Annotated in this window: 41 protein-coding genes (1 of these 41 only partly in view); 20 read left to right on the top strand and 21 right to left on the bottom strand. The window is 41.6% G+C overall.

Annotated elements, in window-relative coordinates; translation table 11 throughout:
* Window positions 1–29 precede the first annotated feature (29 nt).
* Window positions 30–1,646, top strand: coding sequence for a sulfatase family protein (locus BUA60_RS01070; RefSeq protein WP_072859904.1), 1,617 nt, complete (start codon window positions 30–32; stop codon window positions 1,644–1,646).
* A gap of 81 nt (window positions 1,647–1,727) precedes the next feature.
* Here BUA60_RS01070 and BUA60_RS01065 read toward each other — a convergent pair whose 3' ends face one another.
* From BUA60_RS01065 to BUA60_RS01050, 4 genes are all read right to left on the bottom strand, one after another.
* Window positions 1,728–2,354 (bottom strand): phosphoribosyltransferase, encoded by a 627-nt coding sequence (locus BUA60_RS01065; protein ID WP_072859903.1) that lies wholly within the window; start codon window positions 2,352–2,354, stop codon window positions 1,728–1,730.
* Window positions 2,355–2,357: 3 nt separating this feature from the next.
* Window positions 2,358–3,017 (bottom strand): dienelactone hydrolase family protein, encoded by a 660-nt coding sequence (locus BUA60_RS01060; protein WP_245802484.1) that lies wholly within the window; start codon window positions 3,015–3,017, stop codon window positions 2,358–2,360.
* Window positions 3,018–3,438: 421 nt separating this feature from the next.
* On the bottom strand, window positions 3,439–3,804 hold the full coding sequence (locus BUA60_RS01055) for a hypothetical protein (protein WP_072859901.1): 366 nt from the start codon (window positions 3,802–3,804) through the stop codon (window positions 3,439–3,441).
* 400 nt (window positions 3,805–4,204) lie between these two features.
* Complete coding sequence (locus BUA60_RS01050) at window positions 4,205–5,473, bottom strand: PQQ-dependent sugar dehydrogenase (RefSeq protein ID WP_072860795.1); 1,269 nt, start codon at window positions 5,471–5,473, stop codon at window positions 4,205–4,207.
* 206 nt (window positions 5,474–5,679) lie between these two features.
* On the opposite strand from BUA60_RS01050, the gene BUA60_RS01045 reads away from it, so the two are divergent.
* Window positions 5,680–8,706 carry an aminotransferase class III-fold pyridoxal phosphate-dependent enzyme gene (locus BUA60_RS01045; protein ID WP_072859900.1) on the top strand — a complete coding sequence of 1,009 codons (3,027 nt, stop codon included), beginning with the start codon at window positions 5,680–5,682 and terminating at the stop codon, window positions 8,704–8,706.
* A gap of 168 nt (window positions 8,707–8,874) precedes the next feature.
* On the opposite strand, the gene BUA60_RS01040 is transcribed toward BUA60_RS01045, so the two are convergent.
* From BUA60_RS01040 to BUA60_RS00995, 10 genes are all read right to left on the bottom strand, one after another.
* On the bottom strand, window positions 8,875–10,152 hold the full coding sequence (locus tag BUA60_RS01040; protein ID WP_072859899.1) for a DUF3570 domain-containing protein: 1,278 nt from the start codon (window positions 10,150–10,152) through the stop codon (window positions 8,875–8,877).
* Between the two features lie 6 nt (window positions 10,153–10,158).
* A complete protein-coding gene (locus tag BUA60_RS01035; protein ID WP_072859898.1) occupies window positions 10,159–10,368 on the bottom strand; it encodes a DUF4266 domain-containing protein in 210 nt (69 codons plus the stop codon).
* A gap of 4 nt (window positions 10,369–10,372) precedes the next feature.
* The gene (locus tag BUA60_RS01030; protein ID WP_072859897.1) at window positions 10,373–11,362 is read right to left on the bottom strand and encodes an FAD:protein FMN transferase; all 990 of its coding nucleotides are present in this window, start codon (window positions 11,360–11,362) and stop codon (window positions 10,373–10,375) included.
* Window positions 11,359–11,793: a thioredoxin family protein gene (locus tag BUA60_RS01025; protein WP_072860794.1), complete on the bottom strand. Its 435-nt coding sequence runs from the start codon at window positions 11,791–11,793 to the stop codon at window positions 11,359–11,361. Before BUA60_RS01025 ends, BUA60_RS01030 begins: the two co-directional genes overlap by 4 nt.
* A gap of 35 nt (window positions 11,794–11,828) precedes the next feature.
* The gene (locus BUA60_RS01020; protein WP_072859896.1) at window positions 11,829–12,278 is read right to left on the bottom strand and encodes a Rieske 2Fe-2S domain-containing protein; all 450 of its coding nucleotides are present in this window, start codon (window positions 12,276–12,278) and stop codon (window positions 11,829–11,831) included.
* 132 nt (window positions 12,279–12,410) lie between these two features.
* Window positions 12,411–13,325 carry an alpha/beta hydrolase gene (locus BUA60_RS01015; RefSeq protein ID WP_072859895.1) on the bottom strand — a complete coding sequence of 305 codons (915 nt, stop codon included), beginning with the start codon at window positions 13,323–13,325 and terminating at the stop codon, window positions 12,411–12,413.
* 409 nt (window positions 13,326–13,734) lie between these two features.
* The gene (locus BUA60_RS01010; RefSeq protein ID WP_072859894.1) at window positions 13,735–16,032 is read right to left on the bottom strand and encodes a glycosyl hydrolase family 95 catalytic domain-containing protein; all 2,298 of its coding nucleotides are present in this window, start codon (window positions 16,030–16,032) and stop codon (window positions 13,735–13,737) included.
* A gap of 17 nt (window positions 16,033–16,049) precedes the next feature.
* The gene (locus BUA60_RS01005) at window positions 16,050–18,860 is read right to left on the bottom strand and encodes an NPCBM/NEW2 domain-containing protein (protein ID WP_084532442.1); all 2,811 of its coding nucleotides are present in this window, start codon (window positions 18,858–18,860) and stop codon (window positions 16,050–16,052) included.
* 325 nt (window positions 18,861–19,185) lie between these two features.
* Window positions 19,186–20,022 (bottom strand): sugar phosphate isomerase/epimerase family protein, encoded by an 837-nt coding sequence (locus BUA60_RS01000; RefSeq protein ID WP_072859893.1) that lies wholly within the window; start codon window positions 20,020–20,022, stop codon window positions 19,186–19,188.
* A 13-nt stretch (window positions 20,023–20,035) separates the two neighbouring features.
* Window positions 20,036–20,764 carry a phytanoyl-CoA dioxygenase family protein gene (locus BUA60_RS00995; RefSeq protein ID WP_072859892.1) on the bottom strand — a complete coding sequence of 243 codons (729 nt, stop codon included), beginning with the start codon at window positions 20,762–20,764 and terminating at the stop codon, window positions 20,036–20,038.
* An 88-nt stretch (window positions 20,765–20,852) separates the two neighbouring features.
* On the opposite strand from BUA60_RS00995, the gene BUA60_RS00990 reads away from it, so the two are divergent.
* On the top strand, window positions 20,853–21,713 hold the full coding sequence (locus BUA60_RS00990) for an AraC family transcriptional regulator (protein WP_072859891.1): 861 nt from the start codon (window positions 20,853–20,855) through the stop codon (window positions 21,711–21,713).
* A 553-nt stretch (window positions 21,714–22,266) separates the two neighbouring features.
* On the opposite strand, the gene BUA60_RS00985 is transcribed toward BUA60_RS00990, so the two are convergent.
* From BUA60_RS00985 to BUA60_RS00970, 4 genes are all read right to left on the bottom strand, one after another.
* Window positions 22,267–23,775 carry a RagB/SusD family nutrient uptake outer membrane protein gene (locus BUA60_RS00985; RefSeq protein ID WP_072860792.1) on the bottom strand — a complete coding sequence of 503 codons (1,509 nt, stop codon included), beginning with the start codon at window positions 23,773–23,775 and terminating at the stop codon, window positions 22,267–22,269.
* A 19-nt stretch (window positions 23,776–23,794) separates the two neighbouring features.
* Complete coding sequence (locus BUA60_RS00980) at window positions 23,795–27,202, bottom strand: TonB-dependent receptor (RefSeq protein WP_072859890.1); 3,408 nt, start codon at window positions 27,200–27,202, stop codon at window positions 23,795–23,797.
* Between the two features lie 123 nt (window positions 27,203–27,325).
* Window positions 27,326–28,570 (bottom strand): FecR family protein, encoded by a 1,245-nt coding sequence (locus tag BUA60_RS00975; RefSeq protein WP_072859889.1) that lies wholly within the window; start codon window positions 28,568–28,570, stop codon window positions 27,326–27,328.
* 100 nt (window positions 28,571–28,670) lie between these two features.
* Window positions 28,671–29,261 (bottom strand): RNA polymerase sigma factor, encoded by a 591-nt coding sequence (locus BUA60_RS00970; RefSeq protein ID WP_072859888.1) that lies wholly within the window; start codon window positions 29,259–29,261, stop codon window positions 28,671–28,673.
* Between the two features lie 224 nt (window positions 29,262–29,485).
* On the opposite strand from BUA60_RS00970, the gene BUA60_RS00965 reads away from it, so the two are divergent.
* The 17 genes from BUA60_RS00965 (at window position 29,486) to BUA60_RS00885 (ending at window position 53,998) form a co-directional block, all read left to right on the top strand.
* Window positions 29,486–30,352 carry an AraC family transcriptional regulator gene (locus tag BUA60_RS00965; protein ID WP_072859887.1) on the top strand — a complete coding sequence of 289 codons (867 nt, stop codon included), beginning with the start codon at window positions 29,486–29,488 and terminating at the stop codon, window positions 30,350–30,352.
* Between the two features lie 102 nt (window positions 30,353–30,454).
* Window positions 30,455–31,777: an L-fuconate dehydratase gene (locus BUA60_RS00960; RefSeq protein WP_072859886.1), complete on the top strand. Its 1,323-nt coding sequence runs from the start codon at window positions 30,455–30,457 to the stop codon at window positions 31,775–31,777.
* 46 nt (window positions 31,778–31,823) lie between these two features.
* Window positions 31,824–32,600: an SDR family NAD(P)-dependent oxidoreductase gene (locus BUA60_RS00955; RefSeq protein ID WP_072859885.1), complete on the top strand. Its 777-nt coding sequence runs from the start codon at window positions 31,824–31,826 to the stop codon at window positions 32,598–32,600.
* A gap of 214 nt (window positions 32,601–32,814) precedes the next feature.
* Window positions 32,815–34,977 carry an alpha-L-fucosidase gene (locus BUA60_RS00950; protein WP_449371707.1) on the top strand — a complete coding sequence of 721 codons (2,163 nt, stop codon included), beginning with the start codon at window positions 32,815–32,817 and terminating at the stop codon, window positions 34,975–34,977.
* 22 nt (window positions 34,978–34,999) lie between these two features.
* Complete coding sequence (locus BUA60_RS00945) at window positions 35,000–37,351, top strand: PDZ domain-containing protein (protein ID WP_072860791.1); 2,352 nt, start codon at window positions 35,000–35,002, stop codon at window positions 37,349–37,351.
* Between the two features lie 12 nt (window positions 37,352–37,363).
* Window positions 37,364–38,947 (top strand): sulfatase family protein, encoded by a 1,584-nt coding sequence (locus tag BUA60_RS00940; protein WP_072859883.1) that lies wholly within the window; start codon window positions 37,364–37,366, stop codon window positions 38,945–38,947.
* Between the two features lie 140 nt (window positions 38,948–39,087).
* A complete protein-coding gene (locus tag BUA60_RS00935) occupies window positions 39,088–39,948 on the top strand; it encodes a fumarylacetoacetate hydrolase family protein (RefSeq protein WP_072859882.1) in 861 nt (286 codons plus the stop codon).
* Window positions 39,949–39,981: 33 nt separating this feature from the next.
* Window positions 39,982–42,135 carry a glycoside hydrolase family 31 protein gene (locus BUA60_RS00930; protein ID WP_072859881.1) on the top strand — a complete coding sequence of 718 codons (2,154 nt, stop codon included), beginning with the start codon at window positions 39,982–39,984 and terminating at the stop codon, window positions 42,133–42,135.
* 21 nt (window positions 42,136–42,156) lie between these two features.
* Complete coding sequence (locus BUA60_RS00925; RefSeq protein ID WP_072859880.1) at window positions 42,157–43,551, top strand: sialate O-acetylesterase; 1,395 nt, start codon at window positions 42,157–42,159, stop codon at window positions 43,549–43,551.
* Window positions 43,552–43,574: 23 nt separating this feature from the next.
* On the top strand, window positions 43,575–44,915 hold the full coding sequence (locus BUA60_RS00920) for an alpha-L-fucosidase (protein WP_072859879.1): 1,341 nt from the start codon (window positions 43,575–43,577) through the stop codon (window positions 44,913–44,915).
* Window positions 44,916–44,939: 24 nt separating this feature from the next.
* Entirely contained in the window at window positions 44,940–46,499 is a 1,560-nt protein-coding gene (locus BUA60_RS00915) for a sulfatase (RefSeq protein ID WP_072859878.1), read from the top strand.
* Between the two features lie 7 nt (window positions 46,500–46,506).
* Window positions 46,507–48,894, top strand: a complete 2,388-nt coding sequence (locus BUA60_RS23230; RefSeq protein WP_084532441.1) for an alpha-L-fucosidase — start codon at window positions 46,507–46,509, stop codon at window positions 48,892–48,894.
* Between the two features lie 6 nt (window positions 48,895–48,900).
* Window positions 48,901–49,683: an L-fucose dehydrogenase gene (locus BUA60_RS00905; RefSeq protein WP_072859877.1), complete on the top strand. Its 783-nt coding sequence runs from the start codon at window positions 48,901–48,903 to the stop codon at window positions 49,681–49,683.
* A 66-nt stretch (window positions 49,684–49,749) separates the two neighbouring features.
* Complete coding sequence (gene fucP / locus BUA60_RS00900) at window positions 49,750–51,060, top strand: L-fucose:H+ symporter permease (RefSeq protein ID WP_072859876.1); 1,311 nt, start codon at window positions 49,750–49,752, stop codon at window positions 51,058–51,060.
* A 56-nt stretch (window positions 51,061–51,116) separates the two neighbouring features.
* Window positions 51,117–51,446, top strand: a complete 330-nt coding sequence (locus BUA60_RS00895) for an L-rhamnose mutarotase (RefSeq protein WP_072859875.1) — start codon at window positions 51,117–51,119, stop codon at window positions 51,444–51,446.
* 38 nt (window positions 51,447–51,484) lie between these two features.
* A complete protein-coding gene (locus BUA60_RS00890; RefSeq protein ID WP_218587877.1) occupies window positions 51,485–52,744 on the top strand; it encodes a DUF6786 family protein in 1,260 nt (419 codons plus the stop codon).
* A gap of 96 nt (window positions 52,745–52,840) precedes the next feature.
* Window positions 52,841–53,998 (top strand): alpha-hydroxy acid oxidase, encoded by a 1,158-nt coding sequence (locus BUA60_RS00885; protein WP_072859874.1) that lies wholly within the window; start codon window positions 52,841–52,843, stop codon window positions 53,996–53,998.
* A gap of 56 nt (window positions 53,999–54,054) precedes the next feature.
* Here BUA60_RS00885 and BUA60_RS00880 read toward each other — a convergent pair whose 3' ends face one another.
* The 3 genes from BUA60_RS00880 to BUA60_RS00870 form a co-directional block, all read right to left on the bottom strand.
* Window positions 54,055–55,068 carry a LacI family DNA-binding transcriptional regulator gene (locus BUA60_RS00880; protein WP_072859873.1) on the bottom strand — a complete coding sequence of 338 codons (1,014 nt, stop codon included), beginning with the start codon at window positions 55,066–55,068 and terminating at the stop codon, window positions 54,055–54,057.
* A gap of 206 nt (window positions 55,069–55,274) precedes the next feature.
* A complete protein-coding gene (locus tag BUA60_RS00875; RefSeq protein WP_143153103.1) occupies window positions 55,275–56,759 on the bottom strand; it encodes a sodium:solute symporter family protein in 1,485 nt (494 codons plus the stop codon).
* Between the two features lie 225 nt (window positions 56,760–56,984).
* Window positions 56,985–57,671: the 3' portion of an exo-alpha-sialidase gene (locus BUA60_RS00870; RefSeq protein WP_072859871.1), read on the bottom strand. It continues 534 nt past the right edge of the window; 687 of the gene's 1,221 nt are visible here — the last part of the coding sequence; its start codon lies off the right edge, out of view; the stop codon is at window positions 56,985–56,987.

Below are 57,671 nucleotides of genomic sequence, written 5' to 3'. Positions count from 1 at the left end.
TCGATCAACGATCAATAATCTATATAAGAATGCGAAAAATTGTCTTAATTGTTTCATTTTTGGTGGTATTGATAAGCTCCTGCAAAGGTGAAAAATCAGTGGACAAAGTGGAGGTGCAAGGCTCCGACAAACCCAATATCGTTTGGATTTATTTGGAGGACACGGCACCCCTTTTTGGCTGTTATGGAGCTCCATTGGTTGCCACACCAAATACTGACAGTCTGGCTACTAAGGGAATGCTCTTTAAAAATGTATTTATGCCCGCCCCTGTATGTTCGGCAAGTAGGTCCAGTATCATTACGGGAATGATGTCTACCAGTTTTGGGGCACAGAACCACCACAGTTCCAGGACTACTGAATCGGCCATATATTTGCCGGAACAGGCCAAAACGATTCCTGAATTATTCAAGGATGCCGGATATTTCACCTTCAACAATGGCAAGGACGATTATAATTTTGTGTATGATAGGAAAGACCTGTATGATCAAGAGTATCTATATCATCCCCTGTACGGGAAAAGTGGTGTACGGTTAGATTTGGTTAGCTTGAAAGGGAAGGAGCCCTTTTTTGGGCAGATTCAGATGTACGGGGGAAAGGAAATCTTCAATTCCAAGTTCAAGGATAATGTGGCTTCCCCGGTGGACCGTTCCCAGATACAACTGCCACCTTATTTGCCCCATCACCCGGCAATTGTGGAAGAATATGCCAACCATTTGGATGCCATTCAGATTACCGATCAAAAAGTAGGTGGGATTTTGGATAAACTCAGGGAAAACGGTCTATTGAAGAACACTATAGTTTTCTTTTTTTCCGATCATGGAATGCGTTTGACCAGGAATAAGCAATTCCTTTATGATGGTGGCCTGCAGGTGCCCTTGATCATTGCTGATTTTAGGGAAGGGAAATCAAAAATACAAGCTGGATCCGTGAATTCCGATCTGATGGCTGGATTGGATTTGGGAACTACTGCTTTGGCCCTGGCCGAAATCCCCATTCCGGAAAATATGGAAGGCAGGGATATCTTTAACAATGCCATAGCGCCCAGGGAGTATGTGATCTCGACCCGTGACCGTTGCGATTTTACCATAGACCGGATACGGTCTGTGCGGTCCAATGAGTTTAAGTATATCCGAAACTTTATGACGGACAGGCCTTATACACAACCTACTTATATGGATTTTGATAAGGTAGAGTTTGTAGGGGTAATGAAACAATTGCATGCAGAAGGAAAGTTGAATGAGGCACAAGATCGCTTTATGGCTGCTGAGCGGCCCTCGGAAGAATTGTATGATATAAATGCCGATCCTTTTGAATTGAACAATTTGGCGCATAATCCCCAATATTCTAAAGTATTGGAGAAATACCGTTCTGTATTGGATCAATGGGTTCTGGAAACGGATGACAAAGGACAATACGGAGAGGATGAGGCCGGTTTGAAATTCATGTTGGGCATATGGGGAAAGGACTGTGTAAATCCGGAGTACGATGTTCTCAGAAAAAAATATCCAAATTTTGAAGGATCCTTGGTTTATTTAAAGAGTGAAGCCTCCAAAAAAGTGGAACCAAATTTTGTTGGTACACCGCTTTTTGACATAGAAGGGAATCAACTTGTTCAATTTTCTAAAAGGCCAATTCAAGAAAAATAAAGGTAAGAATTATAAATTGTTGTCGGAGGAAGAACCAAAATAATAGGCTTTTCCAGTTTAGATTAAGTCACCAAGCTTATACTAGGAATTAAATTCTTCCAATATTTTTATGGCTTCTTCGTCGGACACCTGATCAAAATCCATATAAAATTGTCCTACTGCCTGAAAATTAAAGGGTGTCTCCAGGCATACCACTTCATCAATATAGGAGGCGGCATTTAATTTCTGTACTGTTGACTTAGGGGCTACAGGTATGGCGATCACAATTTTTTCCGGCTTTCGGTCATGTACCAGTTGTGCGGTGACCCTTATGGTATTCCCTGTGGCGATGCCGTCGTCAATAATGATTACGATTTTATCCTTTAAGGCTATGGGAGACCTATTCCTATAATATTGGGCCTCTCTTTTTTTTAGTTTTTCGCGAAGTCGTTTCTTTTCTTTCTCGATATAACCGATGGAAATTTCAATGTTATCGTCTAGGACAATATTGTTGAGACTAACGGCCCCAATGGCAAATTCCTTGTTGAACGGATGGCCTATTTTTTTGGAAAGTGCAACATCCAATTTTGCATTTAATGATTTGGCTACAATAGCTCCCAAAGGCAACCCGCCCCTTGGGATGGCCAAAATCACTACATTCTCCTTGTCCTTATATGCCTTTAGCTTTTTAGCTAGTTGAAGTCCGGCATCGATTCTATTCGTAAACATTTTTTATAGTTTTTTAGTTATCAGCCATTTCTTGAACCAAGATGCGGAGAGTTCGGCCACCTTCTCCAGCTTTCCCGCTTCCTCAAAAAGATGGCTTGCCCCTGGTATGATTTCAATTTTTTTTTCACTTTCCATTTTAGCATAGGCCGTGATATTCAATTCCAAGACTGCGGAATCCTTTCCGCCAACAATAAATAAGGTTGAAGCCGTAACCTCGGAAATTTCATCGAGGGCAAGGTCCGGTCTTCCACCTCTTGAAACTATGGCCTTTATATCATCCTTAAAAAAGGCAGCCGCTCTTATTGCCGATGCGGCCCCGGTACTGGCCCCGAAATAGCCCAGGGAAATTTGCTCGGTTTCCCTTTGTTGTTGTACCCATTTAGTTGCCGCTATAAGGCGACTCGTTAAAAGGTTTATGTTGAACCGTGTTGCATAGTTCTCGTCTTCGCTTTCTGTCAATAAGTCGAGCAATAAGGTAGCCAATCCCTTTTTATTAAGTATGTTGGCAACGAAATTATTTCTGGGGCTAAACCTACTGCTACCACTACCGTGGGAAAATATGACCAACCCCTTGGCATTTTCAGGGATGTACAAATTAGCCTTTAAAGTTAGGTGCTTTAGGGGGATGGAAATGGCGCTATTTTTTTCTTTTTCTAACATCATAATGCTATCATATATTGAGTAGTCTTGGGGTCTTTTTCAGGAACTGTTCCTAGTCGCCCCAACTTTTGTCCTCAACGATCTTAAGTTAGGGATGGTGGCCATTTAGGATTGGAAAGTATAGTTGGGGACTATACCGACATTTATTAATGTAGAGCAATTATCAAGCTAAAACAATGATATAGGTCATATGCCAACGCCATGGGGATTGGCTTTTAAGATGTATCGTGGGCCTGTATGTCCGGCCCACTAAAGTTTAGTAATAAATTTGGGCACAGGAAAGATGGTATTGGATCGCCATGTAGTATATTCCAGAATTGGCAATTAAAAAGCCCTTAGAACTAAGGGCTTTTAATTTAAGTGTATGCTTTTTTTACCATGCTGCACGACAAAGTTTTGGCAGCCTAAGCGTTATACGTGCCGACTAAAGTCTGACCAGCTCTTCAGTGTCAATGGCTTCTTTAAGTCTGGCTTTTATATAGCTATGGCTATTAAAAAAGCGCTTTCCGTTTTGTCTCTTCAGGTGTACCACCTTACTGCCATCTGGCATCACTTTCATTTTAGAAACGATTACTTTGCTTTGGAAAAGTGTTTTGTAGTTCGGGATTCCTCCTTTCTTAATGATAAAATTCATCCTTGGCACTTCTATATGTTCATAGAGATTTGCTGAAGGACTTCCAATCATTAATACTGAACCAACTTCCAAATCATCAAGTTCGTTTGTTGTTGTTGATGCTTGCAGTAATGTAATTCCCAAAAAGAAATAAAGTGCTGTTAATACTGTTTTCATAGTTTTACAGGTGTTTTTTAATTGTTTATTTATTTTTACCGCCCTAAAAATAGCAATTATGAAATATTTATTTTCTTAAGATTTTCATAAATCGGACCTTGTAAATGTATAAATCGGAGCCGGTCATCTTACACAGATTGTTTGGTGGAATCCAATCATATCTTTGTAATTGAAGGATTGCGAAATTGTAAGCTGTTTGATTCCGGTGCTAAAATGCTCTATTCCAATAGTTAGGGTTTATTGGATGATTGGGAATTGGGTAAAAAAAAGATCCCTTTAGAAAAAGGCTTAAGGGATCTTGATTATATGATGACTACATTAAAAGAATATTGCCGTTTTGGGCCAGCACTGTCCTATCACTTTAAGTAATAGCAGTAGCATTTTGGTATTGCCTAGAAGATCAATAGGTTATTTTGTATACGGTACCGTTTAGATCTTCGCTTACATACAATTCACCGTTAGGACCTTGTGCCAATCCACAGGGTCTGTGCTGAATAGGGCCACTTGGATTTGCTAGGTCTATGCCCGAAAAATTATCTGCAAAGATTTCCCAATTTCCATTTGGCTTACCATCCTTAAAAGGTACGAAGGCCACGAAATATCCTTTTTTTAACTCTGGGGACTGTCCATGGAATGCAATAAAAGCGCCATTTCTATATTTTTCGGGGAACATGGTTCCTGTGTAAAAAAGAAGGTCGTTGGGAGCCAAATGGGCGGGGAACGCCATAATAGGGTCTATAGCGTTTTCACTTCCAGTTTTTTCACCATCACCACCATATTCCGGGGCTAGGATATTCTTCTTCTTAAACTGATCGTAATAGATGTAGGGCCAACCGGCATCATCACCTTTATGAAGTTCAAACAGTGTTTCCGCAGGAAGTTCCGCACTGTGTTTGGCGGTATAGTGTTCAGGATAATAATCGTGAAAAGCGCCTCTGCCATGAACCGCAGCAAATAAGGAGTTGGTCTTGTAATTCCAAGCTGTGGCCACAGCATTTTTTACTCCGGTGGCATAACGTATTCCATCCGAAAAGGACTGGTTTAATTTATCGGCCTTAAATTGCCAAATACCGCCTGCGGAATCCAGGATGGTACAGGGCATAATACCGTTACCACTACCTTCTTCCCTACAGCTATCGTTCCAAGAGCCTATGGTGACATAAATGTTGGCATTATCGTCCATTACAAATGATTTAGCATTGTCCTGGCCTTTATCTGCCAATCCGTCCACTATATTCTCAGGATTATCTATATCGATAATTTCTTCATTTTCATTTAATTTATATCTATAGACTCCAGAATTGGAGGAGGTGTATAAGTAACCGCCTTTTATCAGGATGCCTGTCCCTGGGAGATTGCCAAATTGTTTTTCCGTATCAATTTTTCCGTCATTGTCGGTGTCCTTAAGTAGGATAATACCTTTATCGTCCTTTAGCTTGGATCTATTTACATAAATATCCCCATTCTTTGAGACGGTCATATGTCTTAGATTTCCTAAATCTTTCGCTACAACTTCTATAGAAAAATCCTCCGGGATCACTATATCGGTTTCATTGATTGGAGCTGCTACTTTTTCTTTGGAATTTTGCTTGCATTGTGTGGTTAGTACTGCCAACAAAACAAGCATGGATAATGACTTAAATACTGGAAAGGTAATTCTGTTCTTCATAATTTTAATTAGTGTGGTTGGATCAAGGGTTAAAGATAGTATTTCAATCTTATTTTTTAGGAAAAAACCCAAATTGACCATAGATACTACTTTGCTGTTGTGTTTGGAATATTTATTTGTCCTAATGGTCCTGTGAAAATAATATTCTTAATTTGGTAGATGGTTTATGAGTTCTAGGGAGAGTTCAATATTGTAGTTGAAATTAAATGGAATATAGCAAAATTAGAATTACAGCAGAGGAGGCCGTTCAAATTGCCCTTGAAAACTTTGACATTCAAGGTACGGCCAAACCACTGCCAGGGGAGATCGATTTTAATTTTAAGATCGATGCATCGGAAGGGAAGGCCTATATACTAAAAGTATCCCGTCCGGACGAGAACGCGGATTATTTGGATTTTCAGCAGAAACTGTTGCAATTTATTGCCAATAAGGGTTCGGGTTTAACTGTTCCTAGAGTCATTCCGGATAAAAATGGAAGTTTGATTTCGGAAACTAAGGACAAATTAGGTCGTATCAGGAAAGTGCGGTTGTTGTCTTGGATAGCCGGCAGGGTCTGGAGTGGGGTGAATCCCCAATTGGACAATCTTCGCTACAGCTTGGGAGCACATTGTGGACGGCTAACAGCTGCCTTGCAGGGTTTTGATCATCCCGAGGCCCATCGGGAATTCGTCTGGGACATAAGTCAAGGAAATTGGACCACAGAATATCTTGACCTTTTTAAGAATGGGGACAAAGAAGTCATCTCCCATTTTCAGGATCAATTTAAAGAGGCACAGCCCAGTTATTCCCAGTTGCGCAAGGAAGTGGTACATAATGACACCAACGATAATAATGTAATCGTTTCCCAAGATCTGATCGATCCCAAAGTGGTCACCGCCATAGATTTCGGGGATTCGGTATATACCCAGATTGTTAACGACTTGGCCGTGGCCTGTGCCTATGCCATTATGCACCATAATGATCCCCTAAAGGCAGCCTTGCCTGTTGTTAAGGGCTATCATAGTTCGTTCCCCTTACAGGAAAAGGAGTTGGAACATTTGTATACCGCCATTGCCATGCGTTTGGTGATATCGGTAACCAAATCTGCGATTAATAAAAAGAAGGAACCGGACAATACCTATCTTTTGATCAGTGAAAAACCGGCATGGGAGTTATTGCGGAAATGGAAGGATATAAATGCCGATTTTGCACACTATAGTTTTAGGGAGACCTGTGGGTATACCGCCCATCCCTGTGAGGAAAAATTCAGTGTTTGGTCACAAAGCAAAGCCTTTTCTCTAGATAGGCTTTTCCCTGCTATGGGCAACAATGAAGTCCATGCCCTGGATCTGAGCGTTTCCAGTAAATGGTTGGGGCATGAAAAGGACTTTAACGACCTGGATTATTTTCAATATAAACTCAATAAGTTGCAGGGGGAATATCCTTCCAAAATATTGGCTGGAGGATATTTGGAGCCTAGGCCCATTTACACGACATCCTCCTATGATAAAATAGGAAATAATGGGAGGGAGAGCAGAAGTATTCATTTGGGAGTGGATTTTTGGTTGCCGGCCAGTACTGCCGTGCATGCACTTTTTGATGGGGAAGTGGTTACCGCTGTAAATGATGAGGGGGACAAGGAATACGGCGGACTGGTAATTTTAAGGCACCGGGAGGAAGGTTTGGAGTTTTATACCCTTTACGGACATTTGTCCGTTGCAAGTGCTACGCGGCATAAGGTTGGAACTTTTTTAAAGGCTGGGGACGTCATTGGCATTTTGGGGAATTGGCCTGAGAACGGTAATTGGGCTCCACATCTGCATTTTCAGATTATGCTTTGTATGCTGCAATATAAGATCGATTATCCAGGAGTAGCGTATCATGACCAGATTTCCGTATGGAAGAGCCTATGTCCAGATCCCAACCTTTTGTTTAAAACCAAGGGGTTGGAGAGAAAGGAAGCCACTTCCAATGCGGACATCCAGGTATTTAGAAAACAACATTTGGGCAAAAGTTTAATCCTGCAGTACAAGGTGCCCATAAAAATGGTACGGGGTGCAGGACAGTACCTAATGGACCAATACGGAAGAAAATACTTGGATACCGTAAACAATGTTGCCCATGTGGGGCACGAACATGCAGATGTAGTCAAGGCAGGACAGGAGCAAATGGCCTTGATAAATACCAATAGTCGCTATTTGCACGAAAACATCAATGAATTGGCCAAAGAACTGTTGGAGACTTTACCACCAGAATTAAGTGTGCTCCATTTTGTGAATTCCGGTAGTGAGGCCAATGAGTTGGCCATCCGTATGCTTAAGGCGGCCACCGGTGAACGGGACATTATAGCCTCCGAGGTGGGCTACCATGGCAATACCAATATGTGCATCGATATCAGTTCTTACAAATTTGATGGCAAAGGAGGCAAGGGCGCCCCTGAACACACCCATATTTTTCCACTTCCCGATGCCTTTAGGGGAAAATATCGCGGAGAAAATACAGGCGGGCTATATGCAGAGGAGGTTAAGGGGCAAATAGATAGGATTCATGCAAAGGGAAGGGGAGTAGGCGGTTTTATCATAGAGCCAATCATTAGCTGTGGGGGGCAGATAGAATTACCGGAAGGATTCTTGGCCAAGGCCTATCAATACGTGAAGGAAGCGGGCGGACTCTGTATCTCGGATGAGGTGCAAGTGGGTTGCGGTCGTATGGGCAGTACCTTTTGGGGCTTCCAATTGCACGGGGTAATTCCCGATATCGTTACCATAGGGAAACCGCTTGGCAATGGGCATCCATTGGCTGCGGTGGCCTGTACCCAAGAAGTAGCTGAAAAATTCGCCAATGGCATGGAGTATTTCAACACTTTTGGGGGCAATCCGGTTTCCTGTGCCATTGGTGCCGAGGTTCTAAGGGTGGTAAAACGGGAGAAGCTACAGGCACATGCCTTGGCGGTGGGGACCTATTTGAAACAGCAGCTAAATAAGCTTTCAAAGGATTTCCCAATTATTGGGGATGTAAGAGGGCAGGGCCTTTTTTTAGGCTTGGAACTGGTCGATTCCAAGATGGAGCCATTGGCCGCCCAAACGGATTATTTGGCCAACCGAATGAAAGACCACGGCATTCTTATGAGTACCGATGGCCCTGACCACAACGTTCTTAAAATTAAACCCCCTATGGTCTTTTCCCAGGAAAATGCGGAAGAACTTATATTTTATTTAGGGAAAATATTGGCCGAAGATTTTATGAAACTGTAATCAAATCCTAGGTATTTACAGATCAATCGCTTCGTTTAAGTCCCCACCCTACCCCCGCCTAAAGTCGGGCAGGCTCTCCCCAAAGTAGAGGGAACTACTGAGGCGCTTTTATGGTAATTATGTTATATAAGGAACGTCAGAATATCCTGTGTGGGTTGTCACCAAATCCTAATCCATAATAAACTTGGCTCCCAATTCGAATATACTGGCGCTTAAACCGGTTGTTCTTTCATATTGGTTGAACCTAAAGCTAATGCTCTTTAAACCGAATTTCCATACCTTGGATTGGGTGAAAATATCCCTGTAGGTAATGCCAAAACCGTACTGGTTGCTGTTAAAGGCCGATAGGTCATAATCAGAGGTATAGTATTCATAGGTGGATAATGCCGTTTCCTTGGGATAAAAGTAATCGGAAGCTGTTTGGGAATAATAGCGGTACATAGGATATACCGTAAACTTATCGGATATTTTTATAGGGATTTCCAAACTTCCGGTGTAAGCGGTAACTCCCCAATCGTCATAATAGTATCTGAAATAGGTACGAAGGCTTAGCAGTTCGTTAAGGTAGTAGGCAATACGGCCCCCAATAGGTACTTTAAATCGATTGAAGGGTAATTTTTCAACATTGTCCGCCAATTGAAATTCCTCAATAAAGAAATCGTTCCTGTCCTGTAAGTAGACCCTTTGGTGTGGAGTGGACAATAAACCTTCCTGAAATATCATGTCCAAGGAAAGAGAGGCCTGTAAGCGCTTGGTGATGATCTGGGAAAAATTAAGGGATATTGAATAAGTGTTGCGGTTAAGCTGACTGAATTCATTGAACAAGGGAGAATAGGTGCCTGTACCGGTAATTCTACTATCAAAAAAGCCTTCGCGCAGTTCAATGGGATATTGTGGATTGTAGGTATCCAAATACACCTGTCCACTGATTCCCAGCTCGGTATTTTTTTCGTTCATGAGATGGGTATAACCACCCCCAAAACCAAAGGAAAAGTAATCATATTCTGCAGAAACGGCGATATTGCCGCTTACAATAACATTCCGGTCTTTGGAACTATGGGTAAAGGTTGGGTGAAAATAAGTTAGGACATCACTTCTTGAGGCACCCGATGATTCTACCCAAGGACTGGCCGAATTGTTCCCGTCAAAAGGGTTAATGTTACTCGAGGAGGCCGAGGTGTAGGCAGATATTCCTGCATCTAAACTAAGCACGTTGTCTTCTCCTATGGGAATGCTCACAACAATTGTGGGGGTCATATCCGTTAATTTTTCCGTACCCTCCCCACCAGTTACGGCAGCGTTGTCTCCATCCTGACTGTAATAGCTATAAAGCAGCTCCACTTCCGTGGTCTCCAAGACTTTTTTTATATACTCCTGATTGTTTCCTTGGGAGATTCCTGTATAAGAAATCAAGCCAAAAAACACTAAAATTCCTATTTTTTTCATGCTATTTTAATTGCATCCGCATCCACCACCCGTTTTGCCCCCATTGGCACCTGCAGCTGCTTCCCGATATATGTGAAAATTAGTTTCAAAGCGCTCAAGACTTTTGGTGGCTAAGATCATTTCTTCGTCGTTAAGGTATACTTTGTCATATTCCCTTACCGCAACACAAGAGGAAAGTGATAAAATGCCCAGAATAAGTATAATGAAATATCGCATAGAATTATTGGGTTTTGTTAAGTTCAATATTTTCGGAAGTGTGAATATTGTTATGATCATCTATAATAATGCATTCCACCCCTTTAATTTGGTTAATCATATGAAGTCCTGTTTCCGTTCCGGTAATAAAAACAGAGGTAGCCAGGGCATCACACAATTCGGCACTAGGGGCAAATATGGTAACACTTAGGATACCCGTAGAGGGATAACCGGTTCTTGGGTCAATAATATGACTGTATTTAACCCCATTAAAGGTGACGTATTTTTCATAATTGCCAGAGGTGGCGACCGCCGCATTAACTACAGGGAACCAGGAGAAGATGTTGTCCTTGTTAAGAGGGTTGGTAATGCCCACCATCCAATCCGTGCCATCGGGTTGTTTTCCCCAAGTAGTTAGGTCGCCCGAGGCATTGATTATCCCCGATTTAACACCTTCTGCTTTTAGCATGCTTCTCACCTTATCTGCCGCATATCCTTTTCCGATGGCACCAAAACCTATTTTCATACCCTCCAAAGTTAAGAACACCGTTTGTGCCGTCTTGTCCAGGACAATGTTTTGATAGCCGATCTTGGCAACGGAATTTTCTATGGCTTCCTTGGTGGGCATTTCTGTCATGCTGCCATCATATTTCCAAACCTTATCAATGGAGGCATAGGTGATATCGAAGGCGCCGTCCGTAATCTTTGAGACGGTGATGCAGCGCTCAATAAGGTCTATTAATTCTTGATCAACTTTTACAGGTTTAATCCCTGCGTTTAGATTGATCTGCGAGGTTTGTGAGCTTGGAATCCATGAGGAAATCAATTTTTCAATTCTGGTAATTTCTTCTATGGCCTCATCTATGTAACGGTTAGCGGTAACTTCATCCTGGGAAACTATAGTAATATCGAACCTACTTCCCATTAATTTTGTGGTTCGTCTATGTGCTATGTCCTGAGCAAAAACGAAACATGGGATAATAAATGCAACTGCAATTAATAGTGGGTTTTTCAACCTTCGAACGATTTTAAAAGTGCAATATATTCTTTCACGGATATATTTTTGAATCCGGTTTGGCCCAAGATATTTCCATTGGGGTCTAAAACCAAGACCAAAGGAAAGTATCCATTCTTATTATACTTTTCTGCAAGTTGGGCGTTTTTATTTTTTTGGTCCTCCGGGAGTTGGTTCGCTTTTTTTCTAGGAAAATCTGCCCTTAGCATGGTCCAATGATCTTTGGCATAGTTCTGAAATTCTGCCGACTGCCAAATATTTTTGTCCAGTTTAATACAGGGGGCACACCAATCGGAGCCAGAAAAGACCAATACTACATTTTGATGATTTTCTTTGGCAAGGGCAGCTGCGGTAGACCAATCGTTTTCCCACTTTTGGGCACTTATGAGACTTGATACAAAAAGAGATATTATTAAAATCGACTTTTGCATTTGGCGGGGTTTTGAGAACATAAAGGTATTTATTTTTAGGCGGAAACTGTCAAAATACTTCCATTTATACTAGTCGTATAAATCTTGAGTCCCTTACTGCCATTTTTATTTAATCCTTTTCCATTTTGGTCGAAACGGGCATCATGTTCCCCACAAAAGAATTCGTTGTTCTTAAAAACTACCTTCTTTTTAAATTCATGACTACATATCACAGTGGCGGCCACGTACTTGCCTTCCAGGTTTTTGGCTATTACTACGTTGTTTTTAATGATATAACCCCCGTTATTTTGAAGTTTCCCCGCTTCCGAAGCAGATAGGTCAACCGTAAAGGGTACACTGTTAGTGGAAGAGCTGTTAGAACCGGAAGAAGCGTCTTCGTCAGCATTAGGGTCCAACTCTTCCCTTAAACAACTTCCTAGGCAACTAAAGGTCACTGCCAAAGCGGCCCCAGCTCCAATAGATTTGAGAAATTCTTTGCGTTCCATAAGTATAAGGATTTAGGTTATATAGATAACAACTGAAATCTATAATACCCTACCTAATTCATCATTTTTTTATAGGTATCCCTACTTAGGAAAATTTATGTAAGCTTTGTTTTAGTCCATGCTAGGACATTATTAATTTTTTAACCCTTTTAACCATCCTACCCATTGATCGGTCCAGGTAGCCAAATGTGCTTCTTGAAGTCCCAAGGCAAAACCATGACCGCCAGTTGGATAAATGTGCATTTCTGCAGGTACTTGGTGCTTTACCAATGCCGTATAGAATAAAAGGCTATTTTCTACTGGTACTCCTTTATCATCTGAGGCGTGCAGTAAAAAAGTTGGAGGGGTATCCCGAGTAACCTGTAATTCGTTGGAGAAATGATCCAATAATTTTTGGGAAGGGTTTTCTCCCAATAAGTTTTTTCTGGAGCCTCCATGGGTATTTGGTTCTCCCATTGTAATTACCGGATAGGCCAAGGTCATAAAGTCTGGGCGGGCACTAAGTTGGTCAATAGCATCCTGTTGGGCATATACCTCTTCCTTATAATGTGTTCCCAAGGTGGAAGCCAAATGTCCACCTGCTGAAAATCCAATAATACCAATGTTGTTTGGGTTTATATTCCACTCCTCGGCCTTGGAGCGCACCGTCCTAATGGCGCGTTGTGCATCTTGCAACGGTACTTTGTGTTTTTCTGTAACCGATTTGGAATTGGGCAGTCTGTATTTAACTACGATTCCGGCAATGCCCTTTCCGTTTAGGAATTTTGCAAAGTCGGTTCCTTCCCAATCATAGGCCAATATGCCATAACCTCCGCCCGGGAAAATGAGTACCGCCTGCCCGGTAGCAATTTTCTTGGCCGGTAAATACACCTCAATCTGAGGATCCTGTACCTTGGCTATCCTTACAATGTCCGCGCTTATCACCTCTTCTTTTTCATCTGTTTTGATGGAGTTGGGGATGTTGTTGGGCCAAAGTGGTAGTACGGTGTTTTGTGCGAAAATGGTCATAGAAAATAAACAGCTAAAAAGGAAAAAGAATGGTTTCATTTTAATTTTTGAATAGGTTGATATGGTTAAAGATAGAAAATATCGTTGAACAAGAAGATTTAAAATTTTGCAAGGGCATCCCAGTACATAGGAAGGTTCACAAAAGCAATTTTTGACGCTGTATGACCTGTATTTGTAATATCTAAATATTATTAAAAAGTATATATTAAGAACTACTAGGTATTATAGGTTTTGTAAATGATTGATTGTTAGCGGGTTTATTTTTGGTTAGATATGCCTAATGTGCTATTAGAGGCATTTATTCAGGATTGGGCTCCTTCCCCTGCCTAAGGGAAGAAGCCTTATTTTAGGTCCGCTATTTGGAACTATATTCCAGTTGGACCTTTACTGCTAGTAGACCGTTTGAATAACTCTGGGCACCACATTTGGTGCAGTATGGCTTATTGTATTATGGTTTAAGCCATATTTCCTGGCCAGGTTGGGTTTCAATTATTAATACATCGCCATCCCATTGGGAGTTAACGTCATCTTCAATTGAAAATTCCTTATTTGAAAAAGGATTCATAAGTCGGATTGTCCCACCTTTTTCGGAAACGATCTTTACCCATTTTAGTTTTCCGTCTTGTTTTTGGGCGGATATTAAAAAGGCACCTTCGGTCCGTAATTTGCTAAATCCAACGTTTTTCCAATCTGGCGGAATAGCGGGAAAAATGCGTACAGTACCAGTATGACTTTGTATTAGCATTTCCTGTAGGCCTGCGGCAAAGGCAAAGTTGCCTTCCAAGGTAAATGGCCTATAGGTAAAATTCGATTTTCCGGTTCCCGATTGGTCGCCGTTAACGTGAAAACTATTGGGGAGCACAAAGGAAGTAGCAAAATCCTTTAATGCTTTTGCCGTACCTTCCCCATCAAAAGCCCTGGCCTTTAGATTTCCCAGCCAGCTAAAGGAATAACCAACCCACTGACTGGAACCAGTGGCATCCAAGTTGGCGATGGTCTTTTCTATAACCTCCATATCCTTTGTGCCATTTGATGGGTCTATTAATCCAAGTGGATGTATGGCCATTAAATGGGAGAAATGTCTGTGCGACTCATTAAAGGGCAGGCTAGGGGAGAACATTAGGCCATGTTCGTTTACAGCGTAATCTGGCCATTCATTTAACGCGGCTTCCCATTGTTCTGCCTCTTTCTTAAGGCCGAGTTCCAAGGCCAGTTCTGCCGCATGGGAATAGGTCCATTTAATTAGGGCAAGGTCAAAATTGGTCATATCCCCAAACCAGGCTTCACGGGAATTATTATGTATTTCAGGGCTGGAACTTAAGGGAAGTTTTCGTTTGCCATCCTCATCCAAAACAGACAATTCGTTGAAATGAATGGCCACCTCCTTTATCCAAGGGTAAGCCTCGTTTTTTAGGAAATCGCGATCCATGGTATAGCGCCAATGCAGATAAAAATGTTGTCCCAACCAAGCCCCGACCGTTGGCCCAAAGGAATATTGTATCCAGCCTCCCATAGGTTCTCCTGTCAAGGTAGTAACCCCAGGGACATTAAGTCCGTTAGTACCATAGAAATCTTTGGTATATTTTTTAAAAGTGGGTTTGTATTGGGTAAGCCAATCTACAAAACCTTGTTCCAAATCCAAATGGTTGCCGGAATAGGTAGGCCAATAACTTAATTGTGTGTTCAGATCATGGTGGTAATCGCCTTTCCAAGGTGGTAATTTTCCGTTATCCGCCGTCCATACACTTTGCAGCGATATTGGTGGAGCCCCCTGTCTGGCTGCCGACCCCAACTTGTACATTTCCATATACCATTGGTGCTGCAATACGGGATCTGGAATTTTAATGGTAGACTGATCCCAGAATGATTTCCACCAGGCAATGTGACTTTCCATGGAGGATGCCATTCCTGCCTGAAGCGATTTAGTTACTACTTGTTCTGCGGTTTCTTTAGGGGCTTTATCCGAAGTTTGTGAGCTTATGCTCCAACTTCCCTGAATACCTTTTGGTGTAGGTTGCCATTGGGTGTATACCTGAAATTGAAAATCGGACCATCCTTTCTGGTCATAGGTAATGATATGGTCTTTTTGGGTAACCCTCCCGCCATCATAATTTAATCTTCGAAGATCTTGCCCCGTTACCGGGTCATTGGCACCTTCTTGTTTTACCGATACATAGGCCGGTGGAATTATGGTTGGATTCAATTCTTCGTTAATATTTTCAAAGGTATACCATCCCAAAGGTTCGGTGGCGTGGACAAAGGTTTTAAGTATGGCACCATTCTTCCATTTTACCTCGCATATTGCGGAATCCAAATTCAGCTTTACCGATTCTACCTCTCCCAATCCTTTCACATCAAATTCCAGGGCTCCGCCGGGAATTTTTGAGGGTGCCGGTAATTGGTCGTAGGGGGCATCATATCTGTCCTGTACATTTTTATAGGTATCCTTTTCCCATTGCTCCTTTACCCAATCAAATCCATAATTCTCAAAATCTAGATTTTCCATGGGCCGTAGGTCCCAAAGATCAGCCCGGTCCAGGGATAATCGAAGTTTTCCGTCATTTTCCCAAACCAAGGCACCTACGGTACCATTTCCCAAGGGAATGGCTTCATCCCAGGTCGAGGACAATTTGTCGAACTCCAGTTTATATTTGGGAATTCGGTCCAGTTCCTGATTGTTTCTCGCTGATTCGCAACTCCATAAGCTGAGAACTATGGCCAAAAGGCATATTGTTTTAGCTTTCATGTATATTGTTTTATATTTCAATAAATTACAAACCAAGTACTGCCATTGGCGGGAATTTCCACATTTAGTTCCACGGAATAATCCCTTGCCAATTCATAGGTTGTTGTTTTGCCTTCTTTCTCTTTGATGCTCACCTCACTCGAGTGTCCGGTGTAATATAGGGGGAGTTTTATGGTTTGGGACAAGGTCTTGTTCGTGGGGTTAAAGAACATAGCCATCCCTTTTTCGTTCAATTCAGGGTCCACATGCATAATGCCATCAATTTCCCTTCCATTGGCCCTTTTTAAATGGATAATAGGGGCATTAAGGATGCTGCGGTATTTTTTGTACCAATCTACCACTTCTATAACGGTCGATTTTGTTTTCTCGGTATCATATAAGCGAGGGCCTCTATAACATGCCTGGACCCCCATCCCATAGTTTTGCACCATATGTGCCTTATAGGCTTCCAAATGGGTGTCCAAGGGCTCTATAGTAGCCTCTGCTCCCCCGCCATGATATTCCGTAAGGGGCACAAAGGTCCAACTCATACTTGGAAGGCGGTCAAAGGTACCATCGTACATATTTTGTCTCCCAAGGACCAATTGACGTTCTCTGGGCAGGGACCAATTGACTTCCCTATATCCAATACCGTTCTTAGTGCTGCCACTAAGATAATACCAATCTGGGATATTGAGCGAAATTCCTTTTTCGTTGCACCATTTATAAAAATCGGTTATTCGCTTCCAAGATTTCCATTGGGAATCCTCTAGCCCTTTATGGCCTATATGCTCGGTGGAAGCACATAATTGACCTGGGTAGGAACCGTCATGTTCCAACAGGTCGAAGCCCGTTTTTTCAAAGAATGTCCTCAGTTTTTCAAAATAATCAATGCCCCATTGGCTGTTGAGACAGGGAGAACTTCCGTGAATTACGCCGCCCCTCTTGCCCGTTTCAGGATTTATAACGTCTACTTCCTCACTGATCCACCTACTGGACAATAATGAATATCCGCCCAATTCTATACCCCTGGAGTGGGCGTAATCTGCCAAGGCCTTGAATTTGGTAATATTGGCATCGGAAAGGTCCTCCATGTTCAGCCCACTGCCAAAACTTAAAATGACCATTTCATAACCTGTTTCCGCGCATTGGTCAATAGCCGCCTTTACCTTAACATCATCAGTGGTCGTTAAATGTAAAAATAAGGGATTTTCTGTAGTCCATGGGGCTATTGATTTATACATGGCATTGGTATAAAGGCCTTTACGTTGCCTATCGTGGCTATCAAAGGGCATTTCCCAGATTCTGAACGATTCAAAGTTAGTGCCTACGGCTATTGATTCATTGGGTCCAATGGGTAATTTACATTCCAATAAACAGGGAGTGGATAATAAATAACTGGCCTGTGAAGTATAACGTGGATCTTTTTCCCAATGCACAACTTTGTTCGCATTTTTCATGGACATGGAATGAAACTCAAAATCGCTTTCCACATGTATGTTTGGAGTTTCCCATCCTTTTTGTTTTTCTACAGCGCTTTCTGCCTCCACCATGGCAAGGATTTCACTCTTGAAATTATTTAATACAACGGACTTTTTACCGTGATTATCAATGGTGAACCATTTGCTGATCAAAGGAAGGCCATCATAGATTTCATAATGAACCTTCACTTCCAGGTCAGGAAATTCTGGATGGGCATAGGAAAAACTTATGTGTTTTCCTTGTGTTGGACTTTTTGGTTTGGAAGACCATCTTTTGTTGGGCCAGTATATGCGCTCCTGAATATCATCGATCTTAAAATCGGTAAGTTGAAACGAACCGGCCGGACTCCACATTTGGTCTAACCATTCCTCTTTTAAATAGCCGTATTCAATTTGTCCGTCCAATCCGCCAACGGTGTATTCCTGTCCGTCTATAGTAAGCATGGCCTCTGGACTAACACCACGCAACAGTGATTCGCCTGTTACAAGATTGGTAAAACCTACCGTGGCGCAATTTGGGGTTAGTCGGAAAGTTCTACTGATCAAGCCGTTGGAGATTACAATTTCCTTTTCATTGTGCTGTTTGTAGACAATGGATGGCAGTTCTACTTTGGTAATCAACCAATCGGCATTCACCCCTTGTTCATACTCTTTTTGGCCAAAGGGCAACCTTTGTAGTAACGGTTTTATATGGGTGTTATAAGTGGTGTCAACGGTTTTTAACTTGTTGAAATAATCGGCATCTACCAATTGGGGTTTGTGGGTATTATAATGTATTGTCGGCTCTGCCCAGACGGCATGGTCGCCAGAGATGCCATCACCCATATCCTCTACGGCAAGTTCCAGGACCTGAATACCATTTATGTCTAAATTTACTTGAATGGCTTTGTTTCCACCATTAATTTTTTTGCTTTTCCATAACAATTTTCCGTCTCCTTTTATTAGGAATCTAACAGTGCCATTGCCCATGCCTTCTTCAGAGTTGGCAATACCTACAAATGTTTTGTCCCCATCTTTTTGGGTATAGAATAGTTTATTGCCGTCACTTAGGGTATTGAATTCAACCTCCTGTGGAAAGTCTTGTTGATCCTGTATGCCTACCCGAGTACTAAATTTTTGGCTCTTGCCATCCAAGAAAAAGAATAGCCTGCTTTGGGACAGGGTTCCAATTCCTTCCTTGAAGGTTTCACCTCCTATTTGTATGGGTAATCCGTTAATGGCCTTATTTTTTTGGGCAGGCCACCAGGCTTGTTCCTGTTTATCAACATCCAATTCGGAAAGGCTGATGACTCCTTTTCCGGCTTGTTGCGAATGGGTGGGGATGGTGAATAAGAGGAGTAGCGGTAAATATATTTTTAGGAATTGCATTGAAATTTATTTCTGGAATTTTGGTGTTCTTTAGGTTCTTAGGTTTCGAGAGAAATCTATATCTCAGTAATAGCGGTCCTGTATAAGTTGGTTGGCTATTCTGACTTAAGGTCCTTCCGATTCATATCTATTCGTTTAAGGTGAAAAATCAACACTTAACACTATTAAAAATATTAACTATTTGTTAAGGCTTTATAAATATATCGACCAATGGCGTTTTCGAAAGGCTTAGTAACGGAATAAAGGGAATAGCCTTTGGCTTATTTGTTATGTGGTTGACTTTAGAGTCAAGAAAATTGAAATAGCTATGGAATGCATGGAAAAGCTATGAACATATTACTGATGGAATATGTTTTAAGGATTCGGCAAGATGGTTCTTGACAAAACTATTGATTTCCCATTGATCTCCCATGGGTATTTTAGTATTGGCCTTGTAAAGTGAGTAGGGATGTGGGCCGTATTCAGGGGTGATGGTTATGTAGGGGCGTTTTTTTATCAACGCCTTTTTGATCATCAATTCCCACCAATTTGTAAACAGATCCAACTCAGTTTTATAATTGCTATCCCGGGGGTCTATGACTTGTGGACTCTGGGCGGATCCTACCCTGGCGTGAATATGATAGGTATGTTCAATAGCTTTTTCAACCGCATAGGTCTGATTTTCCAACAATGATTCGGCAACGCAACACCAATGGGACAAATCGGAAGTGAGTTTGAGAAAGGGATATTCCTCCAAATAGGGTAAACATGCGTGGGCTGCAAACGAAAACCTGGAGCGGTGGGTTTCATGGGTAATGGTGACTCCGGATTCCAATTCTATTTCATGGGCAGTTTCAATTAGGGCCGAGTTTTGTTTATGGGTAAAAAAATCCATCCCGGTGTGTGAATTCACGAAGAGGGGATTGGCTTCCACCAGATTGTACAACTGCCTTTTGTACTGTTCTTGATGCTTGTTGAAATCCGCTTCCTTGGTTTCCCAATGCTGTCCCACGAAATCGAGTTCCAAATCCTTTAGCATCGAACAAATTTCGTTCTTTTTAATACTTTCTAAGGGAAGGTCTATTTCTACGCCCTGATAACCGGCGTTTTTTATTTTGTTCAGAAAAACGGACCAGGGTAAATCCGAACTTCCCCAACGTGGATATATAAATTTAATTTGCATGTATGGTATTGTTTTAATTTCTCTGTTTTCTTTCCCCGGTATGATCTACTCCTTGTTCCCTTTCAAATTCGATCATTTTTTTCGGCCTAAAGTTTAGGATCAAAGCCCTTCTTTGTGTTTTGGTAGCGTTGCCCTGGCTAAAGTGAAGCGAAAAACCGTCATGAAAAGTACATCCGCCGGGATTTAGGGGAATGCTTACGGCCTTTGAGCTGTCGGTTACACAATATAGGGCTCCCCCATTAGGCAGGTTTTTATGGGGGAGAATGGGTGTGCCCTCTGTTTTGGGGATAAACCACATACATCCATTTTCTTCAAAGACCTTGTCCAACGCAATCCAACAACTAGCCGATCTTTTGTCGGGCATGGCAATCCAATAGGCGGCATCTTGGTGCCAAGGTGTTGGGGTGTTGGTATTGGGAGCCTTGTTGATCATCATGTCAAAATCCAATTCCATATCCTGACCTAGTAGGTCTTTGGCCCATTGTTCCGCTTTTTTATAAGCGGTGTTTTCAATAAGTTCCTGTGCTATGGTGCTAGGTCTCATGATTTGGGTTATACGCTCCACCTTTCTGTCGGCACTATTATCCGCGCCGGCAAGGTCACTTCTTAGGTGGGCGGTTTTGGCTTTATCCTGTAATAATTTATCGTATATGGTCCTTAGGGTGTCCACCTCGTCTAGTGTAATTAATTGGTCTATTTTGATAAATCCTTGCTTATTAAACTTTGATCTTTTTGTTTCCATGGCACTAATTTATAGGCTTCAAAGATGTAGTTAAAATACATAAATATCTATCAATTTTGTACTATATTACTTTTTTATACATTTTATCATGGATTTTGGAACACAGGAAAGACGGGTGTTTAATTTACAGGATTTTGGGGTTAAAAGAGGGTTGGCAATAGGCCATTATCGTTACAAACAGGTAAAGCCGGGTCTTGAGCGTCATCTACATAAAGGAGCCTTGGAAATATGTTATTGCATGAAAGGGCAACAACACTATAAGATTGGGGAGCAATTGTATGAACTTAACGGTAATGATATTTTTGTAGTGCCACCTAATACAGTGCATAGCACAGGGGAATTTCCTGAGGATAAGGGAGAATTGTTTTGGGTTCAATTGCTTGTAGATAGTTCCAAAGGCAAATTATGCAATATGCCCAAAGAGCAATCCGAATTTCTGCTTGCTGCGCTTCTGGATAAATCGGAACATGTTTTCAAGGGCTCCTTTCAACTAAAATTTATTTTGGAGAAATTGATGGTGCAGCTGGAGAATTTCGATTCCTTGTTGTCCGAAATAATGGTGGATCAGTTGATAGCACAATTGTTGTTGGAAACGGTTATACTCTCCAATAAGCCGCAACAAAATGCGCCATCGGTAAAGTTGAATGAACTGGACAAGTTTATCCATAAAAATTTATTCAGGATGATTTATGTGGATGAAATGGCAAATTTGGCAGGGATGTCCGTAGGGTATTTTAAGTTTTGGTTTAAATCCAAAACGGGGATGCCGCCGAGGGAATATGTGAACCGCCTAAAGATTGAACAAGCAAAATTAGATCTGCTTACTTCCAAAAGCATAACTGAGGTGGCATTTGGATTGGGTTTTGGCACCTCTCAATATTTTGCCACTACTTTTAAGAAGTTTACGGGTACTACACCCAAATCTTATAGAAGATTGCAAAGGGAATAATGAAGCCTTGATTTAATCTTCATCCTACTTCAAAAAAAAAAATCCGGAACCTTAGTGGTATCCGGATTTTTCAAAACTAACTCAACTCAATTTTTAATCAGGTTAATTTAGAGGAACATGAAACGAACCTGACTTTTTAAAACTCTAATATTTTATCAAAAAAATTCCTAAATGAAATCTTATGCAAGATAATAGGTTAGTCCCTTCTAAGCTACCAATTTCCTAACAAACACCAATACTTTTTTTGCATTTTTATCTTTATTGGCTAGTTTGGGGTATATATTTTAAGTAAATAATTGAAAAAAATAAAGACGTATGTACTCTTAGCTTACTTACGGATATAGTGGTATTTAAATTGCATATTCTGAGATCGGATCAATAAAGAACCTATAGTATTAAAAACAAAGACACGGGTGGAAATTTCCAGCCCGTGTCTTGTTTACTTGCTTTATTTCTGAAAGCTTTTATGCTTTCAAGAAATGTATGTTAACTACTAAAATGCTTTTGGCCTTTTTGGAATACATAACTTATGTATCCTTTTAGCCGGTCTTAATTAGTAACCAGTATTTTGTACTAGATTAGGATTGTTCTGCATTTCAGATGTTGGTATAGGAAACAAAAGCTCCCTTGCCGTTAGTGCTTTGTTGGGCAAGTAAGAGAAGTTATGGCCCACAAAATCTTCCAAGATATTGGTTTCTGTGTTATATGCTTTTCTCCATCTAACCATGTCGTACCAAGTTTTGTTTTCAAAACTCAACTCATGAATACGCTCTATACGTACAGCATCTCTAAAGGCATCCTGGGAAAGACCTGTCAAGCCCACAAGTTCGGCACGATCTCTAACCAGATTTACGGCATCATATGCCTCGGTTGAAGGTCCGCTTTCAGCTTCGTTGGCTGCTTCCGCATACATCAGTAATACATCGGCATAGCGGTATAGGCACCAGTTCAGGTCTGATTGGGCGCTCCCTTCATTTGCTTCAATATCAAAATGCTTAAAGATATATGGAGCTCCAAGGTTGACACTGCTGCTACGATCGGCTTCCAATGAATAGCTTGTAAAATAGAACTGTTTTTCTTCTGCTCTTTTGTCGCCTGCCTCGTAGGAGTCCACAAAGGCGTTTGTTGAAAAGATACCTCCAGTTTGGGCTGAATAGGCAGAAATTCCCAAGTTATATGGTAGAATTCCTGGCTGCCAGTTACCTGATTGGATACCTGCTGCGAATTGGGTCATAAAGATGTATTCCCCTGTGTTCTTAGTGGCAGGGTCATGCAGCTCGTCATAGGTATCAAAAAGTGAGAACTGGTCAGAATCTATTACCTCTTTAGCCTTGGCAGCGGCAAGCGCGTAATTCTCTGTTTTTTGAAGCGGATAACCTGCCATGGTCAAATATACATCTGCCAATAAGGTCTTAACAGCGCCCAAAGAAACTCTTCCCGATGGAACTCTCCAAGCCAAGCCAGCGCTTTCAGCCTCTGTAAGATCGCTTACAATTAGGTCATAGACCGCTTCTGGTGAAGATTGTTCAGGATACAATTGATCCGATCCCAAATCTACCGAATTGGTGATGATAGGAATGTTTCCGAACATACGTACCAAACCAAAATAATAGTAAGCCCTAAAGAATTTAGCTTCGGCCAAATACTTTTGTTTGAGCGCTTCGTCCATATTTATTTCAGGGATTTTTTCAATTGCCAAGTTGGCCCTAGAAATACCTGAATAATATCCGGTCCAGAAACTGCTTCCATATCCATTGTCAGAATTATTAATTAAATCCTTTACCAAGTAAATATTGGTGGCCTGTCCTAGGGAGGTGTTGGCCAAGCCCGTGGCAAACTCGAGCATCATCCATGTGCCTCCGCCAAAACCACTATTAGTAATTGAAATCAATGGTTCATATGCCCCGTTAACGGCACTCTCGGCATGCGCAGCCGTGGTAAAGTAAGTGTCCGTTGTGAAGTTAGACTCATCTTCTTCATCCAAAAAGTTACTACAAGCCGTTATACTTGATATTGCAGTTACGACGGCTATAGCTCTTATAAAGTTTCTATAGATTTTCATTTTTTTATCTTTTATATGGTTATAGTCCAACATTTAATCCTAGCATAAAGGTTCGAGGTCTCGGATAATCGTAAAGGGAGAATCCTTGATCGAAAGCTCCACCACCATTCGAACTTTCAGGGTCATACCCTGGATATTTTGTTGCTACAAAAAAGTTCTGTACCGAGGTGTATACCCTAAGACGGTTCAAGTGTAAACGCTCTACCAATTCAGGTTTGAAGACATAGGAAAGCATTAAGTTTCTACCTCTTAAAAAGGAAGCATCCTTTAATTTACCAGAATCGTTATTGGTATCATATCCAGCAGCAATTGGTCTTATTTGGGCAATATCGGTATCTTGATTATCCGGAGTCCACGCATTTAAAACGGTCGCGAAGCTATTGGCTATGGTCTGACGGTCTTCAGCGGAGTGTTCGTCACGGTACATTACACTGTTACCATATTGAAACTGCAGGTCTACCAGTAGCTCAAGATTGCCATATCTGAAGGTGTTTGAAAAAGTTCCGAAACCATCGGCAATACCTTTCCCGATGATGGCACGGTCATCACTATTGATGGCCCCATCATTGTTAAGATCACGGTATTTGATATCACCTGGCAATCTATCATAGATAGCTGCCTGAGCAGCTTCATCGGTGTTCCATGTTCCCTCATCAATATATCCAAAGAAAGTACCTACAGGTTCTCCAACACGGATCAAGGTAGACCCTAAGAAAATATCGGAACCGCCTGAAAGAGCTTTTACTTCGTTTTTATTGATAGAAATATTGAAGTTACTGCTCCATCCAAAAAGTTCATTATCAAAATTGACTGTGTTCAAATTAATTTCGATACCCTTGTTTTCCAAACTTCCAACGTTTCTAAATACATTGGTAAAACCACTTGAAGAGGGAACCGGAGCATTAAGAAGCATATCGGAAGTCAACTTTCGGTAAACATCAAGCTCCAACCCAATACGATTATTAAATAGACCCAATTCAACACCGGCATCTACCTGTTCCGTTTTTTCCCATTTCAAATCTGGATTGGCCATACGACCTGGGACAGTATAGGCGGAGCGGGCACCATTAAAAATTACAGAACCATTGGACAAGCCAGCCAATGCTTGGTAAGCTGGTAATTCAGAGTTACCTGTTGCACCATAACTAGCTCTAATTTTTAGATTGGAAATGGTCTCGTTATCCGAAAGGAAATCTTCTTCGGAAGCCCTCCAGGCCAATGCAGCTGATGGGAAAAAGGCAAACTGGTTTTCAGGTCCAAATTTTGACGAACCGTCAGCCCTACCCGTAAGTGTCAACAAATATTTGTTCATGTAGTTATAGTTGACACGTCCAAAATAAGAGTTTAGCCCGTAAGCAGTTTTGCTAGAACTTGGCGTCTGTGGGTTGGAACCTGCACCAAGGTTGTTAAAGCCATAAAAGTCATCGGCAAACCCTCGGGTCGATGCTGTTGCACTAAACTGATCAACATGTTGCCAGGAAAGTCCTGCCATGGCAGTTAAGGAATTATTGCTGTCAAAATCTTTGGTATAGGTCAAATAGTTTTCAAACTGCCAAGAATTATAACGTGAGTTTGAGACACTTGCGGCACCATCGGGCATGGCAATATATCTTAGGTCCTTGCCTCCGTAATAATCGTTTCTTTGGTTAATGATATTGGTTCCTACGGTGGTACGTAATATCAGGTTTTTATTGAATTCAATATTTCCGTAGAAGCTACCCAAAACGGTCTGGGTCTTAAGGAAATATCTACGATCGTTCGCAACTGCCACAGGGCTACCGCCACCTTCCATTCCTGGATAGTGAATGTTGGATCCCCAAGTACCATCCTCATAACGCACGGGTATTATGGGTAGGGCCTCATATACTTGGCGCATTGTAGTGATACCACCACCTCCAAGTTGGTCAATTTGCTTTTCATTTTGGTCGTTGTAGCTAAGGCTACCTCCAACTTTTAACCAGTTGTTAACTTCGGTATCCAAAGTAAATCTACCTGAATAACGCTTTAACCATGATTCCACTATCAATCCCTCTTCATCCCTGAAGCCCATAAATAGGCCAAAATTGGATTTTTGGTTACCACCTGTAAAAGAAAGTTGGTGATTTTGGGTAATAGCGTCCCTAATAGCTTCATCCTGCCAATCGGTATCATAAAGTGGGTTGCCGTTGGCATCAAAAAGTCTTGGGTCGGTTCTCTTCAATCTTGGGTCGGTATATCTACCTCCTGCCCAGCCTTCCGGGTCAAATTTTTCAGCATTGGCATATGCGATTTCCTCAACACGAAGAAACTCTTCAGAATTTAAAAGATCAAGTTTTTTAGGCAAGGTTCCTATGCTGAAATCCACATCATAATTAAGACGGGTTTCTCCTGTGGTAGTTCCTTTTTTGGTAGACACAAGAATTACACCGTTGGCGCCTCTGGCACCATAAATGGCCGTTGCGGAAGCATCTTTTAAAACTTCAATAGATTGGATGTCATTTGGGTTCAGGTAATCTATCGGGGTACTACCGTTAGGTAAATTGGCCGCATTCAAGATTACACCGTCTATTACATAGAGTGGTGTATTGGCAATACTTACCGAGGTATTACCACGAATTCTCACTACGGTTCTTCCTCCTGGTCGTCCAGAACCGGAAGTGATGTTTACACCTGCTACCTTACCGGCCATGGCCTGGTTCAAGGAAGCTGCCGGTCTTTCCGCCAATTCTTCGGACTTAATGGAGCCCACAGCACCGGTAAGGTCACTTTTCTTCTGTGTACCATACCCGATCAATACTACCTCATCCAGTCCTGCAGCACTTTCTTCCAAACTAACGGAAACAGAGGTTTGTCCATTAAGAGCTACTTCTTTGGACGCAAATCCAATATAGCTTATAACCAATGTAGCGTTTTCATTGGCTACATCTAGGGTAAAGTTACCGTCAAAGTCTGCAGTAACCCCATTAGTGGTTCCTTTTTCCACAATGTTAGCCCCAGGTAATGGATTGCCGTCCGCATCGGAAATAGTTCCGCTTACGCTGTGTTGGTCTATGGCAACGTCTACTGGGACAACGGATTTGTCTGGCTTACCCGTTTTTAGTATGATCTGCTTGTTCTTTACGGTAAAATAGACATCCGTTGCTTCAAATATCCTATCCAAGATATTTGAAATAGGTTCTTTATTCACATTTACGGAAACAGTTCTCTTTAAATTCACCTTTTTATGGTTGTACAGAAACCTAAAATCCGACAGGGATTCTATTTCCTCAAAAACCTGTTGAACGCTTACGTTACTTAGGTTTAATGAGATTTTTGTATTCTGTCCATAGGTGTTGGCCTGAATTTTAAATAGAGAAACTATTAGCAATAAGGTCGTTAGTTTCATCTTTAAATGATGTTTGCTTAGCCAATCCGAATGGAAAGGCCCTACTAAATTTAATTTTTTCATACTTTTGTAAAGGTTTGGTGATTAAACATTTAGTTTGTTTACATCACTTTCTTATGCCGGGGAATGCGCCAACATTTTCCGGTTTTTTTGTAAAAGTGATACGTCTAGTGCTCATGTTTTCAGTTAGTTTTCATTGGCATCTTTATTTGGGTTAATATTAGTATCGAGTATTATAATTTTGGAACCCTCGTGTACATACTCAAAGTGAGTGTCTTCCTTAAAGGCTTCCAAGATTTCTTCTATAGTCTCATTTCTAAAGGTTGCGGTATATACCTGATTGTCCAGTCTGCCGCTTCTATCTTCTATAGTGATGTTGAAATGACGTTCCAATTTTGATCTAATGCTGTGGAAAGGAGAGGCTTTAAACAATAGATACCCGTCTTTCCATGCCGTATAAATGTTGGTGTCCACTTCTTTTATGGTCATCGTATTGTTCACCTTGTTCCATGCGGCCCTTTGTCCAGGCACCAGTTGGGATGAAGTATTTGTATTCATGTCCGCCCCTTCCTTGTAAAGGACTACGGCCCCTTCTACCAAGACGGTGCTGATGTCCTCATCTTCCGGATAGAACGATAGGTTAAATTGGGTACCCAATACCTTAATGTTCATTTCTTCCGCATTTACAATAAAAGGGTGTGCCTTATCTCTGGTAACGTCAAAGAATGCTTCCCCTTTTAAAAAAACTTTTCTATCCTGTCCCTTTAGGAAACGGACGGGATATTTAATGGAGCTTCCTGAATTTAATTTTACCTTGGTACCATCGGACAGCACAAGGTCAAACTGTCGGCCATGCGGGATATTAAGGGTGTTGTAAACCAATTTGTCTTGCGCTTCGGCACCGGTATACTGCAAAGTATTTCCCTGTTGTGAGGCAACCAAATTTCCACTTGAAGTAGTTATTTTTCGCTCTCCACTCTCGGAAATGGTTTCAATGTCACCATTTTCCAATTGCAAGGTAATAACGCCGGAATTTGGGTCGTTTTCAATGATAATGGGCTCGGTAATGTTTACTACGGTATTTTGGTTGTAAAAGTAAACGCCTGCAAGCAACAGGAAGGTCGCTGCAATACCGGACCAAAACCGAACATTGGAATGTGGGAAAAATGTTTTAACTTTTTTTTTCTTTTCAATGTTCTCTATTTTGTAGAGTATTTTCTGCAATAAAACTTCAGAATCACCCTTTATTCTTTTCTTAATGGGCAAGTTTCCTTTTTTTACATCTTCCCAATGCTTGGCCAATAACCCATGTTTAACTTCATCGGGATCAGAACTATTAATAAGCTCCATTAGACAATCCAATTCCTTTTCGGAAATGGTATTGTCCACCAATTTTTGGAAGAGCTTATCCAATTTGTTCTCGTTTTGCATTTACTGTATTTTATTGGCCGTATTATGGGCTGTATAAGTAATACACATCAAAAATGCAAAAGTCCCAAATTAGAAGTACATTTTTTACGAAATAGATAAATTATACCGTAATTACCAGGCTTATTAGAAAAAAATATATGGTGTCCGCCATATGTGGTTTTAATTCTGTCCTGATAATTTGAAGGGTTTTCCAGAGATGGTTTTTCACTGTTTTTTGTGTTATTCCCAAAAGATCGGCTATTTCCTCATTGCTTTTTCCCTGTTGTTTGGACAAAATGAAAATGCTGCGTTTTTGAGTGGGAATATTTTCAAGGATATCGTTTACCAAATCCTCATATTCGGCAAGAAGAATACTATTTTCCGTTTCCTCGTTTAATGAGTTAATATTCTTATAGTATTCTTTTTTTAAGGATTCTTGGCTGGCAATACTCCTTAAATAATTATATGTTGAATTTTTTGCAATAGTAAAAAGAAAGGCATCAAAAGAATGTCTTACATCCAAGGTTTCTTTTTTTGTCCAAATCTTAATAAATACTTCTTGAAGTATCTCTTCAGAGGCATAATCCGATTTGGTTATGGAATGTATGAAATAGTACAACCTTTTTTCATACAGTTCAAATATGGTCTTGAATGCCGCCTTGTTTCCTTTTTTCAAGGAAGCAATCAATTGGTCTAAGGGTTGTCCTGACATTTCTCGAGCAATTAAATGATTTGAGTTTTTTTAGAATAATGTAATGTAGGTTATTTCCCTGAAAAAAATAACCAATTAAAGCTAACGTCCGAAAATAAGATGTAATTTCTTTCGTTTCAACTAAAAATTGCACATTTAGCAATACTTTTTTTGCCAATTCTTATTCCGTATAAAAAAAGATGTATATTTAAAATCTCAATTAAGTCTTTTGTTATATAATTTTTATGAAATTACACCTTCTTAATAGGGCCAGTTTACAGAACAGTTCTTTTACAGTTACGCATAATAGTTATTCCCATTTTTTAAAAATTTGGCATTATCATCCGGAATTGGAACTGGTGTACATTGCTAAAAGTACTGGGACGCGATTTATTGGGGATGGTATTGAGAAATTTTCCGAAGGCGATCTTGTTTTAATAGGTAAAAACCTGCCTCATATGTGGCTCAATGATGAGATTTATTTTGAGGCCGATTCTGGTTTGATTTCAGAAGCAATTGCCATACATTTTAAAGAAGATTTTTTAGGGCTGGAATTTCTAAATGCCATAGAAATGAAACCTATACAGCAATTGATAAAAAGGGCTAGCCAGGGAATAAAATTTTCTAATATAGATGCTAAACTTATTGAAAAAGTTAAGAAGCTGCATAGCCACGAACCCTTTGAAAAGACTATAAAGCTTATTGAAATTTTGTACAAACTGGCAAATCATGAGGAGTATCAATTATTGTCAAGTCCAGGGTTTTTAAATTCTTTTAATAAGACCGATAACAAAGGCTTGGATGAAATTTATGAGTTTGTCTTTAAAAATTTCAATCAACCGATCGGGTCCAAGGATGTAGCTGAGATAGCCAAAATGAATCCTTCTGCTTTTAGTAGGTTTTTTAAACGTATCCACAGAAAGACCTTTACCCGTTATTTGAATGAAATACGAATTGGGTATGCCTGTAAATTGTTGATAGAGAATAAGAACAACATTACCCCGGTATGCTATGAATCCGGGTTTAACAACATTTCAAATTTTAATCGGCACTTTAAATCCATAACAGGAATGTCCCCTTCCGATTACATTAAACTTCATACTCAAAATTGACAATCATCTTATTTTCGGCAAAAAAAGTATCAAAAATGGTACTTCATGTAGTTGTTGGAGATAAGGTTTGGGGTTAGTTTTGTTTCATTAATATTATACATAATGAACAGCAAAATTATAATTACGGATGTTCTGGTAAAAGACGTCCGATTTCCTACTAGTAAGTCATTGGATGGATCAGATGCCATGAATCCGGATCCGGACTATTCCGCGGCCTATGTTATACTAAAAACCAACCATCCCGATGGGCTGGAGGGGCATGGATTGACCTTTACCATTGGTAGGGGAAATGAATTATGTGCAGCAGCCATCCATTCATTGGCGCCTTTGGTAAAAGGAAAATCTTTGGAGAGTTTTACTGCTAATATGGGAGCATTTTGGAAGATGATCACCGGTGACAGTCAATTGCGTTGGTTGGGGCCGGAAAAAGGTGTGATACATTTGGCTACTGGTGCTGTGGTAAACGCGGTTTGGGATCTTTATGCCAAGGTGGAAAAGAAGCCATTGTGGAAACTACTGGCAGACATGACACCGGAAGAATTGGTTTCTTGTATAGATTTTACTTACATTACGGACGCCATTACACCTGCAGAAGCATTGGAACTTTTGAAGGGTAAGGCTGCTTCCAAGCAGGAGCGTATAGATAAACTTTTAAAGGATGGATATCCTGCATATACGACCTCTGCCGGATGGCTTGGTTATTCGGATGATAAAATGAGGAGACTTTGCAAGGAAGCCAAGGCCTCTGGTTTTAAGCATATGAAAATAAAGGTAGGGTCCGATTTAAAGGATGATATGCGGCGTGCTGCAATAATCCGTGAAGAGATCGGTACCGATTTAAAATTGATGATGGACGCCAACCAGAAATGGGATGTGGATGAGGCCATTGCCAATATGGCCGAACTTAAAAAGTTTGATCCATGGTGGATTGAGGAGCCAACCAGTCCGGACGATATTTTGGGACACGCCAAAATAGCAAAGGCCGTTCATCCTATTAAAGTGGCCACAGGAGAACACTGTCAGAACAGGGTTGTATTTAAACAATTGATGCAGGCCGATGCCATTGGTATCTGTCAGATAGATAGCTGCAGGGTAGGAGGGGTAAATGAAATATTGGCCATTCTTTTAATGGCCGCAAAATTCAATATTCCTGTTTGTCCGCATGCGGGGGGAGTTGGTCTCTGTGAATATGTGCAACACCTGTCTATGATAGATTATATTGCTATAAGCGGTTCTTTGGAGAATAGGATAATAGAATACGTGGATCATTTGCACGAACATTTTTATGACCCTGTGGTTATAAAAAATGGGGCCTATATGCCACCATCAATGTCCGGCTATAGCATCACTATGAAAGAGCAATCTTTGGAGGACTATAGTTTTCCGGATGGCATTATTTGGAAGGATGAAGTACTGGCCAAATAATAAGGGAAATTATAAAAGTTAATAAGATAATAATCTAAAGAATAATATGTCACTTTTTAGTCTAGAAAACAAAACAGCGGTTGTTACCGGAGGTGCCAGTGGTATTGGTGAAGCTATATCCAAAGCTTTTGCCGGCCAAGGAGCCCATGTGCACATCTTGGAATTTAATGCAGAAAATGGAGAACGTGTAGTTGGGGAAATAGAAGCTAAGGGCGGTAAGGCCAAGTTTCACGCTTGTGATGTTTCCAATAATGCCCAGGTAGCCGAAATTATTTCCGCTATTAGTACCCAGAGTTATATTAATATTTTGGTGAACAATGCGGGGATAGCCCATATTGGAAATTTGGAGGGAACCGCAGTAGATGATATGGATCGCATATATAATGTAAACATTAAAGGCGTTTATAATTGTATGCATGCCGTGATCACCAAGATGAAAGAGAAAGGAGGGGTCATATTAAATATGGCTTCCATTGCCTCCTCCGTTGGTATTTCGGACAGATTTGCCTACTCCATGTCAAAGGGTGCGGTACTTACCATGACTTATTCTGTGGCCAAGGATTATTTGGATAAAGGTATCCGCTGCAACAGTATTTCTCCGGCACGAATCCATACGCCATTCGTGGACGGATTTATTAAGAAGAACTATCCTGGGAAGGAAGAGGAAATGTTCGAAAAATTATCCAAGTCCCAGCCTATTGGAAGAATGGGAAAACCGGAGGAAGTGGCTAATCTGGCAGTTTATCTTTGTTCGGACGAAGCTTCCTTTATAACTGGAACCGATTTTCCTATTGATGGAGGGTATATAAAATTAAACGGATAGGTTAATCTGAAAACCTGTTTTTGGACCTATTAAAAAATGGAACTAAATGTCAATTTGATGTTTAGTTCCATTTTATGAAACCAGTAACGCCTATTCCGGGAATATTCGGAAATATATTCAAACAACATTCTTAATGCATAAAATAGTTCAATACGTAGCCATAATATCTCTTTTTGCGGCTTGTTCCCATAAATCGGAACCAAATGCTTTAGTTATGCCGGTGTCCAACACCATTGAGGTAAAAGATACAGACAGTAAGGATTCCATTTTACTTAAGGCGGCCCATGTGGTGCCAACTACCAATCAGTATGAAGCGCTGCATAACGAGTTTATAGCTTTCATTCATTTTGGCCCCAATACCTTTACCAGAATGGAGTGGGGAAATGGTATGGAAGATCCCAAAATTTTTGACCTCCAGAATTTGGATACGGATCAATGGTGTAAGGCTATGAAGGATGCGGGTATGAAAATGGTAATATTTACCGCCAAGCACCACGATGGTTTTGTATTATGGCAAAGCCGCTATACGGAACATGGGGTAATGTCTTCGCCATTTAAGGAAGGAAAAGGGGATGTCCTAAAGGAGTTGTCCGAATCCTGCAAAAAATATGGGCTAAAATTAGGGGTGTACCTATCCCCGGCAGATCTGTTCCAAATAGAAAACAAGGATGGTCTTTATGGAAATTTAAGTGAATACACGGAAAGAACAATTCCGAGACAGGTAGAAGGTAGACCATTTGAAAACAAGACTACATTCACTTTTAAAGTGGACGACTACAACGAATATTTTTTAAACCAGCTCTTTGAATTGCTTACCGAATACGGACCCATCCATGAAGTATGGTTCGATGGTGCCCACCCTAAAAGAAAAGGTGGCCAGACCTATAACTATTTGGCGTGGAAGGAATTGATAAAGGCGTTGGCGCCAAAGGCGGTAATCTTCGGGAAAGAAGACATCCGCTGGTGCGGCAATGAGGCTGGTAAAACCAGGGACACGGAATGGAATATAATTCCCTATCAGGAAGACCCCGGTCAAATGAATAGCTTTCCAGATTTAACAGAGGAGTCTTTGGGAAAAAGGGAAGACCTTTATAAGGGTAAATTTCTCCATTACCAACAGGCGGAAACCAATACTTCTATCCGTGAGGGATGGTTTTATAGGGATGATGAAGACCAGAAAGTACGCAGTGCGGACGACGTATTCGATATTTATGAACGGTCGGTTGGAGGAAATTCTACTTTCTTATTGAATATTCCGCCCAATAGGGAGGGAATGTTTTCCCCTACAGATGTTTCTGTTCTGGAAGAAGTTGGCCAGCGGATCAATGAAACTTACGGAGTTAATCTACTATCCGGTGCCAATGGGCCTAAGGAGGTCTTGGATGAAGATCTGTCCACTTTTAAATTGTTGGGCCAGGGAGCCCAAGAGGTGGTTATTGAAACCAATACTCCGGTCACTATAAACAGATTGGTTGTCCAGGAAGCGATAAACACGCACAGTGAACGTGTAGAAAAGCACGCCTTGGACGTTTGGGTAGACAATGCCTGGAAAGAAATTGCCACGGCCACCAATATTGGGTATAAACGAATTTTGCGTTTCCCAGAGGTTACAACCCAAAAAATGCGCATTAGAATCTTGGAATCCCGGTTTTATCCTGCTATCGCAGCCATATCGGCCCATTATTACAAGGCAAGACCTCCACAGCTTAGTATAGAGAGATCGATAGAGGGGCGGGTAACCATATTCCCAAAAAAAGATAGTTTTGGTTGGAAACCCCACGGGGAAGATGTTGCCGGAAACATAAATTCTGGCTACAGCATTCGTTTTTCTACGGACGGTAGCGAACCTAATGCAACTTCAGAAATTTATGATCAGCCCTTTAATATCCCTTCCGGAGAGGTGAAGGCAGTAGCAGAGGTAAATGGAAAATTGGGTAGTGTTGCATCCCAGAAATTCGGAATCGTAAAAAAAGATTGGAAGCCTGCAGGGGAAGATAGTGTTAAAGGGGAACATGCTGCTGTAAACGCCTTAGACGGCGACCCCGCAACTTACTGGAGTTCAGTTGAAAAATCAGGAACGCACTATATCAATATAGACCTCGGTAAGGAATATGCCATTAGTGGGTTTACCTACACGCCTCAAACTTATTCGTCCGAAGGGATGATAGAAAAGGGTACTGTTAGGATAAGTGCAGATGGAAAAACTTGGAAAAATGTTGAGGATTTTCAGTTTGGAAACTTAATAAACGACCCAACCACCAGAACCCATATGTTCCAGTCCAAGATCAATGCCCGATATATAGGGATTGAGTCTAAAGTGATTGCCGGAAATGGCAAAGCGGCGGCCATTGCGGAATTGGATTTTTTATTGGATTAATAATTTGGATATAATTTTTTTAATGAAACAAAGATCCCTGTATTATTTTGTATTAGCCCTTTCCTTAATCGGTTGCTCGCCAACGGCATCCGATATTTATATTACTGCCAATAAAGAGGCGCATAAAAATGGGGAGCTGTTTTTTGGTACTATCAATGAAGGCATTAACGCAGTAACCCAACTTAGAAAAGAGGGAAATAAAAATACCCTGACCCTTCATATTATGGAAGGGGAGCATAGATTAAAAGCTCCCATAAGGATATCACCGGAACTCGGTCCTTTGAAGTTGATCGGGGAAGGGGTAGGGAAGTCCGTTATTAAGGGATCCAAATTGCTCAACCCTAAATGGGAAAAGTTCAATGACCATATTTGGATGGCACAATTGGAAAAGGAGGATGGCTTTGATCAGCTCTTCGTTAACGGAGATAAACAAATATTGGCACGTTATCCCAATTACGATGAGAATGGCGGACACTGGCAGGGTCATGCCGAAGATGCCATATCTCCGGAGAGGATAAAGACTTGGGGCAATTCGGCAGGAGTTATAGTGCATGCTATGCATAGAGGAGAGTGGGGCGGATTTCATTATGCTTCCACAGGGGTAGATGAAAATGGCGAACTTATACTGTCTGGCGGCTATCAAAATAATCGTCCCTCACCAATGCATGTTAAGTACCGAATGGTAGAAAATGTTTTTGAAGAATTGGATGCTCCTGGAGAGTGGTTCCTGGACGGTGACCATAAATTGTATTATTGGCCGACCGAGGGAGCGGACATGAACAATGCCGTGGTAGAAGGGGTTCAACAAAAACATTTGTTAGAAATAATAGGGTCCGAAGAGAATCCGGTTAAGGATATAGAAGTAAGTGATATAAGATTTGAACATGCCCAGCGTACTTTTATGGAAGAATATGAGCCATTGCTAAGAAGCGATTGGACCATTTACAGAGGGGCTGCCCTTTTTCTTGAAGGGACACAAAACGTGAAAATTAGAAATTGCGAACTGACCAATTTGGGAGGTAATGCTATTTTGGCAAGTAACTACAATAGGGAGCTGCGCATTGCGGAAAATCATATACATGATGTAGGGGCGTCAGGTATCAGTTTTGTGGGTAGTCCAGAAGCTGTGAGGTCGCCTTCGTTTCAATATGAAGAATTTGTTCCATTGGCGGAAATGGATACGGTTACTGGACCAAAATCAAACAAATATCCAAGCAATTCCATAGCAGAGAACAATCTAATTTATCGCATAGGAAGGGTAGAAAAGCAAACGGCTGGGGTACAGATTGCCATGGCCATGGATATTACAGTAAGTCACAACAGTATATACGACGTTCCAAGGGCCGGGATTAATATTGGAGATGGCACTTGGGGCGGACATATAATTGAATACAATGATGTTTTTAACACCGTTCTGGAATCTGGAGATCATGGGGCTTTTAATTCTTGGGGAAGGGACCGATTTTGGCACCCCAAACGTGAAACTTTGAATGAAATAGTGGCCGCCAACCCGGAAATGCCCAAGTGGGATGCCATTCATACTACGGTAATCAGAAATAATAGGTTTCGTTGTGATCATGGCTGGGATATAGATCTGGACGACGGATCTTCCAATTACCACATTTACAACAATCTATGTTTAAATGGGGGTATTAAATTGCGCGAAGGATTTTATCGTACCGTGGAAAACAACATTATGATAAATAACGGCTTCCATCCACATGTATGGTTCAAGAACAGTGGAGATGTTTTTAAGCACAATATTGTTTTCACTGAGCACAAGGATATACGATTACAGGCTTGGGGCAAGGAAGTGGATTATAACCTCTTTCCAGATGAGGCAACCTTGAAGCAAACCCAAAAAAAAGGGGTGGATAATAACAGCATTTTCGGCGATGCATTATTTGTTGATGCAAAATTGGGGAACTATACAGTTAAAGAGGAATCACCTGCATTTAAAATAGGATTTAAAAATATAGATATGGATAGCTTTGGGGTTACCAATATTGAGCTTAAGTCCTTGGCCAAAACCCCTACGATTCCTACTATGTTTTTTGGCGATAGCGGTGAAAAGGATGCAGTGGTCCAATGGTTGGGGTCACAGATCAAAAGTATTACTACAATGGCCGAGAGGTCGGCTTCAGGCCTAAACAAGACAGCAGGGGTCCTTGTGTTGGCCATAGAACCGCAGACTGTTATTGGTGAATCCCCACTAGAGATAGGAGATGTTATTATATCCGCCGAAGGCGATGAAATAAATACGGTGGCAGATTTAATGAAAACTTACCAGAATAATAATTGGAAAGGGAAATTGAATCTAACTATATTTAGGAATCAAAAAGAAAAGCAGCTATCATTGACCACTAAAAAGTAAGGAAAAAGAATTATGAAGGGTTGGTATAAGTATTTTATTGTAGCAGTATTGATCGGTGGAACTATCTATGGTCTTAATGTTAAAACAACCAGTATAGAGGAAAAGCGGCCTAATATTATTTATGTTTTGGCCGATGATCTGGGATATGGTGATATTGCCATCTATAATCCAGAAGGTAAAATAAAAACGCCCAATCTGGATGCTATGGGATCCGCAGGAATGATTTTTACGGATGCACATACCTCCTCTGCTGTCTGTACCCCCACGCGATATGGAATTATTACCGGAAGGTATAATTGGAGAAGTCCCTTAAAAAGTTCGGTGCTTACAGGGAATTCCAAGGCATTGATTCCTAAAAAAAGAACTACCGTAGCCTCCTTGCTCAAAAAAGAGGGCTACGAAACCGCATTCATTGGCAAATGGCATTTAGGGTGGGACTGGGCCCTTAAGAATCCCGGTTTGGAATCTGGTGAAGGTTGGAATCCAGAGGATTTTGATAATATAGATTTTTCCAAGGAGGTTAAGAATTCGCCAAAAACCCTTGGTTTTAAATACTCTTATGGGCATTGTGGCTCATTGGATATGGCGCCATATGTGTACGTGGAAAACGGTATGCCCACCATGGTCCCGGATAGCGTTACCGAAAGTAAGACTAAATATGGTTGGTGGCGCAAGGGGCCTACCGCCCGGGATTTTGATTTTGATGATGTTACGCCGAACTTTTTTAGAAAATCCTTCGGTTATATCAAAGAAAAGGCAAAAGGAAAGTCACCATTCTTTTTGTATTTGGCATTGCCTTCACCCCATACGCCCATTTTGCCAACAGATGAATGGAAGGGAAAAAGTGATCTAAACCCTTACGGGGATTTTATGATGATGATAGATGCCTATATGGGACAGTTGACCGAGGTGATAAGACAAGCAGGAATTGAAGACAATACCATGGTGATCTTTACAAGCGACAATGGCTGTTCCCCTGCTGCCAAGATTGATGAAATGTTGGCCAAAGGGCATAGTCCCAACGGCATTTTAAGAGGCCATAAGGCAGATATTTTTGAAGGGGGACATCGAGTGCCTTTTATGGTGAAATGGCCCGCCAAAATTAAGCCGAATACCAAATCCGATAAGACCATATGTACCACAGATTTGTTGGCTACCTGTGCAGATATAGTGGATGTTGAATTGGAAGATGACGAAGGGGAGGATAGTTTTTCGTTTTTACCGCTGTTGACCAATCCCGCGTCCAAAGATTATCTTAGGGAGGCTACCGTGCATCATTCCATTAACGGGAGTTTTGCTATAAGAAAGGATAATTGGAAAATGATTTTTTGCCCAGGGTCGGGTGGGTGGAGTGATCCCAAACCTAATTCGGAAGGGATAGGGGAGCTCCCAAAATTTCAGCTGTACGACCTAAGTAAGGATCCGCGGGAAGAGAATAATGTTTACGGTCAGTTTCATGAAGTGGAAAGTGCCCTGACCAGACTAATGGTCACCTATATTGAAAATGGAAGAAGTAGGGTCGGGGAAAAGCAAAAGAACGACCCTGAAGGATACGGTACTAAGGATTGGAAACAATTGGAGGTATTTTATAATTGATTTGAAAATTTGAAAATTTCTCAATTTGAATGATTGTTTTAGAAACCAGAAACCAGAAACCAGAAACCAGAAACCAGAAACCAGAAACCAGAAACCAGAAACTAAAATTATATAAATAGTAATTCAATAAATAGAAACAAATGAAACTAATAAGATTTGGAGAAGTAGGAAAGGAAAAACCGGGAGTGCAATTGGAAAATGGTACCCGATTGGATGTATCGGCCTTTGGAAGGGATTACAACGAGGATTTCTTTGGAACGGATGGCTTGGTCCAATTAAAGGATTGGTTGGCTAAAAATGAAAGCAGTTGTCCTAAAGTGGACAATAGCGTTCGTTTGGGAGCACCATTGGTGAGACCGTCAAAAATTGTTTGTGTAGGTCTTAATTATGCCAAGCATGCTGCAGAAAGTGGAATGGCCGTACCTAAGGAACCAGTATTGTTCTTTAAAGCTACTTCGGCAATCGTTGGTCCTAATGATGATGTGATCATTCCAAAAGGCAGTGAAAAAACAGATTGGGAAGTGGAGTTGGCCGTAGTTATAGGTAAAAAGGCATCTTATGTGTCGGAGGCCAATGCTTTGGATCACGTTGCAGGTTACGTATTGCACAACGACTATAGCGAAAGGGCCTTTCAAATTGAAAGGGAAGGACAATGGGTAAAAGGAAAAAGTTGTGACACCTTTGCTCCTGTAGGACCTTTTATTGCTACCAAAGACGAAATTAAAGACCCTAACAATTTACACTTGTGGTTAAAATTAAATGGGGAAACGGTGCAGGATAGTTCAACTTCCGATTTTATTTTCAATGTTCAAGAGGTGGTAAGTTATATCAGTCAGTTCATGACCCTATTGCCAGGGGATATTATTTCTACAGGAACTCCTTTTGGGGTGGGACTAGGATTTAATCCACCTAAATATTTAAAACCAGGGGATGTGGTAGAATTGGGAATTGAGGGACTTGGTACTTCCAAGCAAACGGCTAAGGCCTATAGCGGGAAATAAGAACCTAAAAACCAACCAACCAAACCAACCGGCATGATTTCCAAATTCCATTTCATCGTTATATGCGCGCTGCTTGCGGTGTATTGCCCTCACCTTAAAGGGCAAGAATTGAAGTGGACCGAGATTGAAAATGGAATTTGGAAAGCCAGTGTTGGGGAGCCAGAGGATATAAGTTTGCTTCAGGCTGCGGATATACGACCGAAGGTAAAGGCGCTTAACAAACTGCCCACAGCCGATTTTCCTTTTCCGGAAGATAGGATCAAAACAAAAATAGTTGATGGAAAGACCTATTTGCAGTTTCCGTTGACTAGGGAAGAGCAAATTTATGGCTTGGGACTCAACTTTAAAACAGTACACCAGAGAGGCCGCATCATGCAATTGCATGTGGACCATTATGGAGGAAGGGACGATGGGCGTACACATGCCCCAGTTCCTTTTTATGTGTCTTCCAGAGGGTATGGAGTATTGATAGACGCTGCCAGATATATTACGGTCTATGCCGGGACGGGTATTAGGGTAGATGCCGATGATAAACCGGTTTTGAGGGACAGGAACACTGATCCCCAATGGCAGGCACAACCTTATTCCGATGCCGTGGAGATTTTGGTGCCGGCAAAGGGAACCGATGTTTATATTTATGGAGGTTCTACTCCTATGGAGGCGGTACAGCGCTATAATTTATATAACGGAGGTGGTTATATTCCCCCGAAATGGGGCCTTGGTTTTACCCAGAGGGTACCCACACTTTACAGTCAGGAAGATATTGCCCAAGAAGCCCAAGAGTTTGAAGATCACGATTTTCCCTTAGATTTTATTGGAGTGGAGCCAGGTTGGCACAGTATGGCCTATCCCTGTACTTTTGAATGGGATAGGACAAGATTCCCTGACCCAAAGAAGTTCAATAATGAATTGTTGGAGGATGGGATTAGAACAAATTTATGGTTGAACCCCTATGTGTCCCCGATAGGTTCCCTATATCCGAAATTAAATGGGCTCTCCGCTTCGCATACGGTGTGGAACGGTATAGTGCCCGATTTGATGCTTCCCGAAACCCGCGATATTTTTAAGGAACACTTTGTTCAAAATCATTTGGATCTTGGCGTAAGTGGCTATAAGATTGATGAAGTGGATGGTTTTGATTTTTGGATTTGGCCGGATGTAGCTACATTTCCCTCAGGCTATAGTGGCGAACAAATGAGACAGGTCTACGGACTGTTGATTCAGGATATGACCGCTAAATGGTTCAAGGAAAGGAATCAAAGGACCTATGGTTTGGTAAGGGCTTCCAATGCTGGAGCCAGTGCTATGCCCTATGTAATTTACAATGATTATTACAGTCACAAGGATTTTATAACGGCCTTGGTAAATAGCAGTTTTATTGGGGTGCTCTGGACGCCCGAAGTAAGGGCCTCCAAGACGGCCGAGGAGTGGCTAAGGAGAATGCAATCTGTTTGCTTTTCACCCATGGCCATGCTGAATGCCTGGGCGGATGGTACCAAGCCTTGGTCATTTCCCGAAGTGGAAGCTGCCGTTAGGGACGTGGCCAATTTAAGGATGCAGTTATTGCCTTATATCTACACCACCTTTTCCCAATATCATTTTGAAGGCTTGCCTCCCTTTAGGGCCATGAATTTGGTAGAGGGCTTTTCTTATGACCAGCAAGTAGCCGAAGGGGAATTGGACTCTACGGGCAATCCCTATAAAGTAGCCATTAAAAGTGAGATAAAGGATCAATATATGATGGGCGACAATATTTTGGTGGCCCCCATGTTCGAAGGGGAAAAGGAGAGAAAGGTAATCCTGCCAAAAGGAAAATGGTTTGATTTTTACGACGGTAAATTCGTAGGTGAAAATGAAGTGATTACAGTAGCTCCCGGTTTGGAAAAAATTCCCTTGTTTGTAAGGGATGGCGGAATAATTCCTATGCGACCGGTTCAAAGACAGGCTCCAAAATTGGGCGAGAAAGTAGATTTGATTATCCGTCACTATGGAACCAGGGAAGGGGAGTATACCCTCTACGATGACGACGGACTAAGTTTCGATTTTGAAGAGGGCCAATTTTCCAATGTAGAAATACAGGTCAAAAAGGACCGCAAAGGAAAACTTGTAGGCACCATAGGTAGCCCTGAAAAAGGGAAACCATATAGCTATAACAAAAAGGTGACCTGGGAATTTAAAACCAAATAATATCTACCTAAGAACTGAAATATGAAAAAACTATTAGGATTACTGCTCTTGCTTTTCGCCTCCAATACCTATGGGGAAATTTGGCTTCCTTCCATTCTTTCGGATAATATGGTCCTGCAACAACAGGCGAACGTTACTATCTGGGGATGGACCACGGCTACCAGTGAAGAAATAACGGTTTACGGTACCTGGAACAATGAAAAAGTGACCACTAAAGCTTTTCAAGGGGTTTGGTCCTTGCAATTGCCTACACCCAAGGCCGGAGGTACGTACAGTGTAATTGTGGAAGGTCACGAGAAATTGGAGTTAAGGAATGTACTTATAGGGGAAGTATGGTTGGGTTCCGGACAAAGCAATATGCAATGGACCCCAAAACATGGTTTGGACAATGCGGAAGAGGAAATTAAAAACGCCAATTACCCGGAAATACGTTTCTTTCAGGTAGCGCAACAGATATCGGACAATCCCCAGGACCAACTAAAGGGTAAATGGGAGGTTTGTACCCCTGAAACTATGGAGAAGTTTAGTTCTGTAGCTTATTTTTTTGGTAGGGAATTGCATCAAAACTTGGGCATTCCTGTTGGTGTAATCAACTCCAGTTGGGGAGGTACGCCCGTGGAAGTTTGGTTAAAAAAGGAATTAGTAACCCAAGATGCCCAATTGGCGGAAGCAGCCAAAAAACTTAACGAGGTTGCCTGGTGGCCCAGTAATCCGGGCTTGGCCTATAATGCCATGATACACCCCATTACTAAATTCAATATCGCAGGTTGTATTTGGTACCAAGGGGAATCCAACAGGGTAGACCCGGTTTCCTATTATAAATCCTTTCCCTTGATGATCGAATCATGGAGGGAGGAATGGGGAAAGGATCTGCCGTTCTATTTTGTACAGATAGCCCCCTATAAATATGACGACCCAATGGATACGGATGCGGCACATGTAAGGGATGCGCAATTGTATACCATGCAAAATTTGGACAATACAGGTATGGTGGTTACCAATGATATTGGGAATTTGGAAAATATACACCCCACCAATAAACAGGACGTAGGTTACCGTTTGGCACTTTGGGCCTTAGGTAAAACCTATGGAAAGGAAAGGGTGGAATATTCAGGACCGGTGTATAGGTCCAAGGAAATTAAAAATAAAAAAATTGTCCTCAATTTTGATTATGCCGAAAAGGGTTTAATGCAAAAGGGCAAGGATTTACGAGAGTTTTTTATTGCCGGGGAAGATGGGGTGTTTTATCCCGCCAAGGCCAAAATTATGGGTAATACGGTAGAAGTGTCTTCCTCTAAGGTTAAAAAACCAACAGCGGTTCGGTTTGCTTTCACCAACGGGGCAATGCCCAACCTATTTAATTCAGCGGGATTACCAGCTTCCGCTTTTAGAACGGATAATTGGGAATTGAAATAATTTAAATTACATAGTTTTTATACATGAAGAGACTTATTACCACTTTATTAATTATGACGATCACGACAAATTTCGCGCAGGAGCAAGCACAGGATACCGTGCTGCAGAATGAGCAAAAGATGCAATGGTTCAAAGACGCCAAATTGGGAATTTTTATCCATTGGGGCTTGTATTCCGTAAACGGGATCGATGAATCCTGGTCGTTCTACAATGGTTATATTTCCCATGAAAATTATCTAAAGCAGACCAAGGGGTTCACCGCCAAAAAATATGACCCACAGGCGTGGGCCGATTTGATAAAGCGCAGTGGCGCCAAATATTCGGTAATCACTGCCAAACACCACGAAGGTTTTGCCCTGTGGGACACTAAATTCGGAGATTTTAACGCCGTTAAGGGTTCTGCGGCAAAGAAGGATGTTTTAACACCCTTTGTCTCCGAACTACGAAAGAATAATTTAAAAGTGGGCATTTACTATTCCTTGCCCGATTGGTCCTACCATGATTATACCCACTTTACAAGAGATTCCATTAGATACAAAATTTCCGATGAGCCAAAACGATGGAACAAGTTCCTAAACTATTATCAAGGTCAGTTAAAAGAATTGTCCGATAATTACAACCCCGACCTGTATTGGTTTGATGGGGATTGGGAACACAATTCCCAGGAATGGGAAGTGCCCAAGGTAAGACAAATGCTCTTCGATAATAATCCCAATACCATTTTAAATTCCAGACTTCGGGAACAAGGCGATTACGCCACTCCGGAACAAGGTATGCCCATTACTAGGCCCAAGAACAAATTTTGGGAATTGTGCCTTACCATGAACGACTCCTGGGGTTTTCAAAAAAACGACCACAACTATAAAACTACAGACCAGATTATTGGAATTTTTGCCGATGTTATCGGTAATGGAGGCAATATGCTTTTGGATATTGGCCCCAAAGGAGATGGGAGTATTCCGGAGGAGCAGGTGGCCATATTGGAAGGTTTGGGACGATGGACCAACAAGCACAAAGAGGCTATCTATGGAACCCGATCCGGGATTCCCAAAGAACATTTTTACGGACCTACTACTTTATCCAAAGACGGGAACATTCTTTATTTGTTTGTTAAAGGCGATTCAAATGGAGAGGTAGTGATACGCGGACTAAAAAATAGGATCAACCGCATTTATGTTGTGGGCGAGGGGACCAAGCTGTCTCATCAGGTTATTGGCAAGGTTTATTGGAGCCATTATCCGGGAATCAATTATATAAAACTGCCAGAACATGTTCTGGATGAAAACTTGACCGTCCTTGCGGTTATGTTGGATGGTAAGGTAGATCTATATCGCGAGGATGGTGCGGTAATAGAGAGTAATTAAGTTATTGTAAAAAAAAGTACACAGATGAAAGGTTATGTATTGGGGTGTTTCATAGTAGTTCTTCTAAGTTTTGGCTGTAAGGACAAGGTAGTGCCTAAAAATATTGATGTACCCACCACCCCCAATATTGTACTTTTTTTCGTGGATGATATGGGCTGGCAGGACACTTCTGTTCCATTTTGGAGTGAAAGGACGCAGTATAATGATCTTTACCAAACCCCAAATATGGAGCGATTGGCACAAGAGGGGATGAAATTTACCCAGGCTTACTCCACTGCAGTATGTTCACCTACCAGGGTAAGTCTAATGACGGGCATGAATGCGGCCAGGCACAGGGTTACCAACTGGACATTGTACAAGGACAAATTACAGCCTATGGAAACCAACCACAAAACCCTAAAATTTCCAGAGTGGAAGGTAAATGGTTTAAGTCCGGTTGTTGGTGTAGAAAAAGCGGTACATGCTACTCCCTTGCCTCAGGTATTGAAGGATGCGGGCTATGTTACCATACATTCCGGTAAGGCTCATTTGGGGGCTATCGGTACCCCCGGGGAAGATCCATTGAAACTTGGTTTTGAAATAAATATAGCCGGTCACGCAGCAGGGGCTCCCGGGAGTTATTTGGGAACCGAAAATTTTGGAAATGGAAAGGAAGGAAGGGAAGTATGGGCTGTTCCCGGATTGGAGAAATATTATGGCAAGGATATGTTTTTAACGGAGGCCATAACTCAGGAGGCAAAACTGGCCATGGATTCCGCCTTGGAAAAAAGCAAACCTTTCTTTTTGTATATGGCACATTATGCGGTGCATACCCCCATAATGGCAGATAGCAGATTTGTTCAGAAATATTATGACAAAGGTCTGGATTCCACAGAGGCCAAATACGCTGCTTTGGTAGAGGGAATGGACAAGAGTTTGGGCGATATTATGGATTATCTGGATAATAAAAAGATTTCGGACAATACTATTATCCTCTTCATGTCGGATAACGGCGGCCTGAGTGCAGTGGCCAGGGGAGGGGAAAAACACACCCATAACAAACCTTTGAGCAGTGGAAAAGGTTCAGCTCATGAAGGGGGTATCCGCGAGCCAATGTTGGTAAAGTGGCCAGGGAAAATTAAGCCTAACTCGGTGGTAGACCAACAAGTGATAATAGAAGATTTCTACCCCACCATTTTGGAAATGGCAGGCATAAAGAACTATGAAACGGTACAAAAGGTAGACGGTGTTAGTTTTCTGCCAACGCTTTCCGGGAACACTAGTGGTGTTACTAGACCATTATTTTGGCATTATCCCAATGAATGGGGGCCATCCGGACCGGGAATCGGAGCTTCCAGCAGTACCAGGGTGGGCGACTGGAAATTTATTTACTATTACAATGACAGTAGTATGGAGTTGTTCAATATCAAGGAGGATATAGGGGAAACTAGGAATTTGGTAAAAGAGCAGCCGGAAAAGGCAAGGGAGTTGGCCAAGATATTATCGGATTACTTAAGGAAAGTGGAGGCCCAGATACCTTCCAGAAAAGATACAGGGGAGCAGATTGCCTATCCGGATGGGATATTAAATACTTACAAAAGCTAAAAGGAATATGAAGTTAAGATTGTTTGTACTTTGTTGCTTTTGTTTTGTTTCGGCTTTTGCCCAAAATGGGGAAGACGACTTATACTTATACGATAATTTCGGAAGAGTGTCCGGTGACAACATTTTTAAAACGGACGGATACTTTAATTGGGGAAGTTCCATAATCAAGGCAAGGGAGGGCAAATACCATCTATTTTATTCCCGCTGGAAAAAACAATACGGGTTTCATGGTTGGCTTACCCATTCGGAGATTGCCCATGCCACCAGTAAAAGTCCGGCCGGACCATGGAAATACAAGGAAACAGTGCTCCGTGGCAGTGGTCAGGGTAACTGGGATGCCATAACAGCGCACAACCCGAAGATCAAATATTTTGAAGGTAAATATTATTTGTACTATATAGGGACCAATATGGGTGGCAAAGATTATACCGATGGGGAATTGGTAGAAACCGCCAAAACAGGTTATTCCCATCCCAATTGGAAGATATTGCGTCCCAACCAGCGTACGGGGGTGGCGGTGTCGAATTCCTTGAACGGACCCTGGACGAGAATGGATAAGCCCTTGGTGGAACCCTCAGGTCCCATTGGCACACTTACCGTTAATCCCGCTATTGACAAGGGCAAGGATGGCAAATATTATTTGATCATAAAAGGGGATAAACCCAACGAAAAAAGATTTATCAGGAACCAGGCGGTTGGGGTTTCGGAACATCCCGATGGCCGCTTTGAGATTCAGGAGAAACCGGTAATAGATTATATGGACACCGAAGACATGTCTATTTGGTACGATGAAAATCGAAATAGGTTCTACGGCGTTTTCCATGCCCATAATTATATTGGCTTGGTGACTTCGGTGAATGGAACCGACTGGGAAAAGGCCAATGAGTTTGTTCTTAAGAATAAAGAGATTTTATTGGAAGATGGTACGGTCATCGGTCCGGATAGAATGGAACGTCCCTTTGTTTATCATGAGAACGGCCAACCTAAAGTGTTGTCGGTAGCGGTAAAGAAAGGGGAGGAATCCTATACCGTTTTTATACCCATTATTGAGAATGAACTCCCGGTCCCCAACAAGCGGCAATTGGCCTGGCAGGAGGCAGAGCTCGGCGTGGTGTTTCATTATGACCTGCATGTGTTTGATGGGGTAAAATATGGGCAGGGAAACAATAGGATCGATCCAGTGGAAGACTATCAAATTTTTAATCCAGAAAAATTGGATACCGATCAATGGGTAAAGGCGGCAAAGGATGCCGGCGCCAAATTTGCCATTCTAACGGCTACCCATGAGACTGGCTTTGCATTGTTTCAATCCAAAGTAAACCCATACAGCGTTAAAGCTCTAAATTGGAAAGATGGTAAAGGGGATGTGGTGGCAGATTTTGTAGCCTCATGCCGAAAGTATGGAATAAAACCGGGTATCTATCTTGGGATTAGATGGAATTCATTTTTGGGGGTGCACGACTTTAAAGTAAATGGAGAGGGTGATTTTAAAAAGAATCGACAGGAATGGTATAACAGGATGGTAGAGGGAATGGTAAAGGAAATTTGTACCAATTATGGAGAGTTGTTCGAAATTTGGTTCGATGGTGGTGCCGATCATCCAAAAAATGGTGCCCCGGACGTTTTGCCCATTGTAAGGCAGTACCAACCAAATTGTTTGTTCTATCATAATGGGCAATTGGCAGAAGCCAGATGGGGAGGATCAGAATCGGGAACAGTTGGGTATCCCAATTGGTCAACCTTTCCATACAGGGCTACAGGAGCGGGAGAAAGTGCCAAGAAGAATATAGCGGAAAACAATTTTCAATTACTGAAAGAAGGGGATGCCAAGGGCAAGTATTGGGTGCCTGCCATGGCCGATGCCCCATTAAGGGGACATAACGGCCGACATGAATGGTTTTGGGAGCCTGGGGATGAGGACCATATATTTCCCTTGGATAATTTAATGGATATGTACTATAAATCGGTTGGAAGAAACGCCACTTTGATAATGGGCCTTACCCCAGACCCGGACGGACTACTTCCAGAACCGGATGTGCAGCGCTTAAAGGAATGGGGAGATGAGATTAATAGAAGATTTTCCAATCCTTTGGCCAGTACCAATGGGAAGGGAAATCGATTGGAATTAAGATTGAAGGAACCTATGGAAGTAAACCATGTAATACTTCGGGAGGATATAACAAAAGGAGAAAGAATTAGAAAGTATCAAATTGAAGCTTACTCGGGAGGTCGCTGGGTTACCTTGGCCAATGGGGAGAGCATAGGAAATAAAAGAATTGAGAAATTTGACACTATAAAATTAAGTAGATTACGAATAAAAATTATAGATTCGGACGGTTTAGCACAGATCAAGGATTTTAGTGCCTATTTCGTTGCAGAAAAGGACTTTAAATAAAGATAAATGGATTTACAACTCAAGGATAAAGTAATTTTGGTTACAGGAGGTTCCAAAGGAATCGGTCATGGAATAAGTGTATTATTGGCAGCTGAAGGCGCTATTCCAGTCATCATTGGAAGGGATAGAAAAAGTATGTTGGAGGTGGTTGCGGATATCGAAAGAAGTGGCGGAAAAGCCTCTTTTGCGACGGCAGAACTAACCGATCCGGAACAATGTAGACTTGCCGTTGAAAGCACCGTTGAAAAATTTGGTAAGATCGATGGCGTGGTTAATAACGCAGGAATCAATGATGGGGTTGGCCTGGAGAATGGGAATTATGAGGATTTTTTGAGGTCTATTAACCGTAACCTTACCCACTATTATTTAATGGCCCACTATGCATTACCAGAATTAAAGAAAACCCAGGGCGCCATTGTTAATATAGGCTCCAAGACCTCTGTAACCGGGCAGGGTGGAACATCGGGCTATGCCGCTGCCAATGGGGGTCGTAATGCCATTACCAGGGAATGGGCAGTGGAATTACTGCCATATAATATTAGGGTCAATGCGGTTATTGTGGCCGAATGTTACACCCCATTATATGACAGATGGATCAAGACTTTTGATAATCCTGAAGAAAAATTAAAGGCTATAACCGACAAAATCCCATTGGGACAAAGAATGACAACAGCAGAGGAAATTGCCAGTACAGTGGCCTTTTTACTTTCCAACAGATCTAGTCACACCACTGGGCAATTGCTCTTTGTAGATGGCGGATATACCCATTTGGACAGGTCAATTTCTTAAATACTTAAATAAATTAAACAACAAGGTAAACTAGATAATAATCAATTAACAATAATCAACAATTCAATGAAAGACCAAAGACCACCAGTAGTATCTAAGAAGGTGCTAATTCCCTTTATTTTAATTACCTCCCTTTTCGCCCTTTGGGGTTTTGCAAATGCCGTTACCGATCCCATGGTACAGGCATTTAAAAAAGTATTGGAATTGTCCAATTCCCAAGCTGCTTGGGTACAAATGGCGTTTTATGGCGGTTACTTCTGTATGGCGCTGCCAGCTGCACTTTTTGTGCGTAAATACTCGTATAAAGTGGGGGTTTTAATAGGGTTAGCCTTGTATGCAGGAGGGGCTCTATTGTTTTATCCCGCGGCCATAACTGAACAATTTTGGTTCTTTTGCTTGGGACTCTATGTGCTTACCTTTGGGTTGGCATTTTTGGAAACCACTGCCAACCCTTATATTTTGGCTATGGGAGCGCCAGAAACGGCTACCCAGCGTTTAAATTTGGCCCAGGCCTTTAACCCAGTGGGATTGTTGTTGGGACTATTGGTGGCACAGCAATTTGTTCTTAAAAAATTACAGTCGGATGATATAGCGGATTATTCCTCTTTGGAGGAGGCGCAAAAAGCCTTGATCAGGACAACGGACCTAATGGTTATTCGGGATCCCTATGTTATTCTGGGCTTGGTGATTTTGGCCGTTTTTGTTCTGATCATTATTAGCAAAATGCCACAGGCCAAGGATGAAGGTGGTATTCCAAGTTTGGGGGATACGTTTAACGGTTTGTTCAAGAACAAAAAATATGTGCTGGGTGTTGTGGCCCAAATATTTTACGTTGGTGCCCAGATTATGTGTTGGACCTATATTTATCAATATGCCGAGGCCATAGGGATTTCCAGTGAGGATGCTGCCAATTACCAGTTCGCGGCCTTTATCCTGTTCTTGGTGGGGAGGGCCATTGGCACCTATATGCTGAGATTTATGAGCCCAGGTAAACTATTGATGTATTTTGCCGTTTTTGCAACGCTATGTTGTATTGGCACCATTTATATTGAAGGTATAATAGGCTTGTACTGCTTGGTGGGGATTACCTTTTTTATGTCCCTTATGTTCCCTACCATCTACGGAATTGCTTTGAATGGACTTAATGAGGAGGAATCCAAGATTGGTGCTGCCGGTCTTGTAATGGCAATTGTAGGCGGGGCCCTAATGCCAAAGCTTCAGGGAATGATCATTGATGCCGGTGGCAATGCCGTGAACGACATACAAATTATGGGTGCTACCGAAGTGAATTTTTCCTTCATCCTTCCAGCGCTTTGTTTTGTCTATATAGCATGGTATGGATTACGTGTATTTAAAAAGTATGAACTACAGGCCTAAGGAATCTGATTGGTCCCTTAAGTGGTTTTTAATAATTAACTAAAAAATGTAAAGTAATGAAAAGATATTGTTTGGCATTGGATCTTAAGGACGATCCAGAGTTAATAAAGGCTTATGACGATTACCATAAGGAAGTATGGCCGGAGATCCTTCAAAGTCTTAGAGAGTCCGGTATACAGGATATGGAAATATATAGGGTGAGGAACCGTATGTTTATGATCATTGATGCGGATGACAGTTTTTCCTTTGAAAAAAAGGCGAAGATTGATGCCAAGTATCCCGAAAACGAAAAGTGGGAGGAATTGATGTGGAAATACCAACAGGCACTACCATTTGCAAAACCTGGGGAAAAATGGATGCTTATGGAAAAGGTTTTTCAATTGTAAAAACCAAAAACAAAAGGCAAAAACTAAATGATAGGAGCATGAGAAGTATAGTAAATTTTTTTAGATCCGGAACTGTCCTAAGATCAATAGCGTTATGTGCTCTCCTATGTGCTTTGAGTTGTAAAACTAAAAGTGAACAAAGTGCAAATACCTTGGCGAATGATGAGGTAGCATTTTCCATAGGGTCATTTGGTTATGACAGGGAATTTTTGTCCAAGCACTACAAGAACCTGGTAGTTCTGGAAAATGGGGAGTCGAGGATCTTGATTTCCCCGGAACTTCAGGGCCGTGTTATGACGAGTACGGCCTCTGGCGACGAGGGTCATAGCTTTGGATGGATCAACCATGAACTCATTAAGTCCGGAGAAATAAAAGAACACTTTAATCCCACAGGGGGTGAAGAGCGTTTCTGGTTGGGGCCTGAAGGTGGACAGTATTCCCTTTTCTTTGAAAAGGATTCCAACTTCGAGTTGGACAACTGGTACGTACCTAAGGAATTGGATACCGAAGCCTTTAATTTGGTGAGGAGAACTGAAGATAAGGCCTATTTTGAAAGGGACATGAAATTGGTGAACTATACAGGAATTACTTTCGATTTACGCGTGCAAAGGAATATTACTCTTTTGGACAAGGAAGATGCCGCTGAAATTCTTGGACTCAATATTCCTGAAACTGTAAAAATGGTAGGATTTGCCTCCGAAAACAACTTGACCAATATAGGACCGGAAGATTGGGATAAGAAAACAGGTTTAATGTCTATTTGGATATTGAGCATGTTCAACTCCTCGGACCATACCACCATAATTGTACCTTTTAAAAAAGGGGATGAGGACATTTTGGGCAAGAAGGTAACGGACGATTATTTTGGGAAGATTCCAAAGGAGCGATTACAGGTCGGGGATAGTGTCCTATTCTTCAAGGCGGACGGTAAAGAGCGTGGTAAAATTGGAATTTCCCCCCAGAGGGCGCTTCCTGTTATGGGAAGCTACGATGCCAAGAGCAAGGTACTTACCATTGCCAAATTTAGTCTACGTGAAGGCGCTACTGATTATGTTAATTCTTTATGGGAGTTACAGGAGTTTCCATATTCGGGGGATGCGGTAAATGCTTATAACGATAGTGGGGATTTAGGGCCATTCTATGAATTGGAAAGTTCATCCCCTGCAATGGATCTAAAAGCCAATGAAAGCAGTAGCCATATCCACCAAACTTTTCATTTTGTAGGTGACGAGGACGAGTTGGAAAAGCTAGCTCAAGGAATTTTGGGGGTGTCCATTAAAGAATTATCTGGGGAATAATAAATAAAATATCTCCTCCCTTTAGATTGTATTAGATAGATGGGGAGGGGGAAAATAAAAGATAAATATTCAAGAACAATTGCAGATTAAAATGCCATGGAGAAAAAAAAAGAAATAAAGATCAACAGCAAGTATCCATCCGTTGTAGATTTAAGGAAGAGAGCCCAAAAAAGGATTCCCAAGTTCGCTTTTGAATACTTGGATGGAGGCTGTAATGAAGATGTAAACCTACATAAGAATACTGCTGAAATTAGGGATATAGAGTTGTTGCCCTATTACCTTAGCAAGCATACCGGTTCCAGTATGAAGACCGAATTGTTCGGACATGTATATGATGCACCTTTTGGAATTGCTCCAGTGGGACTCCAAGGATTAATGTGGCCCAATGCCCCTGAAATATTGGCTAAATCGGCCTTTGAACATAATATTCCGTTTATTTTAAGTACGGTAACCACCAGTAGTATAGAACGCATAAGTGAGATTACCGAGGGAAAGGCTTGGTTTCAGCTTTATCATCCTACAGAGGATGCCGTAAGGGACGACATTATTAAAAGGGCCGAAGCCGCGGAATGCCCGGTACTGGTTATTTTGTGCGATGTGCCTACCTTCGGTTTCCGTCCTAGGGATGTACGCAACGGATTGGCCATGCCCCCAAAAATGTCAGTAAAGAATATACTTCAGATATTGGGCAAGCCAAATTGGGCCATGCAGACCCTAATTCACGGTCAGCCCAACTTTGAAACCCTTAAACCCTATATGCCCAAAGGCTTGGATTTGGCGCAATTGGGTAAATTCATGGACAAGACCTTTTCCGGAAGATTAAATGAAGAGAAGATAAAACCGATAAGGGATATGTGGAAGGGCAAATTGGTGATTAAGGGAGTTGCGAATGAGGCTGATGCGGAAAGCGCCATTAAACTCGGATTGGATGGTATTATAGTTTCCAACCACGGGGGAAGGCAATTGGATGCCGGCGAGTCTACCATAAAGCCTTTAACCAGAATAGCTGCAAAATATGGGGACCAAATAAAGGTGATGATGGATAGCGGACTAAGGGGTGGTCCGGATATCGCCAGGACCATGGCCAGTGGTGCGGAATTTACTTTTATGGGGCGCTCCTTTATGTACGGGGTAGCAGCATTGGGTGCCAAAGGTGGGGACCATACCATTTCACTTTTAAAAACTGAATTACAACAGGTAATGGAGCAGATTTGCTGCGAGGAGGTAAAGGATTTTCCAAATCACCTGATTTAGGAATTCTTCTCCTTGGGAAATATAACGGTTTAGTAGGCGTTGGGCCCTAATGGCTTTTAGGGTTCCAATGAACTGCTTTCCAGGCTGGTATCAAAAGATATCTGTTGCAGCTCTTGGGCAGGTTCCTGAATCTGTTCTATAAGGATACGCAATGCTTTTTGTCCTATTTCCTTAATAGGCTGATGGAGATATGGGATTGGGTCTTCCAAGAAATTATATGACGAATTTTGGTCGAATACGACCACATCTACCTTTTTAAGTATTTTCCTGTCCAAGCCCAACATTTGGGTCAAACCTTCCTCGGCCAAGGTGTTGGTATGAAAATAAATGGCATCTACTCCGGCATCCTGCACCAATTCTTTTACCACCCTTTTCATATCTGCTTTTAGGGATCCGTGATTAATTCTTTTTATCAATTCGGCATCAACGGTCAGTCCGGCCTTTTTAAGGGCTTCTACGTAGCCCTGATGTCTTTCTTTGTAGTGGTGCAAGCTTGAATTGTAAAGTACGGCCCCAATTTTTTTGTTTCCCTTTCCCAGCAAATAGTTGGTGGCCTGCATAGAGGCCTTAAAATTGTCTACTGTAACGTAATTGGTGGTAAGGTCATTGAAGAATCTATCTATCAGTACAAAGGGAATTCCTGCCTTGGCCAGATCGGCAATGATTTCTCGGGAACCTTCTGGGGCGGCAATGATAAAACCATCTACTTGTCTCATTTTAAGGAAATCCAAAACCTTGTTGAATTTTTCCACCTTTTCATCCGAAGATCCAAATATCACCGTATAGTCCTGGGAAAAAGCTTCATCCTCTATAGTCCTTGCCAAATTGGAGAAGAAGGGGTTGGAAATATCGGCCACTATAACTCCTATAGACCGTGTTTTATTGGTCTTAAGGCTTCTCGCATTCCAGTTGGGATGATAATTCAATTCCTTGGCTACCTCCCTTATTCTTTTTGCCGTCTTTTCGGATACCCTGTTCTCCTTGCCTTTATTGCTCAAAACATATGAAACCAAGGGTATGGAAACACCCACAATTTTTGCGATATCCTTCAATGATGTTTTAGGTTTCATGTGCCTCTTAGGTTAAAATTGGCAAGTTTGGGCCAATCTTGTGTGTAATATATTGTTATTAAGTAGGTTATAGGTATGGGGGCAACTATTTTCAAAAGGACAAAATTACGAAATTCATACTAATTGGAAACACTGGCCTTTGTTTTGTGATTAATAACAAAATTCCATTCCTGTACCCTTTCCATCCAATAAGACTACTGCCTTATTCAATTTTCATAGATTTCATCGGTCTTTTTATTGAATATGGATATTAGGAAACCCACTAGGAATATGGCCGCAGTTCCAAATACAATGGTCAAATAGGTGTGGAAGGAAGCGCCAAGGGAATCCTCTCCGAAGAGGGTGCCTGATAAACTCATCCAAACAATGACCAAAATACCCACCAATACCCCGATTAGGGCACCTTTTACGTTTTTAGTTTTGGAAAATAATCCCAAAAGTAGCAGTCCCAACATGCCTCCACTAAAAATGGAGGAGAGTTTCCACCAGGCATCCAAGGCACTTTTTACATTGATCATGGCTATGGCAATAACGATTCCTATAACGCTAATGATGGCCGATGAAATATAGAGCACTCGCATTCCTTCCTTGTCCGATGCTGTCTTTTTAAAATACTTGTTGTAATAATCCGTAAGAAAAACGGTTGCGGAACTATTAAAACTTGTTGATATGGTACTCATCCCTGCCGCAAAGATGGAGGCGATCATTAGTCCTGTTATCCCTGCAGGAAGGGCATTCACTATAAAATGGGGGAATACACTATCTCCTTTGTCTATATCCTGAAGTTCTATGGGTAACGTAGCGGCGGAATGGTAGTAGGCAAAAAGCGAGGTACCGATAAATAGAAATACCGCTGAAATAGGCAGATAGATCAAACCACCGATCAGGGCCGATTTTTGGGCTTCCTTATCAGATTTGGAGGCCATATAACGCTGAACATAATTCTGGTCTATACCATAATTTTGAAGGTTAATGAATATCCCGTAGACGAGTACCACCCAGAAAGTGGGTTCTGTGAGACTAGGACTGAAACTTCCCAGTCCAAATTTATCATTCTCTGCAGCTATTTCGAATACTTGTCCCGGACCTTCTGGCATATTAAAGAGAATAAAGCCAACACAGACCACGGCGCCAACAATTAGAATTATGCCTTGTATGGCATCAGTCCATAAAACCGCAGTTATTCCACCCAACATGGAGTAAATGGATACTACCAAACCGGTAAAAATAATGATGGTCACCATATCCCAACCAACAATGGCGTTCAAGGTAAGGGCCAAGAGGTATAAAATGGTCCCGATTCGCATTAGCTGGGTCAGTAAATAACATAGGGAAACATAGATTCTAGCCCAGGCGCCAAAACGTTGTTCCATATAGGTATAGGCAGAGGGACTATTGATCTTTCTGTAAAGGGGAACAAAATATTTTACGGCTATCAAGGAGGCAATGGGAAGGGACAGGCTAAAGGCCAAGGCGTTCCAATTGGATTGATAGGCATTTCCGGGTAGGGCAAGGTAACTTATGCTACTTACAAAGGTTGCAAAAATGGACATGGTAACTACCCAGCCAGGGATGTCGTTGTTGCCCATGGTATAGGAGGAGGAAGTTCTACTCTTTTTGAAAAACGAGCCTCCGAAAAGGGCTATTCCACCTATGTAAATAAAGAATACGATTAAATCTAAACTGTTCATTGGTATTGGCTATTTAGGTTATATGTATATGCTCTAAAAGTAGGATATTCGCGCTACTTAAGTGTTGGTTAATTGTAAAATCCTTAAATTACTTTAATGGTGTGAATAAACGAAATTGATTTTCAAGGCGTTAATTTGCTTTAACGATTAAGCAATGATAATTAAATATTTCGTCATTTCAAAAGAAAGTGGATTTAATTTGGATGGGCATGTTTGTCTTGTAGATTATTTATTGTTCAATCCAATTTTACCCAAATCTGAGATTTTTACTTTAACCACTTCTATTTTTTGTTTGGCGTCCCCGGCAAAGGCTATCAATAGATATCCATTATGCTCCAATACATGGGGGTAGTCAATATGCCTTCCTCCTACCAAATAGCCCATTTTTGTGAAAACCATGCCATCATCACTAATAGCCAAGGTTAAAGGGTCCCTTTTTTTGTAATTGGAATTGGAGACCAGGACATATCTGCCATCCTGTAATCGGAGGCCGTGAAATTTGGACCTTGCGTCCGGAAAGTTGGTCTGTACCGGTGGACTCCAGGTTCGGCCATTGTCCGTTGAAAAAGAGCGATACAAAAACCCGCTTTTGCGATTGTCCCTAAAGAGTGCCATCAGGTTTTTATTGTCTGATAAAATCCACCAATAGGGCTCTTCGGCTTCAAGGTGCGTACTTGATCCAAAAACAGGATATACTTCCCATTGGTCAAAACGGTCTTTTGCCCCAACCATAAAATCAACTCCCTTTTCAACATAATCAAAGGATCTGCGCGACATTAACCACTCCCCCGTAGGTAATTTTTTGGGCGGAAAATTATTGATCGCATTTTCCATAACTATTCCATGGTATTCCCAAAATTCGGAATCTTTGTTCCATTTAAAGGCATGGAGATTTAGGGACGGACCAAAAAA

Origin of the sequence: Arenibacter palladensis, from assembly GCF_900129275.1 — a bacterium.
GTDB lineage: Bacteria > Bacteroidota > Bacteroidia > Flavobacteriales > Flavobacteriaceae > Arenibacter > Arenibacter palladensis.
The sequence above is the reverse complement of the archived record's forward strand: the minus strand, read 5'-3'. Positions and strand labels throughout refer to the sequence as shown.

What these genes read in the sequence shown, in the direction of transcription:
- BUA60_RS01070 (WP_072859904.1), top strand. Translation starts at nt 30, where the DNA reads ATGCGAAAAATTGTCTTAATTGTTTCATTTTTGGTGGTATTGATAAGC.
- BUA60_RS01065 (WP_072859903.1), bottom strand. Translation starts at nt 2,354, where the DNA reads ATGTTTACGAATAGAATCGATGCCGGACTTCAACTAGCTAAAAAGCTA.
- BUA60_RS01060 (WP_245802484.1), bottom strand. Translation starts at nt 3,017, where the DNA reads ATGATGTTAGAAAAAGAAAAAAATAGCGCCATTTCCATCCCCCTAAAG.
- BUA60_RS01055 (WP_072859901.1), bottom strand. Translation starts at nt 3,804, where the DNA reads ATGAAAACAGTATTAACAGCACTTTATTTCTTTTTGGGAATTACATTA.
- BUA60_RS01050 (WP_072860795.1), bottom strand. Translation starts at nt 5,473, where the DNA reads ATGAAGAACAGAATTACCTTTCCAGTATTTAAGTCATTATCCATGCTT.
- BUA60_RS01045 (WP_072859900.1), top strand. Translation starts at nt 5,680, where the DNA reads ATGGAATATAGCAAAATTAGAATTACAGCAGAGGAGGCCGTTCAAATT.
- BUA60_RS01040 (WP_072859899.1), bottom strand. Translation starts at nt 10,152, where the DNA reads ATGAAAAAAATAGGAATTTTAGTGTTTTTTGGCTTGATTTCTTATACA.
- BUA60_RS01035 (WP_072859898.1), bottom strand. Translation starts at nt 10,368, where the DNA reads ATGCGATATTTCATTATACTTATTCTGGGCATTTTATCACTTTCCTCT.
- BUA60_RS01025 (WP_072860794.1), bottom strand. Translation starts at nt 11,793, where the DNA reads ATGCAAAAGTCGATTTTAATAATATCTCTTTTTGTATCAAGTCTCATA.
- BUA60_RS01020 (WP_072859896.1), bottom strand. Translation starts at nt 12,278, where the DNA reads ATGGAACGCAAAGAATTTCTCAAATCTATTGGAGCTGGGGCCGCTTTG.
- BUA60_RS01015 (WP_072859895.1), bottom strand. Translation starts at nt 13,325, where the DNA reads ATGAAACCATTCTTTTTCCTTTTTAGCTGTTTATTTTCTATGACCATT.
- BUA60_RS01010 (WP_072859894.1), bottom strand. Translation starts at nt 16,032, where the DNA reads ATGAAAGCTAAAACAATATGCCTTTTGGCCATAGTTCTCAGCTTATGG.
- BUA60_RS01005 (WP_084532442.1), bottom strand. Translation starts at nt 18,860, where the DNA reads ATGCAATTCCTAAAAATATATTTACCGCTACTCCTCTTATTCACCATC.
- BUA60_RS01000 (WP_072859893.1), bottom strand. Translation starts at nt 20,022, where the DNA reads ATGCAAATTAAATTTATATATCCACGTTGGGGAAGTTCGGATTTACCC.
- BUA60_RS00995 (WP_072859892.1), bottom strand. Translation starts at nt 20,764, where the DNA reads ATGGAAACAAAAAGATCAAAGTTTAATAAGCAAGGATTTATCAAAATA.
- BUA60_RS00990 (WP_072859891.1), top strand. Translation starts at nt 20,853, where the DNA reads ATGGATTTTGGAACACAGGAAAGACGGGTGTTTAATTTACAGGATTTT.
- BUA60_RS00985 (WP_072860792.1), bottom strand. Translation starts at nt 23,775, where the DNA reads ATGAAAATCTATAGAAACTTTATAAGAGCTATAGCCGTCGTAACTGCA.
- BUA60_RS00980 (WP_072859890.1), bottom strand. Translation starts at nt 27,202, where the DNA reads ATGAAAAAATTAAATTTAGTAGGGCCTTTCCATTCGGATTGGCTAAGC.
- BUA60_RS00975 (WP_072859889.1), bottom strand. Translation starts at nt 28,570, where the DNA reads ATGCAAAACGAGAACAAATTGGATAAGCTCTTCCAAAAATTGGTGGAC.
- BUA60_RS00970 (WP_072859888.1), bottom strand. Translation starts at nt 29,261, where the DNA reads ATGTCAGGACAACCCTTAGACCAATTGATTGCTTCCTTGAAAAAAGGA.
- BUA60_RS00965 (WP_072859887.1), top strand. Translation starts at nt 29,486, where the DNA reads ATGAAATTACACCTTCTTAATAGGGCCAGTTTACAGAACAGTTCTTTT.
- BUA60_RS00960 (WP_072859886.1), top strand. Translation starts at nt 30,455, where the DNA reads ATGAACAGCAAAATTATAATTACGGATGTTCTGGTAAAAGACGTCCGA.
- BUA60_RS00955 (WP_072859885.1), top strand. Translation starts at nt 31,824, where the DNA reads ATGTCACTTTTTAGTCTAGAAAACAAAACAGCGGTTGTTACCGGAGGT.
- BUA60_RS00950 (WP_449371707.1), top strand. Translation starts at nt 32,815, where the DNA reads ATGCCGGTGTCCAACACCATTGAGGTAAAAGATACAGACAGTAAGGAT.
- BUA60_RS00945 (WP_072860791.1), top strand. Translation starts at nt 35,000, where the DNA reads ATGAAACAAAGATCCCTGTATTATTTTGTATTAGCCCTTTCCTTAATC.
- BUA60_RS00940 (WP_072859883.1), top strand. Translation starts at nt 37,364, where the DNA reads ATGAAGGGTTGGTATAAGTATTTTATTGTAGCAGTATTGATCGGTGGA.
- BUA60_RS00935 (WP_072859882.1), top strand. Translation starts at nt 39,088, where the DNA reads ATGAAACTAATAAGATTTGGAGAAGTAGGAAAGGAAAAACCGGGAGTG.
- BUA60_RS00930 (WP_072859881.1), top strand. Translation starts at nt 39,982, where the DNA reads ATGATTTCCAAATTCCATTTCATCGTTATATGCGCGCTGCTTGCGGTG.
- BUA60_RS00925 (WP_072859880.1), top strand. Translation starts at nt 42,157, where the DNA reads ATGAAAAAACTATTAGGATTACTGCTCTTGCTTTTCGCCTCCAATACC.
- BUA60_RS00920 (WP_072859879.1), top strand. Translation starts at nt 43,575, where the DNA reads ATGAAGAGACTTATTACCACTTTATTAATTATGACGATCACGACAAAT.
- BUA60_RS00915 (WP_072859878.1), top strand. Translation starts at nt 44,940, where the DNA reads ATGAAAGGTTATGTATTGGGGTGTTTCATAGTAGTTCTTCTAAGTTTT.
- BUA60_RS23230 (WP_084532441.1), top strand. Translation starts at nt 46,507, where the DNA reads ATGAAGTTAAGATTGTTTGTACTTTGTTGCTTTTGTTTTGTTTCGGCT.
- BUA60_RS00905 (WP_072859877.1), top strand. Translation starts at nt 48,901, where the DNA reads ATGGATTTACAACTCAAGGATAAAGTAATTTTGGTTACAGGAGGTTCC.
- fucP (WP_072859876.1), top strand. Translation starts at nt 49,750, where the DNA reads ATGAAAGACCAAAGACCACCAGTAGTATCTAAGAAGGTGCTAATTCCC.
- BUA60_RS00895 (WP_072859875.1), top strand. Translation starts at nt 51,117, where the DNA reads ATGAAAAGATATTGTTTGGCATTGGATCTTAAGGACGATCCAGAGTTA.
- BUA60_RS00890 (WP_218587877.1), top strand. Translation starts at nt 51,485, where the DNA reads ATGAGAAGTATAGTAAATTTTTTTAGATCCGGAACTGTCCTAAGATCA.
- BUA60_RS00885 (WP_072859874.1), top strand. Translation starts at nt 52,841, where the DNA reads ATGGAGAAAAAAAAAGAAATAAAGATCAACAGCAAGTATCCATCCGTT.
- BUA60_RS00880 (WP_072859873.1), bottom strand. Translation starts at nt 55,068, where the DNA reads ATGAAACCTAAAACATCATTGAAGGATATCGCAAAAATTGTGGGTGTT.
- BUA60_RS00875 (WP_143153103.1), bottom strand. Translation starts at nt 56,759, where the DNA reads ATGAACAGTTTAGATTTAATCGTATTCTTTATTTACATAGGTGGAATA.